Origin of the sequence: Methanovulcanius yangii, from assembly GCF_018687785.1 — an archaeon.
Taxonomy (GTDB): Archaea; Halobacteriota; Methanomicrobia; order Methanomicrobiales; family Methanomicrobiaceae; genus Methanovulcanius; species Methanovulcanius yangii.
In genome coordinates this window covers 2,122,090-2,177,023 of record NZ_LTBL01000001.1, presented here as the reverse complement: position 1 = coordinate 2,177,023, position 54,934 = coordinate 2,122,090, and the positions used below count along the sequence as shown (strand labels likewise).

The following is a 54,934-nucleotide window of genomic DNA, read 5'->3' as shown; positions in this document are numbered from 1 at the left end:
GAGGAGACGGTCCTCCCCTCCTGATCAGGCGGTTTTTCCTGTAGCGGTGTTCCGGGATGTGGATCCCTGTATTCGATTTTGCATCCAATGACGATTCATATAAAAAATGGGGGAGGTCGGGTTGCTATCGTTGTGTTTTTAGGACGTTGGCCATGCGACCACAAACCGCCAGCCTGTCATCGGGTCAGACGTGAACCTGGCTATATAGTGCACGCCTCCATCGTCATACGCCACGGTGCCGGAATCCTGTGTCGTAATCCTGTCGATTGCCTTCCCGAACGAGGTGTCGGGCCCTATCGTGGAAATATCCTCGGTTATCTTCTCCTTGTCCGAATGGAGGGCAAACCGGTTCTCCGTATCGATCGCGTAGAAGATGAACGGTTCCGGCACCTCCTCCCGGAGGGTATCGCTCAGCATATCCAGGTACACCGATGCCCCCAGCACACCCCTAACACCCTCCGTATTTTTGATTGGGACTGCCACAATGGCGGCATTTTCGCCGGTTGCATAGCTCTCAACAACAGTTCCCACGACTACGTTGCCGGCAAGAACTTCCGGGAAATAGGACCGGCCCTTCAGGTTGGCGCTGGCAAGGCCGTCAGCGATGGTATAATATGAACCGTCCGGAAGGGCATACCACAGAAGGGCATCGGGCTCATTTTCTTCAAGAACAGCCAGCAGCGGCCGGATTTTCTGCCATTCGCCGGATTGCGCCTCTTCAGTGACAGCAAGCACCTCAAACGGCCGGAGGATGGCCCTCAGTTGTCCATCCGTTTCCGCAGTCATGATCTCCAGCGCAAGGTCGGCCAGAGTTTTCTCCGATACCAGAACCACCGTCGGTGCGGACGGAAGTATCCCGTATTTCCCGCTGATTGCATCGAACGTCCCGTCCTCTTTCATTGCATCAAGAGCGCCCTGCCACTCCGCAATCACACTGTCGGGCGTGTCGGTGCTGAATGCGATATACATCGGAACCGTCCGTACCGTGTAGACGGCTTCAAGGGCGGATGAATCAATCCCTTCCCTGCGTGCAATATCCCCTGCATTCGCGCTGCTCCCGAACCAAAGGTCTGTTGTTCCTGCCATCAGGCTGCGGAGACATTCAGCATCGCTATTGCAGGTTGCGATATTGTCAAATTGGTTTTCCAGCAGGAACAAGTGGCGGGAGTCGTCTTTCACCACACCGATACGCCCGGCCTTTCTGGCCGCTTCAAGGCTCTTTATTTGAATGCCGGAATCCTTTCGTGCATAGAGCGTCTGGTCAAACGCCACGATTGGTCCGACCCATTTGAAGAGATCTTCGCGCTCATCACTCCGGCCGGTTGAATACAGGGCCACCCGTGGCCCGGCAAGGGCAAGGGTGTACCCTTCGCTCCACGGCAGGATCTCGATATCAGCCCTCTGGTTCAGCCGTTCGAGAATCCCGTTTACCACTTCTGTTGACAGGCCGGTGGCCTTCCCGTCTGCACCTGCATAATTCAGCGGTGGAAATTCCTCCGTGATGATACGAAGGTCAGCATCCGGTGCCGGGCCGGCGCCCGTTGCACCCTCCCCCATATCCGCCGCGGGCTCCTGCGTAGAACACCCGCATGCGAGAATAAGAACGAACAAGAGACATACTATGCCGATACAATGCCTTGCATTCTTCATTGACATCCCATCCTAAAAAGAACAATTGGTATGGGAGATCATACCACAGCAATTATATAATGGTAACTGGAATCTCCTTTTTTTGTGGGAGGCCCGGTTCCGCACCATGGATCGGATCTAATTAAAAAATGGTGACGGATAGGGCGCCGATCATGAAATTCATCCCCAAGTCAGAATTTTATACTCGTGATCCGGCCAGCTCATCGCCGATCCGGATGACTTCCCGTACGAGAAGATCGAAGTCCTCCCGCCGGCTGCGGTGATTGGCAATGCCGACGTGGAGGAATATCCTCTCCCCGAGGGTGACCGTTGAAGCGACCGCACTCCCCCGCTCCTGGAGTTCGGTCTCGATCTGCTTGTTCAGCTCGTCGAGCGTGGCATCGTCCCAATCAGGCCGGATGTAGCGGAAGTTGACGATATTCAGCGAAACCGGCAACGCCAGCTCAAGTTCGGGGGCGCCTTCAATCAACCCTGCAAGATAATGCGCCTGGTCGATATTCTGCTGTATCAGTCGCCCGTACCTGGCGGTGCCGTGCTCCTTGATCGTCATCCATGCCTTGAGTGCATGAAATCCTCGCGAGAGCTCAAAACCATAATCAGAGATCCAGGGCACGTCAACACCGGTCAACCCCCGGTCCCCTTCCCCGTGGGCGAGATACGTCGTGGAGAGCGAGAACGTGCGGCGCTGCTCGTCGGCGCTCCTGACAAGGACACAGCCGATGGGGTACTGCAAATACATCCACTTATGCAGGTCAAATGCCAGTGAATCGGCACGCTCCATCCCCGCGACGAGATGGCGGTACCGGGGAGCGATGGCGGTCCACGCACCGCACGCACCGTCGACATGGAACCAGCAGTTCTCCTCTACGCAGATATCTGCGAGTGCATTGAGATCGTCGATGGCGGCGGTGTTGGTCGTCCCGGCGCACCCCACAATGCAGATGGGAAGATACCCGTTTGCGCGGTCTTTCGCGATGGCCGCTTTCAGCGCCATAAGATCGATCTGCAGGGACTCGTTCACGGGGATCCGTCGCAGTGCATCGCTCCCGAAGCCGAGCAGTTCCACCGCCTTCTGGATAGAGGAATGTGCTTCATCGGAACAGTAGAGGGTCATCTGCTGCGGTGCGTTCTGCATGCCCCTCGTCCGTACATCGAACCCGGCCTTAACATTCCGCGCAACGGAGAGGCCGATCAGGTTTGAAGCCGAGCAGCCGCTGGTAATAAGGCCTCCGGCATCCCGAGGATATCCGAGAAGCTCCTTGCACCAGTCGAGAACCTGCAGCTCCACATAGTTGTTGCTGAGGTAGGAAAACGATCCGCTGATGGCATCCGTTGAGGATGCCAGCAGCTCTGCAAACATACCCATCACGGTTCCGGGTCCCGCGACCCATCCCCAGAACCTCGGATGGCTGTTGCCAATCTGGTAGGGGAGAATGTACCGGACATACTCGCGGTAGACCTCTTCGGCGGGTTCGGGGTCCGGCGGCGGGGAGGCGTCAAAGTGCGCCTTCACCTGCGGGGGCGCATGCTGCCATACAGGACGATCCCGCAGTGTCTCGAGATAGTCCATCGCATCATCCAGAATCTGGTGGCCAAGGGCACGCATGGACTCCCATTCTTCCGGATCCAGTGTTTCTTCATACCGCTCTTCGATCTGTTTGTTCATGGTAATCCGCCCCGAGAAATATTGACAGATATCTCTGCCTGAAAGCAGCCTCGCGACATACATCAATCGTATATATTGTCCCTATGGATACCGTGGCTTATAAAAGAAGTGCCGGGGAGACGATATCGCCCCCAGCCGGACGCTCTCCGTCATCCGGTCCGGTATACCACCAAAGTATTATTATTTTCCAGGTAATAGTGCCCCGGTGAGGTGAATTTATTTGAGACGATTTCTATTGCTTGGCCTCATTGTGGCCATGGTCATAAGCCCTGCCCTTGCAGAGTATGAGGAAGCAGGTGATGTAGAGGCTTTCCGCCTGGCTCTGGAAGAGGATGGCTTCATCGTGCAGGAAGGTGAGTTGGGGTTCTTCGATTTCATTCAGCTTTATGAGAAAGGAGTGCTGCCTTCCGTTTATGGTAACAATCCCTCCACGAAATACCTGGGATATTTCGTTCCGCCTGCCCCGGGGTACGAATTGGACCCACAATTTGTGGAGATAGCAGCAGCGCTCAACATGAGCGGAAACGCATCGTCATTCTGGAACCTCGGCCCCGATGAGGCCGTCGTTTTCGTCGGAAGGACACCGCCGGAGTGCCGGTACTTCAGCTTTGATCACTACCTCATGAGCAGGACGAACGACGGCGAGGCCCAGTGGATCTTTTCCAACATCGCCGATACCGTGAACAACCTGGTCATCAACACGGGCGGGGCACCGGGGAAAAGACTGGGGAATAGTGTAGTTGCAACAAAGAGCAACCAGGGCTGGGCGGCGGGAGAGCCGTTCAACCAGACGACGATGATCGTCTCAACGGCAGACCGGGGGATCGATGAGCGCATCCGCGCCGCCGCCAGGTCGGCAGGGTACTCCGAGGGCATCATGAACACACAGGTATTCCCCTCGTCCATACTGAGGATGGGGCTTGAAGACGACTCCGATACGTTCGCCATATTCATTCGCCCGGCTCTCTTCACGGACATGCAGGCGGGCGACGAGTACATCAACAACACCCCGGCAACCGTCTTCCGGGTGACGCCCACCACAGCGACGGACCCGGATCCGTATGGCTATCCGGTGCTGCGAGTCCGGGGAACAGGGCAGACGGAGTTTGACCTGACGGACGATCTCAATGAACTCAGGAGCGCAATCCTCGAGCGATACGGTTACCAGAACGCCATGGAACTGCCGACGGCCCCGACGGTCCCGGTAGGGAGTGAGGCCATCCAGCGAGGAATCGACGCCATCGGCCCGACCAACGATGCCGTGTACTTATGGACCGCAGATCAGACAGCAGCGTCACCGACGCCACCCTTCTTTGACACCATGCAGTTCTTTGAATTCCTGCGAGATCCGTGGATCACCCTCGAGGACGATACGGGTGAGTTCTTCATCGTCTACGGGGTCAACCATGCCGCCACCGGCAAGGCGACGTACACGAGCTTCTCCCTGTATGGAGCAGACATCTGGAACGGCATCGGATCGATCACCGACGCTGATTACACCGGAAGTGCCGCGGAATACCTTCCCGGCAATCCAAATGCGAAATACCTGTATGCCTATAAGGTAGCCAGGGACTGCGACGGCGATGATTACTGCTTTGAGGTCCCCTTCGGTGTCGGAGGCTACGGCATTGAGCTGGATCAGCCGATTTTCATTGTATGGAGGGTGTACCTGGAGGAAGCTACACAGACCGGACCTTCCTATGCAGAGGTCGTGTATGATCGGGCCATAAAGTTCGGTTAGACCCTGCGGGGGCCTGTCCGAGATAGCCAATCAAGGCTCGCACAGGCATCGCAGGCCCTCAACCCCCCCATTTTTGCCATCACGAAAAAACGGTGGGCTCGCTGCGATGTGAACGGTGGATCGCCGGTGTGAAGACTCGCATCACGCCATCGAAGTGACCTGCCCACTCGTGACGGCCATGTACTGCAAAGGGGGGATGATGATCATCATCCGGTACATCTCAGGGTGCAGGAACGGGGACCACGAGGAACATGGCATATCCATCTCCCGTGTTTTTCGTCACATGACCCTTGCCCGAGGTGTCTTCCAGCAGGATCAGATCCCCGGGACCCAAGCGCCTGATTGTCCCGTCCGTCGTTTCCACCTCCACCTCACCGGACAGGAGGGCCAGGAACTGGCGGGTGGGGGCCGGATGGAGTTCGCCGATCCAGCCGGGCTCAAAGGTATAGAAGCGATACTTTGATGCGGCTCTGTCCTCGGAGATATAGAACGGGGCGGCGGGCGGGGCACCTTGCGCGAGGCTCTGTCCGACTGTGACAACATCAAGGTGAGAGTCACCCTGCGAGTCCGCATATATTCGGTAATATGTCACCTGTGTGAGAGTGGGGGAAGCTGTCGGAGTCATATTTCTATCCCTCGGTGTGATATACTGGTGGGATGGATCCCATCACAATTACACCGGACGGTGGTTGGATAAAAACATTCCGGCTGACCAGGATGGGGTACGGGGGGGCTTCGAAGCCTTACAAATCATGTCATCCTTTGTGCTGGATCCGGGACTTCAGAACAGGGAAATAAGCAGAGAAAAAGGTTGAGAAAATTAAAAAAAACAGAGTTCCTGATTAATTTTTTTGGAGATGGTCAATTTGCGCAACAATGAAGGACTATCCTGAAACAATGGGTAATCCCTCTATTCTTCTCCAATATCCTCGTTCCACAATTCGGGATTGGCGGCGATGAATTCACGCATCAACCCTACGCACTCCTCATCGTCCATGATGATCAGTTCGACACCACGGGAGCGGAGATACTCCTCCGGACCCTGAAACGTCCGGTTTTCCCCGATGACCACCTTGGGAATGTTATAGAGAAGGACCGCACCGCTGCACATATCACACGGGGAGAGGGTCGAATACAGCACCGCACGGCGGTAGTCCGCTGCCCTCAGCCGGCCTGCATTCTCCAGGCAGTCCATCTCGGCATGGAGGACTGCGCTCCCGTTCTGCACCCTGCGATTGTGCCCTCTGCCGACAATCCGGCCATCGATCACCAGTACCGCACCGATGGGAATGCCACCTTCGGCCAGTCCCATTCTGGCCTCCTCGATCGCCGCCTGCATGAATGCATCCTTTGCCAAGGCTTCCATGCAGAGTGAATGGGTGGGGGGATGTTGAATGTTGCGTTTCTGAGGTGTGCTTTCCCCATCGGCATGCAGGGTTTTGCCGGCCATCAGGGATAATCGGGCGTGTGGGGGACGATGCCAGGGTCCGGTATCCCTATTCTCCCTCCGTTCGATCCCCGTTACGGCTGAATACCATCGCAATGAGGAAAAATACAAAAATCGAGACCACTGCGTAGCCGATAATTCCAATATTGCGGACACCCATGTCAGCAAGGGGTACGCCAACCAACCCTGCAAGACTCAATACTCCACTCACGATCATGAGGGCCCGGACAGTTCGTTCCAGGCGGCCCACCCGGAAGACAGGGGCGGCACAAAGCATGGCGAGGGCAAAGAATATGTCCCATGCAAGGATATCCAGCGTATACACCACCGATGGCCACGTAAACGAGAAGAAGAGTGAAACCCACGGGAATCCTGCAGATTCAATCAGATGGCGTACAGTCAGGATAACAAAGTGGACGGAGCAGGTGATGGCCGCCATAATGCTCATAAATGCCAGGGCCGAAAGACTGAAGATTCCGGCCTCCGGCGCGGCATATGCATGGACGGCGACCATGACGACGACCATCAGGGGTGCGATGATGATAATTAGCGATTCCATGAGAGAAAAATAAGGATCGCCGATCGGGTCCAGGGGCGATGCGAGCGAGAGAAGTCCAAGGGTCAGCGTAATCAGGTATGCGATCAAAAGGACCGATACCGCCGCGGCAGCAGTTCTTCCGACCATTTGATGGCTTTTCGTGAAACCTTCCCGTATCATTCTCCAACCTCTTTTTCACCGTTGCTGATAACGGGGATCTCCCTCGTATTTATCCCTTCCTTCGAGACGACGCGATACCCGGCACTTCCCTTGTCGGATAATGCCCCATGGAGAGAAGGGTTAAATAAGATTTTGAGGAGTAAGCAGTTGAATATGAAAATCACCATCATTTATGACAATACTGCTTTTCGAAAGGATCTCCGGGCAGACTGGGGTTTTTCCGCGTTGGTGGAAGTTGAAAATGCTCCAAAAATATTGTTCGATACCGGGGCAGATTGGAGTATTCTGCTCGGGAACATGGAAAAAATGGAAATTGATCCGGCCTCAATAGATGAAGTATTCATTTCGCATGCCCATCATGACCATACCGGAGGGATTTCAGCTCTTATTGACATTAATAAAAAAGGCCGATGGGCATCAAAACATATCTCACTGATGTCGGCCTCGATCTGAATGACTGCCTGATACAAACCATATCCCCGATGCATTTCGGAGCGGCAGAGGAGTAAGCTGGTATTCAAGGCGGGAGAGGCAGAAATCGGTGATTAGGGTGATCGCAATGGCAGGAAGGATCCCAAGGAGAATTTCAGGGACATAGAACCTTGCCAGGCCCCTCAGCACAACCACCCCAAGACCGCCGCTCCCGATGAAAACCGTGATAATTGCCACACCGTTGGCGATGATGGAGGAGAATTTCACTCCCGAAAAAATGGCATGCAGTGAAAGGGGGATTCTCACCCTCGTTACAGTCTCGGTCCAGGTCAGTCCGATGCCTGCTGCAGCATCGACAACATCAGGGTCAACTGAAGAGATACCTGCATACGTATTCCTGACAACTGGGAGGAGGGTGCTAATAAAGATCACCAGCACAGAGGGAACAAAACCGATACCCACGAGGGGCACCATGAATGCAACGAGTGCAAAAACCGGGATTGCCTGGCCGATTGCGGTAATGGTTGAGACGACTGCCCCTGCCGGGCGGGAACGGAGTGAGAGCACTGCTAGCGGTATGCCAGTGGCGACAGCCAGGGCAAGCCCGCTGTAGGCAAGGGTGATGTGGACGAGTACTGCCTGGGTAAGAACAGTCATTCCATACCCCCATACCGTGTAGACACGTACCTACTGATGCCCCATGCAACCCCGTCCATGCTCACCGCAAGAAACGTCACCCAGCAGCCTGTCACCAGGATCAGGAGATCATTTCCCGTGGTTATCCCGGTCTGGAGAGGAGCCCCAAGCCCTCCTGCACCGATAATGCCGCCGAGAGTCACGACTCCCATGCAAAATATCACAGCTATCCGCACTCCTGCGAAAATGAGGGGGAGGGCAAGCGGAAACCGTATATAGCAGATGGTCTCCCGTTCAGTCAGGCCTACTGCTTGTGCAGTTTCGATATAGTGGGGACTTGCCCCCCCAAGGCCGGCAGTGGTATTCCGGGCGACCGGCAGGAGCGAATACAGCACAGCAGCGCTCACAGTCGGCGGAACGCCAATCCCGACAACCGGGATGAGGAGGATAAGGAGGGCAATATCCGGAATCATCTCGATGATGGTGAGCACGGTTATGCCGGCAAAGCGGGCATTCGTCGAAGAAAAAAATACGATCCCGAGGACGATTCCAACAGTGACCGTTACGATAAACGAGACCGCAAACATTTCCAGGTGCTGCACGGTCCGGAGGCCAAGGTCGTAGGCCTGCCAGACTTCTCCAACCAGTGCCAGTATATCCACGGATAGCCACCTGGTTACAACAGTTGTCTCACGATCTCATCCATGACAACCAGACCGATAACCCTGCCCTGCTCGAAGATGAGAGCGGTTGATGCCCCCTGCCGTTTCATGGCCGATAAAACATCCAGGGCGTTCGCGGACGAATTAAAGACCGGAATTTTTCTTAAAAGCTCCCCGAGCGGGATGTCAGGCACTGGCGCTGCAAGGAGATCCTGGGGAAAGATGATCCCTTCCGGAGTCCCTCCCTGCCCTGCCAGGAGATATTCCGCCTGCGATGCAACCATCGCCTTCCGGGCATCCCCGGCACGGAGACTTGCGTCCAGGATACGGGAAGGATCAACCGGGATCATCAGTGACTTCGCCTTCAGATGGTCAAGGTATCGCATCTTTGGCTCGACCCCGATCAATGAGGCAACTTCTGGTGAGCCCGGGTCCATGATGAGGTCTTCTGGTGTTCCCACCCGGATAAGCCGTCCCCCTGCCACCACCCCTACCCGGTCACCGAGACGGAAGGCTTCCCCCACATCATGGGTGACGAACAGGATGGTCTTATTCACGTGCGCCTTAATCCCGAGAAACTCTTCCTGGAGCTGCTGGCGGAGCACGGGATCGAGAGCACCGAACGGCTCGTCCATGAGAAGCAGCGGTGGATCCATGGCCAGCGAACGGGCGAGACCTACCCGCTGCTGCTGGCCACCGGAGAGTTCCCGTGGGTAGCGGTCCATGAACAGTTCGGGAGAAAGTTTCACCAGGGAAAGGAGCTGCCGTATACGGTCCTGCAGGGCCCTTTCAGGCATTCCTTCCAGGGCCGGGACAAGCCCGATATTGCCCGCCACCGTCATGTGCGGAAAGAGTCCGATCTGCTGGATCACATAGCCTGTTTTCCGACGGAGTCCGACTGGGTCGAGGCTCTGGATGTCGACACCATTGATCAGGATTCTCCCCTCGTCAGGCTCCACCATGCGGTTGATCATCCTGAGCATGGTGGTCTTGCCGCTTCCGGAGGGACCGATCAGCACGAAGAGTTCACTGGGATGGACCTCCAGGTTGAGGTTGTCCACCGCAGTGATCGTGCCAAACCGTTTTGTGACCTGCTCGAACCTGATGCTGGCAGAGCCTTCTTTCCAGCGGGACGAAGTCGGGATGGTATTCCCCCCTTAGGCTGGAATCAGTCCGCGAGGGACCAGGTACTCACGGGCAATTATTTCCGGGTCTTCCTTGTCAACATCGAACCGGCTGTTCAGCTGGCGCATGGTGGCCGAGTCGATCCCATTGATGAGAGGCGAAAGGGCAGCGATGATGTTCTTATCCTCTCCCCGCTTTCCGTTGACCAGCAGGATTGCATGGTACGGTGGCATGGCGTACTGGTCATCGTCGAGCGCGGTAAGGTTGAAGAGCGTGATACGTGAATCGGTGGTATAGGCCACGATCGCATCGACGTTCCCTGACTGGAGCGCCACAAAGGTGAGGGATGGATCCATCGGCCTGACCTCGCCAAAGGAGAAATTGTAGACCTTCTCAACATGAGGAAGACCATCCTCAACGGCTGCATGGAAGACGAGGTCGCTGCCAAACACCATGTCCTTTGCGTACGGGGCAAGATCGCTTATGGTGATGACGTTTTGCTCGGCAGCCCACGCTGAGGGGATAACGATCACGTTGTCGTTCCGAAATCCCAATTGGCCGGCAAGAAGGATGCCATCCCTGGTAAGGCCTTTCTCTACGATGGCATACACCTCTTCGGGAGCCCACCGGTCGACTGGCTCGCGATCGGGCAGCTGGTAGTAGACAGAGCTGGTATAATCGACATACATATCGACCTGGCCGGCTTTCACCGCCTCGTAGAGTGCGGCATTGTTCATTCCGGACCGGATTTCCGTGGAATATCCCTCTTTCTCGAGAAGCAGGGCCATCATCTCACCGATGATATACTGCTCGTTGAATGGCATCACGCCGATCACGACGGTCTTTGGTCCTGCTGGAGTCATTTGGCTGCACCCGGCAACGATCAGGGTAATAACAATTAATCCGCACATAACGGCAGCATATCTCACAAAATCACTCTTCTTTGGATACCATGGTATTATGATTAATATTTTCGGTGAATTTCTTCTGTCAGCCGCAAAGGGTTCCTTGATATCGTACCCATCATCATTCGGAAACGTGACAATCCTTGAAAAATAATGGGCCTCCTGTTTTTAAAGCAAACCTCAATCCGCTCGAATACGCCAACCGATTCATCTGACTTTATCTAAAAAACCATCTCATTACCCAAAAATGGCGGCAATAACGCCTCCAAGGTCATCGCCGTGTCCGGGGCAGACCGCTTCGATCCCGCCTTCAAAGAGGAGCACACGCAACCCGGCGAGGGATTGGATCAGCGCCTCCTGGTCCCGGCCGGAGATACCGGCAATGCCGGCTTAGTGGCAAGAAGGAGGTCGCCGGTGAAGAGAAGACCGCACATCCGAAAGGAGCAGAGGGTATGAAAAAGTTTAAGGCTTCATTCCGAAATCATTACCTACGGTATGCTTGACGAGGGTATGATCTGGGTCTACTGGTTGATCGGGCTCACATTTGTTACGTACCTTTCGGCGTATATTGTGCGACACCACCGCGAATACGCCTTCGCCGCCCTCACCGGGTTTTTCATCATTTATGCAGGGGCCTCGCAGTTCCTTGCCACCCGGGTAATCATCTTCGATCTCCTGACGGTTTCCTTCTTTGCCCCTGCATCCGTCTTCGTCTTTCCCTTCGTTGCACAGGTACTCGACATGATCAACGAAGTCTACGGTCAGAGGATGACGCATGTGGCTATACTGATCGCCTTTGCCACCCAGGTGCTCCTCATGATCTTCATCGCCATAGGAAACGCCCTCACCCCCGCACCCTTTTTCGGCTATGAAGAAGCCTGGCAGAACATCTTTGCCCTCTCTCTGCGAATTACCGCAGCGAGCTGGATGGCGTTTTTGATCACCGCCAATTTGGACGCCTATATATTTGCCAGCCTGAAGAGAAGGTTTTTGCAGCGGGAGGAGGCCTTTCCTGTGAGCACGTATCTGAATCCGTATGTCTGGCTCCGCTCCACTGTGAGCGATGCGATAAGCCTCACGCTGGACTCAGTCATCTTCGTGTCATTGGCCTTCTTCGGAGTTGCTCCCCTGCTCCCGCTGATCATCGGACAGATCGTCGCGAAAAATATTGTCGGTTTCCTGGACAATCCCTGGTTCGTCTGGTACAAGGGTATGATCCAAAAAGGAGAGCGGCCAGGGCCTGACGTAAGGATTCACCATTGATGGAGCCGCATTGTTCAAAAGGCTGACACAGCAGTTGGCTTAGAAAGGGAGTATCCATAGTATGAAGATAGGCAAACGGGTAAAAATTGTAGCCATTGTCGTGGTTTGCGTGCTATTTGATATCGTTCTTCATCTTGTTACAAACACTTACAGTACTATGCCTGAGAATCCGAACTATAGCATGGTGGCAACGTTGCTCGGGACGGAGATTACCGTCTCTCTCTGGGCGCTCCTCTCTTTTTCCGGTGCTGCCTATGTTTATTGCCGCATCAGAAAGGTGATTCCGGGAGAGGGTGTGGAAAAAGGGGTGCGGTACGGGTCTGCAATAGCGCTGATCTGGCTTATTGCCATGCTGGAGGGGGTATCCCTATTTGGCAACCCAATTATTAACGAATTTGTAGTCGGCCTCAGTGATGCAATACCTGTTTTTTTAATGGCGATTCTATTGAGTGTGCTAGATGCTGAGAAAGGAGAGAATGCTGCGGCAAAGCCGTTTACTCTTCAACAGAAGATGACGACCGTATCCATATTCACGGGGATATTCTTAATCGGACGATATGCTGCATATGTCACAGGAGTGATCCAGTCAGGATACCAGACAAGCCTGATTTATACATTTTTCTGGACGCTGCTTATGGGTGCCTGTATTGGGGTGGCATGTATTTTGCTAAGGGATATCGGAAATTCGGTGCCCCTGGAACATAGGGCAGCAAAATTCGGATTCCTGATCTTTGGAGTTAACTGGGCTACGTTTCTTCTTTTCATGCCCTTATTGTTCTCCGGGTATATAATCGATGTTTTATCCAGAATCATTATAGACACCCTGCTTGTAACGATCGGATATTACCTGACATTTCAGTCCCGGAATTGAGGTAAAATCTAAATTAAAAACATGAGGTGCGGTATACGTGAAAATGCCTGAGAATACCCCTCCTTAATTTCACACTCAATGCTCTGGATGAAGGTTTTTTGGTTCAACCATGCAAGGAACCTGGCCAAGGAAAGAAAAACAACCATAAATGTGAGTGACTTGCTCGACAACGTGGGTTCTGAATTCAAAAAAAACGCAAAAAACCCGTTCAAATATAGAAAAACGAAAGGAAATGGGCTCGCTGAGATTCGAACTCAGGATCCCCGCCGTGTGAAGGCGATGTCATAACCAACTAGACCACGAGCCCAAAATGCACCGACCGGGAATTGAACCCGGGCTATTGGCTTGGAAGGCCAAAGTCATGCCACTAGACCATCGGTGCCCGATGATGTGCTCTCTTATGTTTCTGCCAATCCGTATTAAAGATATTTTATTGAAAAGGGGATGAGGGCCTTACGCCCCCCGCATCTCCGCCTCGATTGCCTCGAGAGCGGCAATGCGCTTTTCAAGCGGCGGGTGGGTGGAGAAGAGCTCAGTGAGGCTCTTTCCGGAGAGGGCGGGGATGATGTAGAACATATTTGCCCCCTCCACCTTCTGCTTCTCCTGGACCGGCACGCGGTCCATGCGGCCGCTGATCTTGATCAGCGCATTCTTCAGCGCCGCCGGGTTCTTCGTGATGTAGGCGCTTCCCCGGTCGGCGGCAAACTCGCGGTACCGGGAGAGGCTCATCATGAGGATGGTCGCGACAATCCAGACGACGATGGAGACGATCCATGCCACAATCCATGCACCGTTGTTCTCCCTGCCGGAGAAGAGGGAGGCGAAGAGTGCATTCTGCATGATGATGGAGGCGAGCATCGCAACGAAACTTGCCACCGTCATCGTGAGGATATCGCGGTTCTTCACGTGCGCTAGCTCATGGGCGAGGACCGCCTCGAGCTCGTCCCGGTCAAGAGTCCGCATGATCGAGTCCGTGGCCGCAACCACGGCGTTCTTCGGGTTTCTTCCGGTCGCAAATGCATTCGGCACCGGTGACTGCATAATCGCAATCTTTGGCATGGGAAGGTCGGCCTCAGCCGCAAGCTTTGCTATCATCGCATGCAGTTCCGGATATTCATCCGCCGACACCACCCGGGCCCGGGTACTCATCAGCACCAGCTTCGACGAGAAGAAGTACTGGATGAAGGCGAAGATGAAGACGAACGCCAGCAGTGCTCCGAACATATTCGGGAGGATTACGTTGAGCACCGCCAGGAAGATCAGGTAGACGAGCAGGAGGAGGGCCCATGTCAGGATGACGCGGGAGGTCAGCCCCCAGTCTTTCTTCCATTTCATAACCTCTTCTGTTTCACCGCTGATCAGATATAGGTATTCAGTGTGACACCTCCTTCCCGGTGCGGCCCGCACTCCCGAAAACCTGCCATCCCAGGTTCAATTCGCCTCCATCCCCGCGGCAGAGCGAATTTCAGCGAGCCGCAGAGAGGCATACGCTCCTGCCCGGTCATCCCTTTCAAATACCCCTACATCAAATCATCACCACAACCATGACACCAAAGGAACTCGATGAAGTAGTGATCAGCCGTGCGATTCTCGAAGAACAGAATACCGTCCTGATGGACTACCTCGACTTCGACTGTGCGGTCGTCGGCGCCGGTCCCTCCGGCCTTACTGCCGCGGCATACCTCGCCGAGGCGGGGGTCAAGACCGGCGTCATCGAAAAGAAGCTCTCGGTGGGGGGCGGCATGTGGGGCGGCGGCATGATGTTCCCCCGCATCGTTGTCCAGTCCGAGGCCCGGCCCATTCTCGATACATTCGGTATCTCCTACAGGGAATACCGGGAGAACTACTACGTCGCATCCTCCGTCGAGGCGGTCGCCCACCTGACGGCCGCTGCCTGCGATGCCGGCGCGGAATTTTTCAATGTCACGATGGTGGAGGATGTCGTGGTTAAGGGTGATGGACGCGTCTCGGGCCTCGTCATCAACTGGTCCGCGGTCGAGATGGCACACCTCCACATCGACCCCCTGACGCTCAGGACACAGTACACGATCGACGCCACCGGCCACGACGCGACGGTCGCCCACCAGGTGAAGGCCAAGGGCGGCGACCTGCCCATCGCCGGCGAAGGGTTCATGTGGGCCGACCGTGCCGAGGCTAACATCATCGGGCATACAAAGGAGGTCTTCCCAGGCCTCATCGTCGCCGGGATGGCGGCAAATGCCGTTGGAGGCGAGAGCCGGATGGGCCCCATCTTCGGCGGCATGCTTCTCTCCGGGCGCCGTGCGGCAGAACTGGTCATCGAGAAGCTCTCCTGACCTTTTTTACACACGGCAAAATCGCGTGGTATAAATATACTGGCTCAAAACGAGAATATCATGGATACCGAGGGTGAAGCGCTTGCCGATGTCGCCTATGGACTGTTCGAGATCCTCCTCAACAAGCATCTGAAACGGGGAGGACATTTCCTGTTCGAGCTTGTCGAATCAGGAGAGAATTTCAGGGAGGAATTCAATGCGGCGTTTCTTTCATTCAGGGAGGACTATCCCGACCTCTCGGACGCACTCCTTGGGGGCTATGGGAGTGCGGATGCCATCTATGACCTTTTCTGTTCCGGAGAGGGCGTCATCCCTACTAAGACCACCCGCATCTTCTGGATCCTGCAGGATGCTCCCGGATTCGACCCCGCCCTCGCCAATGCCGAAAAGGCAGGTAAATGGCTGATATTTTTGGACCGGGATGAGGTCGACGGGATGTGGAAGATGGTCCGCGACGCCACCTGCGAGGGACGACTGGGCATCTCGGCAAAGGTCTCGACGGCAAAACAGAGCCCGGAATCACGGGACGAGCGGATGGTCATCTACGTCCATACGGCAGACTGGGAAGATGAAGATGATGTGATGCGGATACGCGAGGTGCTCCGCTCCCTGGGAGTCGAACAGCGGATCGGGTACAAGCGCAATATCGAAACGTTCCAGGGTGAATACAGCGAAAAAGGAAAAAGGGTTACGTACTACAGTGCATAACCGGTATTGTGAGTGGTTTTCAAAAAACCACACAAAAATATTATCCCTTTCTCTCTTTGGATTTCGGCCGGAGCGCCTTGTATCCGCATTTTCGACAGGTCGTTGCACGCGGTGCATTACGTGCATTGCAGCGCATGCAGATCTTTACATTGAGGAGCCGTGATTCTGCTTCAGGAAAACGTGCCATAGTCCAAATACCTACTATTTTTCAGTTCTATATACAACGCGGTCTGCCCTATTAACAGTTTGGTTCCCCCCCGAACGTGAGGTCATACCCCTGACGAAAGATACTCGCGCAGATTTTCAAGCGCCCGGCCACGATGGGAGATTGCCCCCTTCTCCTCCGTCGTCAGTTCCGCAAGAGTCCTCCCCTCGACCTCGAAGATGGGATCATATCCGAATCCCGCGCTTCCGCGGGGACGGACGATGGTGCCGTCGACCCGGCCGCGAAAGATCCTCACGCTGCCCGTCTCGTCGGCGTACCCGATGGCCGTCTCGAAGTAGGCGCTACGATCCTCCTCTCCCACGAGGAGCCGCAGGATCCCCGGCATCCCGATCGTCTCCAGCACATAGGCGGCATACGGGCCCGGAAACCCTTTGAGCGCCCGGATGAAAAATCCGGTGTCGTCGACCATCACCGGCTCATGCAGCGCCTCCCAGGCGTACTCCGCCTTTGTCCGGGCAATGACGCCCACATCATTGTCCCTGAACTCGGGGATCTCGAGCGCAACATGCCGAACCTCGGCAATGCCGCGGAAGTACTCCTTGATCTCATGCGCCTTGTGGGCATTCGAGGTGACGATGGTGACGTTCACAGGTACCGCCCCCGCATCCGGATCTCCTCCACCCGCTCGAAGACCTCGTCCGCATCATCCGTTGCCGCGGCATACCCGTCCCTGAAGGCACGCGAGAGGCGCTCGTAGTCCCTTGTCGTGCTCTCGAGGGTCTGGAAGAAGACGTGCACGTCCACCCCCCGCGCCTCGGTCTCACGGGAGACAAAGGAGAGGCCAAAGTCGATGAAGACCGGCACCTCCCCCCGCATGATGATATTGCTCGTCGTCAGATCGCCGTGGATGATGCCCGCTGCATGCATCCGGCCGACCATCTCCCCCGCACGTTCCACGCCCGGAGGCGAAAGGACCCGCTTGAGCATCGCACCTTCAATGTACTCCATCACGATACTGTCGTGCGTTACGTCACGGATGACCGGCGTTGCGACCCCCGCCTTTCGTGCCGCGGCGATCAGCCGCGCCTCGGCACGGGTGCGTTCGGCAATGAGGCGGGCGTCGAGGCGGGGGGTGCGGTAGCCCTTGGAGAGACGCCGTTTGACGACATCAGGCCCCCGGCGCGTCACCAGCGCCTCGGCCCCACGTGCACCCGCGTCAGCCATCGCATCCGCCCGGACAAAGGCGGCATGCCCATCGCCCGTCCGCCACGTCACCTCGACCTCGTCTGAGCGGTACCCTGCGTTCACCGCCGAGTCGCCGATCGCAAGGGTCGCACCCGCCTCCAGCATGATCTTTCCCGTATAGGCGATCATCGCCCCGTTGTCGCCGATGTACTTCCGGGGCGGGACATAAAAGGAGGCTCCGCGCTCCTCGCACATCGTGGCAAGCATCTCCTGCAGGCGGCCGTTCGCCCCGACGCCGCCCACCAGGAGCACCTCGTCCTTCCCCGAATGGGCAAGCGCCCGTTCGGTCACCTCGACGCACATCGCAAACGCCGTCTCCTGCAGGCCCGCACAGACGTCGGGAAGGGCGGCAGGGGAGGATGAAGCCGCCGAGATCAGGCCGGAGAAGGCAAGATCCATTCCCTTGACCGTATAGGGAAGATCGATGGGATCGCCCGTTCGTGCCAGCGCCTCGATCTGCGGGCCGCCGGGATGCGTCATCCCCTTGCTGCGGGCAAACTTGTCAAGGCCGTTGCCGATGCCGATGTCGAGGGTCTCGCCGAATATCCGGTAGCGTTTCCCCAGGAATCCCAGAACCTGTGTATTGGCCCCGCTCGCGTAGAGGGTGATCGGATCATCGCACCCGCAGGCCCATCGGCCGACTTCAACATGGGCGACACAGTGGTTGACGCCGACGAGGGGCACGTCAAGGGCAAGTGCGAGAGCCCGTGCTGCGGTACCCACAGTTCGGAGGCACGGCCCCAGCCCCGGCCCCTGCGAGAACGCGACGGCGCGGATTGCCGACGGGTCGCCGATCACCGCGCTCACCACCTCTTTCATCTTCGAGGCATGATGCTGGGCCGCCTCACGGGGATGAATTCCCCCCGACGGAGGCTGATACGGTGATGAATAGAGCGAAATGACGTCGTCATCGCCAAAAAGAGCGGCACTGAGGTTCCAGGCGGTACCCTCAATTCCGAGTATATGCCCCTGTTCAGGCATCGCTTATTTCTTGAATTCGGTATATCCGCACTTGCCACAGGAAAGCCTGTCCTTGTGCTCTGCCATACAGACACCGGGTCCGCAGCGGGGGCAGTATTTCTTCTGGATGACGGCCTTGTCACCCTCGACCGTATAGTACGCTGAGCGCTTGATTGCCATCCTTATGCCTCCTCTGCTGCCTCTTCGGCCTCTTCTTCCGGTGCGCCCGTGCGCTCGACAAGATGTGCCGGTTCAACGCGCTTCAGGCTGTCTTCATCTTCATAGATGCGTGCGTACCCGGTGAGCTCCTGTTTGCCAAAGCTCGTCTTGATTGAATCGAGTACAACGAGGCGTTCTTTTACATTCTGGAGGGCACAGAGCTTTTCCAGAATCATCCTGCGCGACGGGGTTGCCCCTTCAAACGTAAGGACGAAATCAAGTTCCCTCCGATTTAGAAGCCCGTTCTCTTCATCTCTGATAAATTCAAAGTCCATCGATATCCCTACAATATTGTTATGAAAATTACTTAAAAGTCGTGATCAACTTCATCACTCTTCTCGAAGAGACTCAGAAGCCACTCAGCCTTTCTTTTTCGTTCAGCATCGACCAGAAGCGCCACAACGCCCTCGCACGGCTGCCCATAAAGGACAACGGCGCCGTCGGGGGCGGCGAGCACCGCGGGGATGACCGCAAGATCCTCCTCTCCGTCCACAAAGACGAGGACGGGGGAAGCGGCCACTCCCTCATCCAGTGCGGCAATCAGCTCACCGGTCAGCATCCCCGGGGGATTTGCCACCTCTATACGGCGGGAGGAGAGAAGCGGCGTCTCCCGGCAGGGGCTGCGCATGGTGATGCCGTCTATGACCGCCACATCCGGCGTAATTCCCGCAATGAGAAGATTGCGGGTCACCATATCGCCGACCGCAATAACCATCCTGCCGCGGATGACGTCCATCGCATCCTCAACAGAAGAATAGAGGGGGCCGAAGGGTTCCTTGAAGTACCTTCGGTTCTCCCGGGGAAGGGTATAGTCCATTCAGCGAACCTTCAGTGCAACACGGCCGGGCGCATCGATATTCATCTTATGCGCAATATCGGAATGCCGGGGGTCGATGACCACAAGGTATCCGGCCCAGTCTTCCGTCAGGTTCGTACCGCCGCACATGACACAGGCCTCACCGTCCACCAGACGGTGGCAGCCCCTGCAGACGTTCTGCTGTTTCTTACTCGCCATGGGAGGATTTCTCCTTCTCTGCCTCGTCGGCCAGCCACTGCTCGGTCCCGAGACCCGACTGGCGCATCGTAAGGCCGATCTTGCTCTCGCGCGGCTCCCTTTCCGAGAGGGAGAGCGAGACGATACGTGCCCGGAGGCCGTCGCCGACGGATATCTGCCGCTTCGTCTCCTGGCAGACGAGCCGGCCGTTCTTCTCATCATAACTGATGAAGTCATCCGAAATCTGACTGACATGCAGCATGGCATCGATCGGACCGAGAGAGACGAAGGAGCCGAAACTGGTCGTCTCCACGACGATGCCCTCGATTACTTCCTGCTGGGCGAGCCTGAGGACGATCGCCTCAAACTCGACGGAATAAAAGACCGCCCCGTCGCCCGGTATGATATCCCCCTCGCCGATGCCGAGGATCTTGGTTACGGCAATGAAAATACCGATATTCTTGTCGATGCTTCCTTCCAGCTGTTCCTGGAGGACGTCCATGACCACCGTCTCGATGTCTTCGCCCAGACGGAGTGGCGGCACCCGCACCTTGTCTTCAAGTTTCATTTTGTAATACATGAACTCACCCTGTTAGCCCCGAATGATCTCTAATTTCTTTTTTTCACGCAGATATACCACATCAATATTTCGTTTGAGGAGTGCGCTTCTGAGCTGGCGGTCGTTCGTTGCAACCATGCATCCGTTCTCAACCGCATAGCGGATGATGCGCTCGTCGACGGGTATGTCGTCGTACGGGCTCTTTTCCACCCGGCACCTGTCGGCAAGCCGGATGCCGACCCGTGCGGCCGCTGCATCACGCCCCTTTCCGGAGGCAATGCCCGCAAGCTCCCTGGTGACATCCACAAGGGTCACCGGCTCATACGCACCAACGAGCGCCTCGATCTCCGAAAAGATGTCAATCCCGAACTGAACCGGGATCATCAGTGCATTGGCGTCAAGGAGGACCTTCACTTATACTAACGTCCCCATTCCGATAAGGCGCCATCTGCCGCCGACCTGCCGGGATATGGCGATCCTTGAGCCGGTTTCGACACAGACGGGACGCTTGAGCACCACATCGACGACATCCTTCTTCGTGTTCACGACGATGCCTACCGTCACGGCAGTACCGACGGAAAGCATCAGCGGTTCCTTGTGGCGCAGCGGTTCAATGGTGAACTCGTCATCCGACCCGACAACCCGGTCCATCAGACTGACCTGGAAGGAGAGACGGTCCCATACCGGGGGAAGGGCGCCAACGTGGCCCGCAACCTGACCCGCAAGCGCATCACTCTTGGTAAGCGCCGGGTCGAGCTTCGTGCCCACACCGAGAAGGCCGCCGGGGGTCGCGGTCTGGACCTTACGACGACCGGCATTGATTGTGGTGATCTTTGTTTCGATTGGCTCCCATATCGTCTGGTTCTCAATCTGCACCTTTCGTCCGGGCCGAATTTCGATGTCATCGCCCTCGTTGAAGACCCCTCTGGTGAGTGATCCGCCGATTACCCCTCCTTTGACCTCCCTCCAGCTGCAGCCGGGTTTGTTGATGTCAAAGGAGCGGGCAATGAGCATGAGGGGATTCTCTTCCGGATCACGCTTCGGTTCGGGAATATACTCATTGAGCGCCTGAAGAAGGGCGCCGATATTGATCCCTTTCTGTGCGGAAACCGGAATGACCGGAGCGTTTTCGGCGATCGTTCCCTTGACGAACTTCTTGATCTGCCGGTAGTTTTCGAGCGCATCCGCCTGTGAGACGACATCGATCTTGTTCTGAACGATGACGATATTTTCAATGCCCACAAGTTCAAGTGCCATCAAATGTTCCTTGGTCTGGGGCTGCGGACATCGTTCATTCGCCGCGATAACGAGCATCGCCCCGTCCATCAGCGCCGATCCCGAAAGCATCGTCGCCATCAGTGTCTCGTGCCCGGGGGCATCGACAAAGGATACGGTCCGGACAGGCTCGGCGTCCCCTCCGCATACCGGGCACGTCTTGCTGCTGGTAAAGGAATCAGCACCGGCGCACTCCGGGCACCGGTAGACGACCGCGTCTGCGTACCCGAGACGTATCGATATACCTCGTTTGATTTCCTCGCTATGCCGGTCTGTCCATGAACCGGTCAAGCCGGAAACCAGTGTCGTTTTGCCATGGTCAACATGGCCGACGACACCGATATTGACACTGGGAATTAATGGATCACTCAATGAATTTCAAACCTCCTTATAAATATACAACCGCACTACTTATACCTACTCTGTGCCGGCAATCGTGCCCTTCGGGTTGGACCGCGGGGGGGTTAAATATTTGTATTGAGCCTGAATGATGAGTCCATTTTCACACGATGTAATAAAAAATTTAAATGAATAAACAAAAAGTACAACTATACCGATGCAAATGCATTATTAGCGAGGTTTTTTATGTCAAATGATTCAGACCTTTCCCGAATCGGGATCTCCCTGCCCAAAAACCTTCTCGATAAATTCGACGAAATTCTGGATCTTCGGGGATATTCATCGCGATCAGAGGGTATCCGTGATGCAATTCGGAATTATATCACGTATTACAAGTGGATGTCGGACGTGAGCGGGGAACGCCAGGGGGTCATCACCATGGTCTACGACCATGAACAGCGGGGGCTTCTCCAGATACTCACCGAAATTCAGCATGATTACCTCTCGGTCATCCAGTGTTCACTTCATTCCCATGTCAACCACGACAAGTGTGTTGAGGTCATCCTCCTTCGCGGCGAGGCAGACAAGATGAAAAGTATTGCAGAACGTCTGATGGCACAGAAAGGGGTCGAATCGGTCAAGCTGACGACGATCCCGATTGAAGACTAAAAATTATATTTTTTTATCCGGCCCCGACGCCGGTGACATCATCGTACCGTTCGCGGAGGTCGTCTGACGATTCGATCTCTTTCAGATGCCGGTAATCATCGAGAGATTCTGCACTTCGTTCATGCTTCCCCTTTGGCCTCTCCGACCCTTCCACAAGAACCAGCCTGTCCGTCCTGTACAGGAGACCGGTCGAATCAATCTCTGCGAAGGCCCTTCCCTCTATCTCCTCCAGGCGGACCACGGTTCCGGAAGTGCCGGTGGCAGGATACCGGGCCCGGACACCGGGAACGATCATCTCACTTTCCATTGATCTACATGGAATCGGCGAAAATATAAAAATTGGCGCACAATGTTGGTGTACGAATGACACCCTTTACCCTACGCCACCTTGAATACGGATTTGACAATATTTGCCGGCAGATCATGCACCCTGAGGATGTATGCGCCGCTGCAGAACCAATCATGCAGGAGATCGGCGTTGCGGAGGTCGTGGATATCACCCACCTCGACCGTCTCGGCATTCCCGTGTGGGCAGCAATCCGCCCCCGTGCGCCGCCGGGTTCCAAACCGGTCCATACCGGGGCCGGGATGACCGCCGCATATGCAAAATCTGCGGCAATGCTGGAGGCGGTCGAGCGTTTCTCCGGGGAATACCGGGGCCGCGTTTTTAATATTGCATCCTATGAACAGATTGGCCTCACCCGTGCCGTCGACCCGCATGACCTGATTCTCCCCCGCACGCTCGAAGTTGGAGAACAGCTCCAGTGGTGTACCGCATGGGACCTCCTGAATAATGCGGAGTGTCAGATTCCTGCAAATGCTGTATATTATCCCTATGATCCGATGAGCATGGCAGCCCAGCTCTTCAGAAGTGACGCAAACGGCCTTGCGGCAGGATACGAACCCGAAGAGGCACTCCTGCGGGGAATGCTCGAAGTCATCGAAAATGATGCCATGAGCGTTGCCCACCAGGAAGGTTCATTCCCCGTCCGCCTGACATTCGACGACGGTAGCCCGGTTGCCGACATCTGCGAAATCCTCGCGGGCGAAGGAATCGATGTCCATCTCTGGCTTATTCCCGGGAAAACGGGTGTTCCAACCGTGGCCGCGGCGGCGGACGATACCATTGCCCGCGACCCCTTCATGGTCATCACCGGGAGTGCTACCGACCTGAACCCGGAATGCGCTGCGGAAAAGGCGCTCCTTTCAATCATCTGCAACCGGGCGGGGCACCTGCATGCAAAGGAATCCGGCGTGGTCAAGATCCGCCATGGGATGATCGAGAAGGCAGGATACGAACGGTACAAACGCATCAACAAAATATGGTTCGCCGAGGCCGGGGCCCTCCCCGTGGAAGATGTCCCAGACCTGAGCAGCAGATACGTGGACGAGGATATCCGCACAGTACTATCCGCCGTCGACCCCCATGCCGACCGGGTCTGTGCGGTCGACCTTACAAAGACCGCCCTTCCGGCATCACGGGTCATCATCCCGGGATTCGAGGTTTCATATCTGGATCCCTCGAGGACGAAGAGCATCGCTCCCAACCCATATACCGAGCAGTACTACTGAAAGTCTGGGGGGCTCCCCGGTACGGGGATCTGAACAAAGGACCCCAGAAAATATTTTTTTTTAAAAAAAAGGTGGCTTTTCGTCAGATAACTAGCTGACTGTTCGTCCCTGGAGCACGTCCTCTTCCGTCACCCTGAATACCTGCCCGGTCTCCACGACCGTATATTCCCCCATCGGTGTGATGCCGCCGGAGTTTGTCGTCGTGGGATATGGCACGATGAACATCCCGTCCACACTCTCCTGCCGGTAGGTAAAAGTGCGGCCGGTATCGGTCATCAGGGGAATTTCGATCGTCCCTTCGCCTTCGATGACGGCTCCCGGCACATACTCAAATATCTTCACGTAGCTCAGGTCATAGGCCGGCGAACCCGCAAGCACATCGGTCGGGGACTCATGCACCAGACGGTAATGCCTGAGCGCGGGCACCGTCTCCATCGGTGCGAGAACAAAGTAGCTGTAGTCCCTGCCACCATACTGGGTGGTAAATTCGGGGGTTCCCTCGGCCATGGAGCCGTCAAAGTTGTGCAGACGCGAGATGGTGGTCTGGAAATACCGGTCCGAGTAAAGGAACTGGCCGTTGCCCGACTGATCTGCGACCTTTATCTGGTAAGGTGCCGCACCGATGGTCTGGTTATACCATGTCGCCATCGCCCAGAACTTCGGCGAGTCCATCTCCACATCGGTGATGACGTAGCGGGTGCCGAGGGTGTCGAGGATCTCATTCGAGATCTCCTCTGATTCGGACATGAAATACGCCGCAGACCCGTTCGGACCACTCACACCCGCCTGGAAGGGATTTGCATTCGGGATGCGCTTGGAGATGAAGGTGATCCAGTGTCCGTAGTCCCACCACGACATGACGCCATAGGACTCCGGCGGGTACTCAAACGTCGCCTCATCGTAGATGGCGTAATAGTCGACACCGGTGTCCGGTGAATGTTCACCGAACCAGTCAAGCGATTCCCGCCAGTCGGGCGTCATGCCGCCGTACTTCATCGCATCTGCCATCGCGAGGTCTGCACTCACGGAGGTGACCGTGAAGAGTAGACCCAACAGGAGACATATCGCAAGGGGGAGCATAGCCGCAGAGGATGGTTTCTTCACGGGTTTTTTCGAGGGTTTTTGGGATTTATTCTTTCCTTTTTTCCCGCCCTTCCCCTCCGGTTCCTCCGGGGCCGCTTCATGTGCCGTTCCGATACGTGAGAGGATATCGGGCTGTGCACGGTTCAGGAACCAGACCACCGTGTATGCCGCAAGGAGCGCGATGTTTGCCCCGAGATAATACTCGTACCGGATGTGCTGGACGGTGGAAACGACCATCAGCACCGACCAGATGAGGAAGAACAAAAGTTCGTCCTTCCGCTCCTTCAGGAAATCGGCGGCGACCAGGACGAACCCGCCCGCCATCAGGAGAAGCCCGACGCCGAACGACTGCCATGCATCGGCAAAGGACCACGGCCGTGCTTCCTGGATGGTGACCCAGGTCGCCGACTGGCCGAAGAAATGACGGGCATTGCCGATGAACGATGCGTACAGATCGGGGGCTGCGACCATCAATCCACTAAGTGCGACTATGAAGATACCCAATATGACCACGAGATAATAATGGGGGGGCTTTTCTCTTACCATCCGGCGAAGTCCATACAATGCACAGGTTCCGATGATCAGGAAAATATATGCAATCGCTTGACCCGGGGTATAATTCACCATACCGAGTCCGCTGCTGTTGAAGCCGATGAGCAGGAGCCCGACAATAGCCGCAATCCCGACGATCACATTCAGAAGGAGGAGACTCTCATCGAAACGCCCGGTAAATGCGTCATGGCAGTACTGGACGAGGGTGTAGATGGCGACCAGAAGGGCGAAGAGGATCATCGTCGGCATCACGGCAAGGCCGAGGATGAAGGCGACGCCGGTTCCCGCAGCGAGGAGAGCAGGTATTTTGAACGATTCAACAGCCTCCCGGCGCACCGGATGGTCCCGCATGTACCTCAGCGTTGCGATATAGCCGAGACAAAAGAGCGTGGAGAAGAGGACTTCTGCAATATGGTGATCCGCAAACCCGAAGAGGGACCGGTAGAAATACTGCCCGGCAACGACGGTTACAAAGAATGCCGCAATCAGGCCTCCCTTCCAGTTGGTAAGACGCTCGCCTGCGAGGTAGGTGACGGGGACCATCGCCGCCGCCATCAGGGGGGGACCCAGGACGCGATATAGATCAGGTCATTGCGTGTGGCCGCTCCTGCAATGATGGCAAGGAGTGCCGATATCTGCGGGAAGAGCGGCCCCCAGTGGATGACATTTCCGTTCGGGTATTCGGTCATCGGGTCAAACCAGGGGTAGTTGGGGAACTGTTCAACGATGACCTCAATCTGCCTGAGGTTATACCAGGGATCATTGCCCAGGAGATCGGCCTGCCCGTCGGAGATGAGTCCCTCCATCGGTATCAGCCTCATCCACAGGGCAACCACCATGAAGACGAGGATAAGGCCGATAATAATGAATTTCTTATTATCGCGGATGTTCTGAAATTCCATTGTGCTTCAGATAATACTCGGTGTCTGAGTATGTTAAATATTGTGAGAAGAGGGATTAGGCACGGAAAGGAGTCGCACTAAAATGGCAGGGGACGGCCTCCCGTGCCATTACCGCGAATACGGGCACCAGTGATCGATACCCAGAAATGACGCACAACCCGCGGTCGACGGGCCGACAAGAAGTATCGGGACATCATCCCGCCATGCATCCACGACCCGGACCGCCTCCTCGCGGAAGAGCCCGTCCCCGGGCACGAGAAGAATATCCGCTTCTCCCGGCATGTCCACATAGGCGACCCCTGCAAGACCGAGGAGGGCGGGGGCCTGTCCGACGACAAAGACCTTCCTCCCAGCAAGGTGCTCCCCCAGCTGCGTCATACATGGTGCATGGTCCTCCGGGCGGCAGGCACGCCCGCTGCGGCAGAGACAGAGGAACCTGCCGATGGCGTTCATGATGCCGCAGGCAGCGGTCCGTTTTTCCGGGGTATCCAGTTGTGCCCCGAACATGAAATTCACCCGGGTCGTCGCTTCGAGAGGGTAATTAGTGACGCAGTCGACGTTCACCCCTCCATACTCAAAGACGAGGGGAACGCCGCGTTCGTACCTGCAGACATCTGCATCGGGCGACCGACGTATCCGTATATTGCTGTCCTGGCACCCGCTGCCATGAATGACCTCTTCCATCTTTCGCACTGCGTCAGTTATCATATCCATGAAATATCTCCTCCGTATCCGAAAGGATGACCCGCACCTGCGCCCCATCACCGCCGGTAAGACGTAATGGGAGTGCAATCAGATAATAATCCCCCCCGGCTATCCGGGTCAGGTCAACATTTTCCAGGAGCGGCATCCCGGCGCCCAGAAGGGTTAGGTGCACACTCCCGTCACCTCCATACTCCTCGACCGACGGGGTGTCGATGCCGAACAGTATGACACCCGCATTTGCAAGACATTCCGCTGCCGCCGGGGAAAGACCGCGGAATGCCGGGTCGAACACCGTCACATACCGGTCGGTCGTCTTTACAAGGATGCGCACTCCCGGACCACATTGATCCTTCAGGTCCTCCGGGAGAATGGGGCCATCGCCACCACTCAGGTCGATGACCGTCACCGGCCCGAGGAGAACCGGAAGTGGAATCTCGTCAACGGTCATCCCACCGTCGACCAGATGTGCCGGAGCATCAATATGTGTCCCGTTATGACTCGCACAGGTGAGTCGTGTTATCGTGTATTCGCCCGATGCTTCCGTCTCCGTTGTCGGGACGGGATCTCCCGGCCAGGTCATCGGGGGTTCGGGAAACGGTCGTGTGCAGTCGTGCAGCGCCATAAAAAATGAATGATATCAGAACCCGTCCTCGGCAGCGTCGATTGCCGCATCGATCTGCTTCTGGAGGGTCTCCGGCAGTCCCTGAATCCGTACGTCAAGGAATCCGCGGATGATGGTCGCCGTCGCTTCTTCCTCGTCGAGACCGCGTGCCATCAGGTACTCGATCTCATCGCGGGCAATCTTGCCGACCGCCGCCTCATGGGAGAGTTCGGTGTTTGAGAGGCGCCCTTCGATCTCCGGGACCGCATGGATGCTCCCGCCGTCGAGAATCAGTCCCTTGCACTCGATGTGCCCGCGGGTCTCCTCCTCCGCCCCGATGATATGGGAGCGGGCGATCACATCGCCTCCACGGGTGATGACCCGTGAGATCAGCTCGGCACTGGTTCCCTTCGCCTCGAGAACGGCCCGCTGTCCGAGGTCGAGATGCGACCCTTCCGGCGCGAGGACGACCGAATTGAAGCGTGCGACGGAATTTTCGCCTGTCAGGCGTGCCACCGGGTACATCTGGATGTGCGATACCGGTTTCATGCAGATATAGTTGGAGAGGAACGTCCCGCCTTCCTCGACGAGGGTTGCACTGCGGGGGTAGACATCCACGTTCTCCCCCCATGTATGGATCATGGTGGTGGAGATGAGAGCGTCTTTTCCGACGTAGAACTCCGTAACACCGTAGTGGGCCCCATTCCTGACAGCGTGGCTCGAGGCACAGCCGGCTATCAGGTGAAGTTCGGCGCCCTCTTCGGCGATGACGATATTATGGACGGTCTGGATCTCGTCCTTCTGCATGAAGAGGCAGGTCTCGAGCGGGAAGATGTTCTTGCTCCCCTTGCGGGCGATGATCGTATACCCGCTGATCTTCTGGTCGGCGACGTACCGGGTATATTCGTCCTTGTCCTTGTCGACGAGGTTCCAGTAGTAGTCGCCGAGCCACTCGTATTTCTTCAGGGCAATGTCGGTCGGGAGCATCTCAATACCCTCGTAGGTACATTCGGACCGGACGACATCCTGGTCCGCCTGGAAGTAGGTACCGCACCGGTTGACCGCGGAGAGCATCATGCCGGTCTGTTCCAGCCTGACCCGGTCTTCTTCGGAGAGGTTCTTCATCGTATCTATATCTTCGTGCATTCGATACACTCCTTGTAGCCGCGTTCCTGAATCACCTTCAGTATCTCCCGTGCATTGCCCTTGCAGCGGATCTCACCGTCACAGAGCATGTGCCCGGCATCCGCCTCGAGATAGTCGAGGATATAGCCGGTGTGGGTGATGACAAGACCAGACTTCTGGCGTTTGACAATGTGCCGGTCCTTCTCCACGAGGCGGGCAATCGCATTGCCGATGAGCGTGATGTTTTCGAGGTCCACCCCGCTCTCCGGCTCATCGAGCATCACGAAGTCAGGCTGCTGCACCATCAGCTGGAGGACTTCGCTGCGCTTGATCTCCCCACCGGAGAAATTCGCATTGATATCACGCTCAAGGAATTCGGTCATCTTCATCGAATCGGCATATTCATAGATCTTCTCCGGGTGCACGCCGGACATGGCCGCGAGAAGCTTGCCGAGTTTGAGCCCGGAGATGGTCGGGGGCCGCTGGAACATCAGACCCATTCCGTAGCGTGCCCGTTCATGCATCGGGATGTCTGTGACATCATGACCCTTGAAGAGAATCCGCCCTTCAGTGATGTCATAATTCCCGAATCCCATGATGGAACGGAGAAGTGTCGTCTTCCCCGAGCCATTCGGGCCCATGAGCACGTGCGTCTCTCCCTCACCTATCGCAAGATTGACGCCGTGAAGGACTTCCTTGCCCCCCACCTCGACATGGAGATTTTCAACCTTTAGCATAGAACCAACTTCCTCTAATATTTGTGGGAAGGGAATAAAGGAATACCGGCATGGGCAAACGGAATACTTTCACACCGCGCCCGGACAGCCGGGATATATAGTAAATTTTCCCTGTAGAAGTATGACAGATACCTTCATCTGCATCGCATCACGGGCCGCACACTACCCGGTCATCGTCCGAAGAAGCCAGATGTCAAAGACCGCGATGTTCTCTTCGAACATGTGCAGGAAAGCTGCCGAATGCCCGGCCCCCTCCCCCCTCCGGAAGGCTCCCATCGCCGCAATCATCTCGGCCTGAACAGATACGGGCGGGGAGTTCAGGAGAAGAGGGGCAGGCCGGTTGATGCCGTCCACTCGCGGATATATACACTCGTGCCGGGACGATCATACTGGTGACCTGCGATATAATTGTTCAGCCCTGCATACGCCTCGTAGTCGGCGTAAAGCCGATCATATTCAGCAAGGAGGGCGTTATATGCCTCCACGGCCTGGTTGTGCTCACGAACAAGCCGGTTGTATTTTGCCGTATTGCCCTGCCTCGCTGCATCTTCCAGCTGGTCGCGTATATCTGCTATCTCATCGTACCGGCTACTCACTGCAGCGTCGATTTCTTCCAGCTCGGATTCCTTCGCAGCAGCATACTCACGGGCAGCCTTCGCGGCTGCGTCGATACGGCGCGACTCATCCCCGGCGCCGTAGGCAAGGGTGCCACCCCCTATGGGGATGAGGAGCGGCCGGGATGCAAGCGTCATTCCGTTCTGGAGTTCTTCGGTCGGGACACCGGGGAGTCGATAGCCGGTCGTCTCGATGTATTCGTATCCTGTCGCCATGAATCCCTCCCCCGGTCCCCGGACACCGACTGCCATGTGGTTCTCCTCCTCAAAATAGAAGAGGACGGCATCATATCCTTCCCGTGCGAGGAGACCTGCGAGGAGGATGGATGTATCGTCGCAGTCCCCCCTTCCTTCGACGATCGTCTCTACCGGAAACCGCGGTGTCTGTTCCCCTTCCGGTGATTCGTAGATCATGGACTGGGCATATGCAGCCATCAGTTCGAGATATTCATCATCGGTGAGTCCCATCGATGTCCGGATACCGGTCAGCGCCGAGCGCAGGGATCCATAGAGTTCCTCCAGGCGCGAATCACCGGCGAATGCCTGGTACGATCCGATCACCCACTCCTCATCGTCGTCCCAATCCCCGTACAGCACCACTGATTTCCGGGAACCGGCGGCATCGGCATAGAGATCGGTATCCACGGTGAGAGGAATGGTCAACTCCCGGTCCTGGAATGAAAAGACGTGTTCCACGGAGATTGTTCCCTCACCCGTCTCAACATCATCGATCGACGGATAATCCGCCCGCTCTCCTGCCGGTATCAAAGAGGTGATACATCCTGCGGAGAGGATGAGGGCGGCGAGCACGGTGACGGCGACCATTCCCTGCGGGTGCATACGAACCATCCTGAGAAGAGGTGTGATGCCATATAATATATCGCCCGCGATAGGCCCCCGCCATCCCGTGGGGGTGTACGGGAAACACTTTCACTCCCCACGGCATCTCAATTTATAGCGATCCGCCTTCCGTACAAGGGAAGACCTGTGGATTTTGCGGCCCAGATTGCTAAACGCTGGCAGCGTGTGTCAACACCCGGCGTGAATAGTGCGGCGATGCCATATTCCCGCCACCATGACCATCTCTTTCCCGGCTATGCCGATCATTCCTTCCATGCCCGCAAATACGCCCTTCTGAACGAATACGAGGGGTGCATTCTTGAGGAGGTCTTCTCCGGGAGTGAGTGCCGCACATCATTCGGAGACTGTTTTGCCATCCATACTGTTGTGCCGTGCCACATCACCCGCCCGGAAGCCGGCTCCCTCTCCCGGACGCTGATGCAGGAACTCCGGCTGATACATGGCATCGGGCCAAGGACGGCAGCAGACCTCCGAATGCGGGGCCATACCACAATTAGCAGCCTCACCCGCCACCCACGGTTCGGCAGGCAGGCAACCGACCTCGCGGCACTGCTGGCGTCTGAAGACTGGGACGCCCTCGGCAGGCACGTCGGCATGCGGTTTCCGGCGTCGCACCCCCTCAACCTCCTCTTCTCCCTCCCCTGCCGGACCGATGACCTGCTCTTCTTTGATATCGAGACAATGGGGCTCTTCTCGCGCCCGATCGTCCTCTTTGCGACCGGCCGGATTCGCGGGGGACGGATGCACGTCACCCAGTACCTGCTCCGGGATATTGCCGAGGAGCCCGCCGCGATTGCTATGGTGCTGGATGAGATGGCGGACGGCACCACCGCCCTCGTCACCTACAACGGCAGGTCCTTCGATCTGCCGTATCTTCGGGACCGGGCCGCTTATTACGGGATGGAATTTCCCGGCGAACCACCTCACTATGATCTCCTCCACCCGTCGCGCTCACGCTGGAGAACAGAGTTTCCCGACTGCCGGCTTTCGACCATCGAGGAACTGGCACTGGGAATCTTCCGGGATGACGACCTGCCGGGGAAGTATGTGCCCGAATACTATGCCGCCTACCTCCGCTCCCGGAACCCCGGCCCTCTCGTTCCCATCGTCGACCATAACCGGCAGGACGTGGCAAGCCTCGCCCGCCTCTACGAACGTCTTCTTGAAGGATGTGGGGGGAGTCTGCCATCGGAGATGTAGATGCGGCCTGCGCCGCCCTTCTCCGGAACCCCCGACATACCGGACGGATTGCTCATGTCGAGCACATCCCGGCCGTTCCCCCGGAATATTGTCCGCCGGAAAATCCCGTCCCCGAAGAGATCCGGCAGTACCTCGACGGCAAGGGGATATCCCTCTACGCTCATCAGTCGGCGACCTTCGATGCCCTGCACCGGGGCGACAATGTCATCCTGACGACGCCGACGGCGTCGGGAAAGACCCTTGCCTTCACCACCCCCGCCTTCACCTTCCTTGCCGCAGACCCGGAGGCACGGGTGCTCTTCCTCTACCCCACCAAGGCCCTCGCCCAGGACCAGCTGCGCACGATACGTGATATGGAGACGGCGACCGGCATTTCCGCCGGCGCAGCGGTCTACGACGGTGACACCCCGCAGCATCTGCGCCGGGGCATCCGAGAACACTCCCGGATCATCCTCTCCAACCCCCACGAACTGCATCACACCATGGCGTGGCATTCCCAATGGCGGGCATTCTGGAAATCCCTCCGGCTGGTCGTGATCGACGAGGCACACTGGTACCGGGGGATCAGCGGCGCCCATACTGCACTCCTGATTCGAAGGCTCCGGCGAATTGCCCAACGGTATGGCGCATCGCCGCAGTTCCTCTGTGCAACCGCAACGATCGGCAACCCGGGGGAGTTCGCAGAAGCTCTCACCGGACGTCCATGCCATCCCGTGACTGGAAAGGCCAGCCGCTCTGCACGGGAATTTCTCTTCTACAACCCCTCTGCAGGAAAACCTGCCGGCAGCCTCTTTGGGGCCACCACCTCCCTCTTTCAGCATTTCACGGATGCAGGACACCAGACGATCTGCTTTACCGGCTCGCGCCAGGGGGCAGAGTCCCTCCTTCAGGCGGCCCGGAGCCATCTCCCTGCCGAACGGCAGGAGGAGGTTGCCGCATACCGCGCCGGCTATCTCCCCGCGGTGAGGCGGGAACTCGAGACACGCCTGAAGGACGGAGCCCTCCGGGGCATCATCGCCACCAGCGCTCTTGAGGTCGGCATTGACATCGGCGACCTCGACGCGGTCCTCCTCGCCGGGTTTCCCGGCACCCGCATGGCGACATGGCAACGGGCGGGCCGGGCAGGACGGGGAGAGGGAACGTCGGTTGCGGTGCTCCTCGCAGGCACCGACCCTCTCGACCAGTATTACATGTCCCACCCGTCCGCATTCTTCAACGGCGGCGTGGAGGATGCCGTCATCGACGCGGCGAATCCCTATGTCATGGCGGGCCACCTGATGTGCGCCGCGGCGGAGATGCCGCTCGAAGGGACGGAGGCGGAGGCCTTCTTCGGGCAGGCAGCCCCGGGAATACTTGCGGCGCTTGCCGGAAGCGGCCTTGTCACCGCCACGAAGCGCGGATACGTCTACTCGGGCACCGGCCGTGCGGCGGAGATGGTCTCCCTCAGCGGGACCGGACATGACACCTACCGCCTCCTTGCGGGCGGCACGCTCCTCGAGACGATGAACGAGGCGCAGGCATTTCATGAGGCACATCCGGGTGCGGTCTTCCTCCACCACGGGGTCACCTATCTCGTCGATGATCTCGACCCCGCGACGGCCACGATCACGGCCCGCCGGTATGATACGGACGTCCAGACCCGGGCAATCACGAACTCCGTCCCGGAGGAGGTCGCCGCCGAACGGACAGTCCCTGCCTCATGGGGCACGCTCTCTTTCGGGCCTGCGACGATCACGGAATCCGTCCCGGCATACCATATCACCCGGTTCGGCGACCTTGTCGGCACCCGCCCCCTCTCCCTCCCGGAACGGACCTTTGAAACCCGGGCGATACTCATCACCTTTGCAGGGGAGGTCATCGAGGAGATCGAAGCGAAGGGGCACGACAGCGCCGGTGCCCTGCACGCCCTGGAACATGCCCTGATAGCGATGATGCCCGCCCACGTCCTCTGTGACCGGTGGGATCTTGGCGGCATCTCCTCCGTCTCCTTCCCCGGCGCCGGCAACCCCGCGGTCCTCATCTACGACGGGTATGCGGGGGGCGTCGGGCTTGCCGAGAAGGCATTCGAACGCTTCTGCCGCCTTGCGGCGTCGACGGAAGAGATGATTCGCGGGTGCCGGTGCGAGGAAGGGTGCCCCTCGTGCATCTACTCACCAAAATGCGGCAGCGGCAACAGCCCCCTCGACAAGGGGGGCGCCCTTGCCCTCCTGGAATGTATCAATCGTGGGAATGCCTGATCACCCGGTTTCCCGGAGCCGACGGAGGGTGATTATGTCCTGCAGCCGGGCCCGGACTCCTCGATGAAGATTCTCCGGTTGATGATGCGCCATGCGAGGATCAGGCTCACCGCCTCGGTCGCGGTCACATACTCCTTCCCCTCGAAGATGCGAATCGGATGGACCCCGGTCTGCTCCTCGACCGCCTCTTCCAGTCGACGGACCACTTCATACCGGAATTCCCCGTCGAAGGTGACGGCCCCCATCCGTCTGCCGTTCAGACGCTCGGCCCGGAAAGCAATCGCAAAGTCACGCTCCGCAAGCGAGGTCATCGCGAAGAGGTCCAGCGGGAGGGTGATGTTCCTGACCGTGTGGTCGAACTGCTCCTGAATGAGGGTGACGGCATACATCCCGCGGGTGCCCTTCGAGTCATACGCCGACGGAGAGACCCGGAGAATGGCGTCGGCATGGTTCTTCTGCGGCGCCACATAGGCCTCGTAGTCGGGTTTTCGCGCCTCGATCTCTGCAAGGACATCCTCCCGGCGGTAGCCCCGGTCGCCGACATCCCGTGCGATCTTCCATGCATGCTTCACCTCGTCCCCCGGGTCGACGAAGAGCGTCACATCCAGGTGCGCCCTGAGGGCAGGAGTGCTGAGCGGATGGAGACCCTCGACGATGATGATCTTCGTGGGAGAAAAGGGCACGGGCCCCTCGATCGTCCCCGTGTCATGGTTGTAGACCGGTTTTTGAATGGTCCGTCCCGCCTTCAGGTCGGCAAGATGCTGTTCCAGCAGGGCGATGTTGTTGGCATCGGGGTGCAGGGGCGTGATCCCCTCCCTCGCCCGTGCCGCCCGGTCGAGGGTATGGTAGTCGTCCATCGTGATGGTGGAGACGAGGCCTTCCCCGAAGATCTCGCGCAGCGCCCGGGTAAACGTGGTCTTGCCCGACCCCGAGTCACCCGCGACCCCGATGATGAAGATACAGTCCGATGACGCAATCGTCCGCGTAAAACTCAGCCGTTCCCCGTCCATATTACCAAGACTCGGTGCGCCGGGGAAAAAAGTGCTTCTGTCCGTCCGGGTCAACCCTCACCCTTCCTGAGGGGACCAAGGTATATGTAGGCGCATGCATATCTGGGTGCATTGGTAAGAGGCTGCCACATGACAGAAATACGCAGTATCGGGGTGCTTTCGATGGCCAAAATGTTTGCCGCCATCTCGCTCATCGTCGGATTCATCGTTGCCGTGCTGACGGTCTTTCTCGGCCTCATCGCGATGGCGGCGATGCCGTTTCTGGATATTTCTCCCCTCGCTCACGGCGGATGCCTCCTCATGGCACTCGTGGCGATCTTCGTGATGACCCTCGTCTATGCCGTCGCCGGCTTTCTTGCGGGAGCGATTGTTGCGGTCATCTACAACATTGCGGCGGGGATCTTCGGGGGAGTGGACATCACCCTTGTCACTCCGCTCGTCTCCGAAGAGACCGACGAGGATATCGACCGGAGCTATGATTAGGCCGGGATATTCCCTGCTGTCCGGATCACGGGACCTCGTCCGTAATCCCGGTCCTCCTGCGGCATGCGAGCCAGGCGCCGGCGGCAAACCCGCCGAACATGCACCAGGCAGGACCGAAGTATGCCGTAAAGCTCTCCACGAATGCAAGATAGGCAAGGGCGAACGGGGTGGGGTTGCCGAATGCCACGAAGAATGCCCCTGCGTAGACAAGAAAGGTGACCGCAAGCCCCGCCACCCCGCCGGCAAAGCCCCACCGTATCCAGGGACATCCCGATGTCCCGCCGGAGGGCTGGCCGGATGGGTCCGATGAACTCATGCAGGAAGATACATCCTTCGTTCCTATCAATCCTCCTGCCCTCTTCCGGCCTCACGGAGATGAGAAAAAGGTTAATGGGCGGGAGGGCGTATCCCTTATCGTTGGAAATGAGTGATATTTGGCTCTACCTGGGAATCATGGCAATATCTTCGGTTCTCGGGGTAATCCTCGGCTACGTGGGTCTGACCGCCCACTTCAACGGGCGGTTTCTCACGGTGGCCGACGCCTGCCAGGAGACCGACTCCCTCGAGCCCCTCATCGATGAGCTCGAGCAGCAGAGCTGAAGAGACCGCGGGAGACCTATAAGACCGCTGAATACGAGAACGTGACCGGAGAAGGAAGAAGATACGCATGATCGACCTGGTAAACGCACTGCTGATAGCCATTGTTTCCATCTGTTTCGGTCTTTTGATCGGCATACAGATTGCCCACATCCATTATGTCCGCCGCCTGGCACGGCTGGCAAAACGAAGCGTCTATTCAAAGACGATTGCCCCCATCCTCGTCGCCGCCCGGGAACAGCGGGAGAAAATTACCTGAATTCCTCCCGCAAAATACTCTTTTCAAAAATTTCCTTCACGATTCCCAGGTCTTTCAGAACCAGTTGTTCGTCTTTTCTCTCCCGCCGCCGCGAGCCTTGAAGCAGGGGCGGGATATTCCTCCATCTTATCCTGCGGAGGAGCCCCGTCTTTCCCCCGTACAGAACACGGTCATCCGGCAAGGAGGAAAAAGACCGTCACCGTCGAGAGAAAAGCGACGATCAGGATGACAAGGGCAAGGGGGGCGACAATCCCGACACTGCCGGTCACGAGCCCGGCAAGCTGGGTGATCCGCTGGGACCCGAATACAACGATATCCCTGCAGGTGGCTGTCGTCCCGGCGGCCGATGCAGGAGCTGCGTCCGCCCGGGCGAGGTCGGCCGCCTCACGGGCAAGGGGAGAAAATGATTCCAGCGGGACTGCGAGGCCGACGGGATTCATCCCGGAGACGGTGTTGACCACATGAGTATCGGAGGTCATGATCTCGCACTCGTCGAAGTCCTCCAAAAACATATCTCGCAGCTCGTCGCGGACGCCCTCGTGGATATTGTTCCCGTCGAAGACCAGATAGAGTGCCTCCTTGTCGTCCGTGCGAACAACCATCGCCATGATGCCGAGGTCGCCGAAGCCCTCCTCCCGTGTGAACGGGACGTCAACGCGGGCAAACCCTGCCGCGAACGGGACCTGCGGGGCATCCACAAGCGCAGCAAACGCCTCCTCCGCCGCCTCCCGGTACTCCTCCGCGAGGGGACTTGCGAGAAGGACGGGCGGGGGGAGGCAGGGGAAGGAATTGTGCGCATCGACGAAGGCGACATGGGCGAAGTGCCGCTCGCCCGCCTTCATGATGGCAAGGCCGACGGCGTAGTCGAGGTCGTCGGTGATGAGGGGCGAGCGGGTCGCAACGAGAAGTGCGGTGTCGCCGAACGCCTGCGCAAGGACGGAGACCGACCCCGAATCGGCCCGCACCGGCTGCGTCGCCGTCGCCGACCATGTCGCGGTCCGCCGCCCCTCTTCGACCGCGGCGACCACTTTTTCGATCTCCGATGCAGAGACGGGATTGAAGTCATGCGTCGAGGCCCCGTGGGCGATCACCGCCGGGCATCCGAGCGCATCATAGAGGATCTTCGGCAGGTTCGACCCGCCGATCTCGCCGAGGGGGCCGGGATGAACACCGGGGACGGTGAAGACCGCCTCCTCCTTCCCCTCCCGCCGGAAGAAGATCGTCGCCTGTTCAACCCGGACGGCTTCCCCCATCTCGCGGAAGAACTCCTCCAATGCGTGCGACCCCTCAATGAGGTACGCCATGAAGGCGTTTGCGAAGGCCAAGGGCGAAACGCCGAGCGCCGCCTTCATCGGCCGCTCAAGAATCCAGACGATGAACCACGTCCCCAGCCCGAGGAAGATGTGCAGCACGACCGAGTAGACGAGGATGCCGGGGATGACGGTCGCCCAGAAGAGGGTGGCAAAGAGGCTCTGGATAAGCGCCGGGGCGAGCATCCGGGCGACGGAGCGGTCGACGACGGTCACGAGGAGGAGCAGGCGGACCGCGAAGATGATCCCGAGGGACGACGCGTAGAAGAGCGGGAGATAGTCGCGGGCAAAGAGGAGGAGCGGGGTATAGGAGACGATGACGCAGATGACGAGCGCGATGAGGGCGATGAGCCCCGACCAGTCCCACGTGATGTCCCTGCCGTACATCCGGACCAGCGGGCGGGTCAGGCCAAGCGCGATGAGGCCGGGCAGGGTGAACCCCAAAAGCCCGAAATGGGCCCCGAAGTCATGGGGGTCGAGGCCCCCCAGCCATGCCATGAACTCGATGGCGACCCCGAGAAGCACCATGATCGCCGCCGACCGCTTCCACGTAGGGGCGGTCATGATAAGAGAGGAGAGGCCCTCCAGCTGGGTCGCGGTGCTCCCGGTCATATGGGAGAGCATAGGAGAGATACGGGCTTATAGCTTTCAGGATGGCCTCTCCGGCGAGCCTGCGCGGAGGATGGCCGGCAAACAGGACAAAAATCGCCAGATAAAAAAATCAGAGGATCTCCGAGCGCACCGCGAAGAAGACGGGGCCGCGGACATCGATCTTCTTGTTGTTGTCGGTGATGTAGCGCATCACGTACTCGTCGATCTTCAGGTTCACTTCGGAGGGGATCTTCACCATCTTCACCTGCACACGGGCGGGCTCCCCGGCCTGCGCCGCCTCCTCGATGCGGGATGCGGCGAGGTTTGCGACCGCCTCGAGGTAGGAGATCCCGGTTGCGGCGCCGTTTTTGCGGACACCCTCAAACTTCTCGGTGTCGGGCACCCCGAGGATGCGGCCCTTTTCGACAAAGATCTCGTTAAAGACGGCAGGACCGCAGAGCTTCGAGTTCTCCTCCTCTTCCTCGACATACACGCGGAGCCGCACATCGCCGATGGCGCCTTCCCATGCCTCGAAGGAGCACGGGCTCTCCTCGGCGGCGTGTGCGGTCCCCGCCGCAACGATCGCGCCTGCAATTGCCATCCCGGCGGGCGTCGACGGCGCCTCCCGGAGTCCGATGCCCTTTGCGAGGTCGAGGTCGGAGAACTCGCGGGGGAAGAACTGTGGATGGGTGAGCTTTCGCACGTCCTCGGCCTCGTACTCGATCATCGCGAGACGTTCGACCCCGAGGCCGAGGTTCATCACCGGCACCTCGACGCCGTACTCGGCAAGCGCCGAGGGGGAGTACATGCCGAAGGTTGCGACCTCCACCCAGCCGTGCGTCGGGTGGCGGGCGTAGACCTCGGTCTGGGTGTCGGGGATATAGTATTTGGAGCGCTTCTCATCGGGACGGAACTCAAAGTCCGTAAACCCGAAGGCGGAGAGGAGCGCCGCCGCGACGGCCTTCCCGTCCTCGACGGTGATGTGCTCGCCTGCCATGATACAGGAGGCGGAGTGGTAGGTCATGAGCCTCGTCGGCCCCTCCTCCTGTTCGCGGCGGAAGCAGCGGTCGATGGAGAACTGCATGATCGGGTGGGGAAGCTTGTCCCACATCGCCCCGAGCGAGATGAACCACCCTGAGGTCATGTGGGAGCGAAGCGTCGTCCGGGACGACTCGGGGGCAAGCTCGCGGAACTCGGGGAAGACCTCCTCCATGATTCGCACGACGAGCCCGTCGTCACAGTCGAGGACCTTTGCAAGCTCAAAGGTCAGCTCGTCCCCGTCGATCTCAGACTTCTTGTAGGCGTGAAGGGTCTTTCGCAGGCGCTCCTCGCCGTCCTCGCCGAGGGTGCGGCCGAGAAGCTCCTCGATCCTTGCCGTCCGCTCCTTTCCGATGCCGACGTTCGGGCGCGGGAGGCCGCCCAGATAAAAGACCCGGTCGAGGACCGCCGAGGCCTCGGGTCCGAACTGCCGGTACACATCCTGCTCCTCGATGAAGAGCGGCACCCGCGCCTCGTCGAAGCCGATGGAAAGGTAGACCTCACGCAGGCGCTGGATCGTCTCCGCGATCGGGTGCGCCTGTGCACGCCGGAACATGTTTCTCGGGTACCGGTCCGCAGGGCCGACGGGGTCGACGACCGAGGGGCCCCGGTGCCATGCGTGTTCAAAGTCCGTCCGTGAAAGCTCCCTGAATTCTTCTGCATTAAATCTCATATTTACCGCCGTGTCAGGCACACCACCCGTGATATCGGGCTCTCGTCGTACATATCATAATCACAGTATTTCGCAATTTCGCTCGCGAAGTCCCGCACCTCCGCATGATCCGGCATGTTGTGCCGCTCGAGACGGTTCCGGCTGTACCCGAGGTACATGTACCCCTTCACCTCGACGTAGTCGGGACCCGAGTCCTGGATCATCGCCGCATACTTCTCGGGAGCGAAGTCGTTGAGGCCCTTCACCACGGTGACGCGGATCGCCGACCGGCGGGATCCGAGGAGGGAGAGGGACGTCCGGATATCCTCCCAGTAGTCCTCCATCGGGCGGCAGACCTTCAGGTAGGTCTCCTTGTCCGGGGCGTCGAGCGAGACATAGGTCTGGTACGGGTGGACCTTCTCCAGGACCCACGGCCGGGTGCCGTTCGTGACGACGAAGGTCGTAAAGTCCCGTGCGTTGAGCATATCGACGAGTTCGGGGAGGCGGGAGTAGCAGGTCGGCTCCCCGGAGAGGGAGATCGCCGCCATGTCGGGGGCGAGCGCCTCCTCCCAGAGGGTCTCGTCGGTGCCGCCTCCGGCCACCGGGTTGTACCCGGCAAGGGCCTTCTTCTGGAGCTTGTAGAGGTTTGCCACGATCACCTCGGGCGGACACTCCTCCTCTTCCACGACCTCGTATTCCATCGAGCGCCAGCAGAAGAGGCAGCGCTGGTTACACTTGAGGGTCGGGGTCATCTGGACGCAGCGGTGGCTCGAAATCCCGTAGAACTGTGCCTTATAGCACATGTCCCCGCCCCGCAGCGTCCGTTTGTTCCACATGCATGGCTTGAGCGCCGCCGATGACGAGGGAGAAAAGAACTGGTAGCCCTGTTTTCTTAGGGCCTTACATGCTTCGGACTGCATCGATACCGAGGGTCTCCAGCGCCTCCTTGAGCGTGTTCTGCGCCGCCCTGACAAGGGTCAGGCGTGCATTGCGGGTCACACCTTCCGCCTTTAATACCGGGTCTGCATGGTAGAAGGCGTTGAAGAGGTCGGCGCATTCGCGGGCGTAGATGGCAAGATGGTGCGGGCGCAGTTCGTCCACGACCGTCTGGATCACGAGCGGGAAGCGGCCGATGTGCTTTGCAAGGGCGAGTTCCGCCTCGGTCGAGTATTCGAACGCCGGCTCAAAGTCCCCGGCCTTCTCCAGGATGGAGCAGGCGCGGGCATGGGAATACTGGACATAGGGGGCGCTCTGCCGTTCGAAGTCGAGCGCCGTCTTCCAGTCAAAGACCGTGCTCTTCTCCTGCGAGACCCGGATGATGTCATAGCGGACGGCGCCGACGGCCACCGCGGCGGCGATGGCGCGGCGCTCCTCTTCGGGGAGTTCCGGCCGCCGGATGGTTACCTCGTCGAACGCCTTCTCCGTCACCTCGTCGATGAGCTGGTCGGCGGAAACGAACTTGCCGGCACGGGTGCTCATCGACCCTTCGGGGAGGGAGACGAACTCGAAGAAGACGATCTCGGGCGCCGTCTCGCCCAACAGTGTCATCGTCGCCTGCAGTTGGGCGCCGATCAGTTTGTGGTCGGCGCCGAGGACGTTGATGAGCCGGTCGAAGTGTGCCGCCTTCCACTCGTGATAGGCGAGGTCGCGGGCCGCGTAGACACTCGTCCCGTCGCTCCGGCGCAGCACGTACTCCTTCTCAAAACCGAACGCAGAGAGGTCGACGGCAAGAATGTCGTCGTGGCTCGACTCGGGCAGCGCCTCGATGCGGTCGAGGATCGCCGCCATCGAACCGTCCTGCACGAAGGAGGACTCCCAGACGAAGCGGTCGTGCGGGGTGTTCAGGCGTGCCAGCGTCGCCTTGATGCCCTCCGCACAGAGCGAGACGGCACGGCGGAACTTCTCCACCATCTCGGGGTCGCCCTGTTCGATGAGCCCCATCCGGCGGTCGATCTCCGCCTTGATGGACTCGTCTGCCTCGATGGCCCGGTTCGACGCAACGTAGACACGGGCGACGTAGTGGTCGTCCTTTTCGCCTTCGTTCTGGGGGATGGCGAGATTGTCGAATCCCCAGGAGACTATTGCAATCTGGCGGCCCATGTCATTGAGGTAGTACTGCACCTCGAGGTCAAAGCCGGCCTTCCGGAAGACGCGGGCGAGGGTGTCGCCGATGACGGAGTTGCGGATGTGCCCCACATGGAGGGGGCCGTTGGGGTTGGCGCTCGTGTGCTCGATGCAGACCGTTCCATCCCGGACGGGAAGGGCACCGTAGCCCTCGGCGAGGGCTTCCTTCACGACACCCGCGACGTACTCCGGCCCGAAGACGAAGTTGATGTACGGGCCGATGGTCGTGACGATGACCCCTTTCTCGGCAAGCGGACCCTCGACGGCCGCCTTGATCTCCCCCGCAAGGGCTGCGGGGTTCTTCTTCTCGCGTTTTGCCATTGCAAACGCGACGGTGGAGGCGAGGTCTGCATGGTCTCCTCCGTCGGTGAGGAGGACATTCTCCTCGCCGGTCGCCTCCCGGAGGACCGTTTCAATCGTGGAGTGAGTGGTAAAGTACATCAGTATCCCGTCCTGTACCGGAGGATCGCGGCGATACCGCCGAATGCGTTGTAGAGCACCGCACCTTCTTCAAAGTCGTCCGAGATGATCATAACAGACGTCCCGGACGCGTCCGCAAGGTCCGTGAGCTCGTCGATGATGTCCGTCTCCTCCTCGAGGTAGAGCGGGGCCGAGCATTTCGGGCAGTTCCCGAACTCGAGGCTGGACATCGATTTGCCGGGTTCAATTCTCACCGTCTCCTCGCGGGAATAGTCGCAGCTCTGGCAGTGGATGATCAGGCGCTCCTGCCGCAGGGTCGAGGAGAGGAGGAGGGTGTCGACGGCACCGATCTCGAGGTTGTGCCGGATGCTGTCCTCTCCGTAGGCGGCAAGACCGTCATCCTTGACAAGCTCCTTTAAGAACCGGTCCATGACGGTCTTCTCCTTCATCACCTCGACGCCGCGAAGGGCCTCCTGTGCCGCATCGACGAGTTCGGCGAGGCCCGACTCGTTCGTGTAGGAGACGTCGAAGAGGCCGATGAGCCGTTTCTGGAGCTCGTGGTGGAGGTATCCGCCGTCCGCGAACTCCTCTTTTGTGGGCGTCGGGCCGCCGATGAGGACGCCCTTGAACCGGTTGAAGAAGTCAGGTTCTGCGAGGAAGACATCCGTGGCCCGGTCGGCGACCTTCTTGTAGTATTCATTGATGGCGATGAGACGGAGACGCTGGAAACGCATGGCGGACTGACCACCCTTGCGCTGTTTGCCGGGGACCGTCGAGGTGACGCCGGAGATGGGTTCGATGCGGTTGCCGCGGAGGAACCCGAGGTAGGACTCACGCCGGTCGATGACGATGAGGCCGTAGACCTCCTTTTCGACCAGCATCTGCTCCAGCGGTTCGAGCTCGAAGTTCGACGAGCACCGGTACATATAGAGGGGAACCGGTTCCGGGGGCTCGATTATTGTGCAGTCCATCGTGGTCCGGTCGCCGCCGGCCTTGATGGCACCGCAGAAGACGGCCATCCCGTTCTCGGGCGGCTTGTTGTAGTATTTCAGGCGGGAGAGGATGGAGGAGATCGCACTCTGCACGTTCGTTCTGGTCTGCTTGGATTTGATATTGGAGCACTGACCGAACTCATCGCGCAGCTGCGCCGTGACATCGTGTATCTGTTTGTCGGGAGGGATATAGATCGTAATAAGTTCTGTACCGCTCCCCTCCTTCTCCTCGAGCCGCTCGAGCGTCTTTTTGAATTCATAGCGCTTTCGCGCACTGTCCATCTCAGCCTCTTCTGCCATTGCTTCCCTTCCCTCCGGGGGACAAAGTGGTAATATTATTCATTTTCTGGAGTATTAAGCGTGAGTATCGCATCAGTGATTGCGGCATCGACTTCACCACCTATCCCGTGACCGCCGGTGAACTCCATGAAGGTCTTCGGCTCGCCCGCCTGCTCAAAGAGGGCATATCCCGCATCGAACGCGATGACGCCGTCCGCCCTCGAGTGGAAGAGCCACACCGGGCGCGGGGAGATGTCACCGATATAGACACCGGCATCGATCGAGCGGATGAAGGCCGCAACCGACGGGTCGGTTGTCGCATCCGAATCGCCGAAGCCCGCCGTCGAGACACCGAAATATCCCGCGGCACCCTCGTCGATAGCGGCCGCAACGGCGCCCTGCATCCCGCCGTTCGATGAGCCGACGATGGAGACCGGGACGGCATGCCGCTCCGTCATCATCCGCCGTGCCGTGATGACATCCCCGATGGTCTGCCACCACTGCGGCACGTCGTCGCCCGTGGCGAACCGCCGGTAGTCCTCCTGCAGACCGCCGGTGTGACCGGTGGTCCCCCCGCCGTTGCCGCGTACATCGAGGACGATGGATGCTATTCCCTTCTGTGCATAGGAGATGATGCGTGCCCGGTGGCCTTCCTTAGTGACGCCGGCGCCGGGAACGAGAACGACACCCGCCACGGGGTCGGGTGGGGCGGCGCAGAGGGCGTGGACATCAATATCCTCAACATGGAAGACTATCTCCGAGACGGTGACGTTCCCGTTCACCTCCGTACTATCGGGGAGATACTCGTCATAGACGGGGTCGGTGCCGGTGATGACGAGCTTCCCGTCGTCACCGAGCGAGTAGACGGGCGATGAGGACGCGGGGGCATCCCCGAGGCACCCGGCGGCAACCGTCATCATCAGAACTGCGCCAAGGACAAGAACAGGAGCCCACCGGCTCATCGCCGGCACCCGAAACAGCGGTACATGAGGCAGATCGTCTTCGCATCGATGATCTCGCCCGCGTGGATCATCGCCTCCACCTCGTCGACGCGGACCTTCACCACCTCGATCATCTCGTCGTCGTCCATCTGGTACTCGTCGGACGGGGAAAGGTCGCGGGCCTCGAAGAGCGCGATCACCTCGTCGGTGTAGCCGGGGGCCGGGTAGATAATCCCCCTGGGAATGAGGGTTTCCGCCCGCATGCCGGTCTCCTCGATCAGTTCGCGGTGGGCCGTCTCCTCGGGCGTCTCCCCCTCGTCCATCGTGCCGGCAGGGGCTTCATAGATCCACTCCCCGACGGCGAACCGGTACTGGCGCTCGAGATAGCAGTACTCCCCCTCCACGGGGAGCATCGCGACGGCCTTGCCCGGGTGGACGACGAAGCGCTCCTTCGTCCTTCCGGAGGGGAGCGTCACCTGCGCCTTCTCGACGCTGAGGCGTTTTCCCCCGCAGCCCTCCTCCATCCCTTAGCGCCCCTCGTAGTCGATGGGGTCATCGACCCCGTGGTGCCGGAACGCCTCGAGGCGGTAGTGGCAGGAGTCGCAGGTCCCGCAGGCGGGCGACGACGACCGGTAGCAGGACCAGGTGTACTGATACGGCACCCCGAGGTCGAACCCGACCTGCAGGATCTCCGCCTTCGTCATCCGCACGAAGGGCGTTCGCAGCGTAATCTGGGTCCCGTCCGCCGTGCCCGCATCGATCGCCGCCTGGAAGGCCTCGATGAACTCGGGACGGCAGTCGGGGTACCCCGCATAGTCCGATGCCTGCACCCCGATGAAGATCGCCTCGGCCCCCCGCGCCTCGGCGAGGCTCGTTGCGATCGCGAGGAGGTTCGCGTTCCTGAACGGTACGTAGGTCGCGGGCATCCCCCCGGCCTCGCCCTCTGCGTGATCCTGTATTTCTATGGCAGCGTCGGTGAGCGCCGACCCGCCGATCCTCAGCAGGTAGTCGAGGTTCACTTCGAAAAACTCACATGCATCGAGGAGTTCTGCAATCTTCTTCGCCGCCGCATACTCGGCGTCTTCGGTCGGCTGGCCGTACCGGAGGTGGAGGGCGATGATATCATAGCCCATATCCTTTGCAAGATAGGCGAGGGTGGTCGAGTCCATCCCGCCCGAGAGGAGGCATACCGCTTTCATGTCTTATTGTACCCCGAGAATTTTGTGGAGCTGCACCTGCAGCCGTGCCGGCGGCCTGCGCTCCATGAGAAATGCCACGATTTCCCCGTAGTCCGCCCCCCATACCGGGGAGATGACCGCCTCCGCCGCCGTCGGGTGGGAGGCGAGCGTCGCTTCGGCAAAGGCGCAGTCGCACCGGTCCGCCACCACGAACTTCACCATGTCGGACGGCCGGAGCGTGGCAAGGAGTGCCGGGTCGGAGGACATCCCCGACGAGGGGCATTTCATGTCCATGCAGACGGTGGCATACGCCTGCACCGCACCGACAGCCCTTGTCCCGTTGGTCTCTATCTCTATATCGTACCCCGCCCCTTTTAATGCTTTGAGGAGGGGGACGAGCTCCTCCTCCTGCAGGAGCGGTTCGCCGCCGGTGATGACGACGAAGGGAATGCCGTGGCGGGCGACCTCGGCAAGGACGGCATCCATATCCATCGTGGTGCCGTTCTCAAACGAGTAACCGGTGTCGCACCATGCGCACCGCAGGTTGCATCCTGCGAACCGGATGAAGACCGCCGGGGCCCCCTGCCGGGTTCCCTCGCCGGAGATGCTCGCAAAAATTTCAGTGATTCTCATAGACACATTCTGCATAGCAGGAGGTCGATTCCCACACACGGATCTTCGTGATCCGGGCGTCGATACCCGCCCCTGCACAGGCATCGTTGATCATGCCCGTGATGATGCCCGCCAGATTCTCGCTCGTCGGGTCCCCCTCGGTCGTGATGACCTCCTGGAACCGGGAGAGGCATTCGACCATCGGGTCGTCCCGATTGAGTATGACCTGATGGTCAAACCTGCCGACGACCTGTTTTATGGTATTGTAGTCGACCAGGATCTTCGATGCCGGTTCGACCGTCCCTTCCATCCAGACTTCGACACGCCACTGGTGGCCGTGGAGGCGGAAGCACTTCCCCTTGTAGTGCAGGAGGCGGTGGCTCGCCTCGAAGTAAACCTCTTTATAAATGCGTGTAGTACCAGCCATGGCTGTATCCTCCCTATCACCTTGCGCACCCCTGATGGTAAATGTTTCATTCATCCCCCCGTTTCCCGCCTCCGCGCCGGGGGGAGGGCGGCAAGGAATCACCTTTAATACCTGTCACTACGAAACATATGGGCAGAAATCTGATATCTTGTGGGAGCGGCGGAGAATCAGTAAAGGAGCATGAGCACCTTAATCCGCAAAATAGGGGTTCAACGGCGAGAACCCCCCTGCGGGGGCTGATTCTCTTCCCACGGTCTGATCATCAATTTCATCAGCCGGCAAACGCTTTTCAAAAGCTTTGCCTATCTCACGAAGAACCACGAAGGTAATCATCAATGGGAAACGGAAAATTTGCTGCGCGAAAATGTAAGCGCACCTCCAAGGAAAACCGCTGGCGCGACACCAACTACGCACGGCGCCAGCTCGGCCTTGACGTCAAATCCGACCCGCTCGAGGGTGCCCCCCAGGGACGCGGCATCGTGCTCGAGAAGGTTGGTGTCGAGGCAAAACAGCCGAACTCGGCTATCCGGAAATGTGTCCGCGTTCAGCTCATCAAGAACGGCCGTCAGGTCACGGCATTCGCCGTCGGCGACGGTGCCATCAACTTCATCGATGAACACGACGAAGTCACCATCGAGGGTATCGGCGGCAGGCTCGGTCGTTCGAAGGGAGATATCCCCGGTGTCCGCTTCCAGGTCACTGCAGTAAACAACGTCTCGCTGCGCGAGATGGTGATCGGCAAGAAGGAGAAGCCGCGCAGGTGATCGACATGACCGAGGAAAACATCACAGAAGAGACCTTCACCGAAGAACCGGTCGAACAGACCGGCCCGTCCTACCTTCTCTTTAACAAGTGGGACATCTCCGAAGTCCAGGTCAAGGACCCCGGTCTGGTCCGGTATGTCAATACCCAGTCCATGATCGTGCCGCACTCCTGCGGCAAGCGTGCAGGCACCCAGTTTGCAAAGAGCGAGATGCTCATCGTCGAGCGCCTCATCAACCGTCTCATGCAGACCGAGCACAACACCGGCAAGAAGGCCGTCACGACGAAGATTGTGAGCGACGCCTTCGACATCATCAACAAGAAGACCGGCAAGAACCCCGTCGAGGTCCTCATCGACGCCATTGCAAATGCAGGGCCCCGCGAGGAGACCGTCCGTCTGAAGTACGGTGGTATCAATGTCCCGAAGTCTGTCGATACCGCACCTCAGCGCCGTATCGACGCCGCACTGATGTTCATTGCCCGTGCCGTGCGCCAGGGAAGCCACAAGAAGAAGCGCTCGGCATCCGCCGTCCTTGCAGACGAGCTCATCGCCGCTGCAAACGGTGACGCCCGGTGCTTCTCTGTCGGAAAGAAAGAAGAACGCGAGCGTGTGGCGAAATCCGCACGATAATCTACATTTTTTTGGGTGAAATTTCATGACCAGAAGAAGAAAGATGGTTGAACGAGTCACGACGCTGATGAGCCAGCCGGAGCAGATCCGCAACATCGGTATCGTGGCTCACATCGACCACGGGAAGACCACCCTCTCCGACAACCTTCTTGCCGGGGCCGGGATGATCAGCGAAGAGATCGCAGGAAAGGCGTGCTGGATGGACTCCGACGAGGAGGAGCAGGCACGCGGTATCACCATCGACGCATCCAACGTCTCGATGGTCCACACCTACGCAGGCAAGGAGTACCTCATCAACATGATCGATACCCCCGGCCACGTGGACTTCGGCGGTGACGTGACCCGTGCAATGCGTGCGGTGGACGGTGCGGTCGTCGTCGTGGACGCGGTCGAGGGCACCATGCCCCAGACCGAGACCGTGCTGCGCCAGGCCCTCAAGGAGGGTGTGCGCCCCGTTCTCTTCATCAACAAGGTCGACCGCCTGATCAACGAGCTCAAGGTCGATGACCAGGAGATGATGATCCGTCTCGGCAAGGTCATCGACAAGGTCAACAAGCTCATCAAGGGCATGAACGAGGATGCCTACAAGGCAGGCTGGAAGCTCGATGCCGCAGCAGGTACCGTCGCATTCGGCAGCGCCCTCTACAACTGGGCGGTCTCCATCCCGTACATGAAGAAGTCCGGTGTCTCCTTCAAGGAGGTCAACGAGAAGTGTCAGGCAGGGCAGATGAAGGAGCTTGCAAAGTCGAGCCCGCTCGCAGAAGTCCTCCTCGACATGGTGGTGCGCCACCTTCCCGACCCGCTGGACGCCCAGAAGCGCCGTGTCCCCATCATCTGGCAGCACGGCGACCCGAACACCACCGAAGGCAAGTCCATGCTCGCCTGTGACCCGAACGGTCCCGCCTGCATGATGGTGACCGACATCTCCTTCGACCCCCACGCAGGCGAGGTTGCCACCGGCCGTCTCTTCTCCGGTACGATCAAGCGCGGGTCCGAGCTGTATGTCATGGGCACCGCCAAGAAGGCAAACCGTCTCTCGCAGGTCGGTATCTTCATGGGTGCCGAGCGTATTGAGGTCGAGTCCCTGACGGCAGGCAACATCGCCGCTGTCACCGGCCTCAAGGACGCCATCGTCGGTTCGACCGTCACCTCCCTTCAGGATATGCAGACCTTCGAGTCGCTGAAGCACTACTCCGAACCGGTCATGACCGTCGCGGTCGAGGCAAAGAACATGAAGGACCTCCCGAAACTCGTCGATGTCCTCCGCCAGGTCGGCAAGGAAGACCCGACCGTCGTGGTCACCATCAACGAGGAGACCGGAGAGAACCTGATCTCCGGTATGGGAGAGCTTCACCTCGAGATCATCACCCACCGTATCGCCCGTGACAAGGGTGTCGAGATCAAGACCACTCCCCCGATCGTGGTGTACCGTGAGACCATCACCACCACCGCAGGCCCGGTCGAAGGGAAATCGCCGAACCGCCACAACCGCTTCTATATCGAGCTTGAACCCCTCCCCGATGAGGTCGTCAAGATGATCAAGGACGGCGACATTTCCATGGACCTTCCCGAACTGGAACGCCGTGAGAAGCTCATCGCAGCAGGATTCGACAAGGACGAGGCAAAGAACCTCACCGCCATCCAGACGACCAACATGTTCTTCGACATGACGAAGGGTATCCAGTACCTGAACGAGACGATGGAACTGGTCCTCGACGGATGGCGCGAGGCACTCGCCGGCGGCCCGCTCGCCGACGAGCAGGTTCAGAACACGAAGATCCGCCTGCTGGATGTCAAGCTCCACGAGGACGCCATCCACCGCGGTCCGGCACAGGTCATCCCGGCCGTCCGTTCCGCCGTGAAGGCAGGTCTCCTCCTCGCAGGCGACTCGCTCCTCGAGCCGATGCAGAACATCCAGATCACCGTCCCGCAGGACCACATGGGTGCGGCAACCGCACAGATCCAGGGTCGTCGCGGTCAGGTCTACGACATGCAGTCCGAGGGTGACACGATCACCGTCATCGGCAAGGCACCGGTCGCAGAACTCTTCGGGTTTGCAGGCGATGTCCGCTCGGCAACCGAAGGCCGTGCAATGTGGTCGACGGAGTTCGCCGGCTTCGAGACCGTCCCGCAGGGTCTCCTCAAGGAGATCGTTCAGGGTATCCGGAAGAGGAAGGGCCTCAAGGAACAGATCCCCGAGCCCGCCGATTACCTCGCATAATAGAGACCACCCATACTTTTTTTCTTTGCAGCATCCCGACGGACGGCCACGGCCCTCGCCGAATATCTGCATTTTGACATTATGAGCATATTATATAATTATGAAAATTTAAAAACGTCCTTTCAGGCGTATAATACCATACCCCCTCTGCCACAACATATATTATTGAGAATTCCTTCACCCAATAGATGAATATCAGCTTAAACAGCCTATAGTACCCATATTGATAATATTAAAGACAATATTTGGGATTATAATTCTATATTACAATAAAATGACATTTTAGCACCAAAATAAAGTATTCGGCATCATTTTTTGCCCCTGCTGACACCATACCCGCGGTGGGGGGAAGTCCCTGTACAGGGCAAACTAATGTGAAATATAAAATAACACTTAATGTATGTTCACATTCGAGCATACCCACCAGACCATCGACCTGAACATCCAGGCAATGATGGATTATCTCCTGTACAGCTCGCTCTTCCTCTCGCTTGCGGCGGTCTCGAAGGCATACGTCTCATCCGTCCTGCAGGCGATGCCGGTTTCCGTCGGCGCGTGCCTGATCATGTTCCTCGTCACCTTCTCGGTGTACAACATGAACCGGAAGACCGATGAGAGCGAGGATGCGATCAACCACTCGCGGCGGTTTGCGTTTACGCAGAAGTACGCAGACGTGCTCTGGTACTCCTCCCTCGCGGGATACGCCGTTGCATTCCTCGTCGCCGGGTACTACGGCCCGTGGGCGCTTCTCGCGACCGCCGTCCCGCTCGCAAGCGGCGTCCTCTACAGCATCCCCTTCCTTCCGAAGGAATGCCGGTACCGGCGCTTAAAGGACGTCCCGCTCGTCAAAAACCTCCTCATCGGCCTTGCATGGGCGGTCCCGGTGGCGTGCCTGCCGGCCGCATGCACCGGCACCCCCTTCGGCATGATGACCGTCGTCGTCGGCCTCTTCTTCTTCCTGCTGTCGTTCATCAACTCGACGGTCTTCGATATCCGTGATGTCGCAGGCGACGCCGGAACGGGCGTGAAGACGATCCCCGTGATGCTCGGCATCCGGAAGACGAAGATCCTTCTCTCGTTTTTGAACCTCGCAGGCATCGCGGTGGTGCTCTGGCTCTGCAGGGGCGCACTGCCCTTCCTCGAGACGCTCGTCATCGCCGCCCTCGCCCTCTACGTGCAGGGCTACATCGTCTTCTTCGACGGCTCGGAGCTCAACCGCATCCTCTACGACCTCGTCGCCGACGGCCAGAACCTGCTGCTCGGCGGGATGATGTATCTCGCGGTGATCTGCGTGGTGTAGGGAGATGATACCGAAGAGTTTCTTCCCCCCCTCTTATTTTACCCTCATGGAGCAAGCGGCCCTCTTCGCATTTTCGCGACCCGCCTGAGGAATTCAGCAGGAAGGTACCTGCAATTCCACGAAAAAACACCCGATATTCATTTCGATCCCCTTTCCATTGGTTCCGTCACCGGTTATTCGGCGAACCTTCATGTATACCGGGAGAGACGGGACTATGTACAGGCGGCATTTTCAATGACATCCATCAACTACACCACAATCCTTCTCGTCGTGGCGGTTGGCACCGTCGCGATCATCGTATTCGGCACCTTCTTCGGCGTCGCATGGATCAACTCGAACCCCGGCCACTACTCCTATACCGTCACGACGGAGGGCCTCGCCGGGTACGAGGGCGGGCCCGGCGCTGAGATCATCGTCCCCCTCCCCATGCGGGACGGCGAACCGGTCTTTTCCAAAGATGAGCTCGACAACCAACAGTTCGGCAGCTGGACATCGACAGTCGTGGAGACGCCGTATGGCACGATGCTGGCATTCCGGTCGGACGGCGAAGACCTCACCGACATCACGGCGGAGTTCTCCCGGCGGTACGAACCGGGGGAGCTAAAAATAGCCAACATCCGGGAAGAATCCCTCTCGCCCCTCACCTGTGACCACAGCGACGGCCCCGCGACATGGACGAACGGAACACCGGACGTGCCGGACTACTCGTCGGTCATCTCCCTGCCGGACGACCTCGCACCGCTGGGCCCGGACGCAGGCGACATCGTCATCGACATCGATGTCGGCGTCTCGGAGGGGCTCAATCACTCGATCCTCGGGGATACGTACCGGGTGAGGATGCACGAGAGCATCCCGCCGGACGTTCGCGGGGATATCATCGTGAGCGTCGACATCACGCAGTATGCCGACGGGGCCTGGGTCTCGGTGGATTGATCCAGTTCCGAATTATTTTTTCCGCGACGGCGAGACGGGGCGCATTGAACGTACTCTCACGGTCTGCATTTCGGATGAGAGAAAAAGGTTAAAAAATGGGAATGATTCCCAAATCATTCATTATCGATGATACCGGAGAAAAAAACGCATATCCATTTTTACTCCCCCAATGAGAACCTGCCACATGTATCCTGTGTGATCCATCTTTATAGTAAACAGGGGCCCCGCTGTCACCGGATGCAGCTGGGTAGTCTGCCACCCATTGGTCAGGAATACTGAATCCATAATATGGATTATAGGCATCAGACTCCCGAACCACGAGGCCGTTCACCGTCCCGCTCGTTATCCCCGACATGATCACATTCAAATTTTCCCATGGGTCACTGTAGCTGTACACATCCGGCTGCGACCACGAATATTCAAAGATATTGTCGGCAACATTGGAATACGAGACCCAGGCCGAGTCCGAATTGGCGCCATACGAAATTGTTGTTATCGTTCCAATTACATTCGATGGAGAGGGCTGGTATACTACATCTCCAACATCACCAAGGTGGCCGGTGATAACTATACCGTCCTGTCCGTTTCTTGTTGCAGCAAAAGCGGTGGTGCCGACATACCCATTGGCAACACACTGTATCCCTCCTATGAGCGGTCTCCAGGTGTCATCCCGATCCGCTGACAATTCAGGAATTGATTCGGACGTAAAAATCACCGGGACATCTTCGATGCCTGCTTTCACTGCAGCCGAATCGATAAGGGAATGCATTTCATCGAGCGTTTCCCGGGGTACATAATCAGACTCGTCGAATATGGCAACAACAATTGTTCCGAGGAGATCGTGCCCGTAGCCGATGATCGGCCCGTCGGGATAATAATTACTCTTCATTTCGGGACGCGTATCCTCCACAATCCGGTGTAACCGGCTGTACCATTCCGACATTGCCTTCTCATCCGGAATGGTTTCCTGCATTCCCGTACTGACGACATCTCCGTTTTGGCTGTACACCGGTACATTGCCATATGCGGCAATGAGGCGGTCCGTGTAATCAGCAGAAACCGCCGCATAGGCTTCATCGTTCAGACGGTATCCCGAGACCGCACCACACAACCCGAAGATCAATAAACATGCGATGAAGAGGGGAACAACTCTCAAAATTCTTATCCTAATCAACTCCTGCCGCAATCTGATACAGAGGTGAAGATACTCAGATTGTTCCGGCAAAAGTACATTGAAAAGTTAGCATTATAAATTCTGCAAAAATATTAGATGAAAATCTAACCTAATCGGAGCATTTATATATTGTATTATTTTTTGAGATACACTCTGGCAATGATTGCCGTCTGTAATAGTATTGCAACAACACCGACGATACCCAGCAAAAGGAAAGGATCTTCTGCCATATGTGGAAAAAGGGGC

62 protein-coding genes and 2 tRNA genes (2 of these 64 running past the window's edge) are annotated in these 54,934 nt (G+C 58.2%); 20 read left to right on the top strand and 44 right to left on the bottom strand.

Annotation, left to right across the window (positions count from 1 at the left end; translation table 11 throughout):
* On the top strand, window positions 1–24 hold the end of the coding sequence (locus AZH53_RS10770; protein ID WP_319643526.1) for a cache domain-containing protein. Its footprint begins 1,044 nt before the window's first position; only the last 24 of its 1,068 coding nucleotides appear in the window; its start codon lies off the left edge, out of view; it ends in the stop codon at window positions 22–24.
* A gap of 114 nt (window positions 25–138) precedes the next feature.
* Here AZH53_RS10770 and AZH53_RS10765 read toward each other — a convergent pair whose 3' ends face one another.
* Both AZH53_RS10765 and AZH53_RS10760 read right to left on the bottom strand, forming a co-directional pair.
* Entirely contained in the window at window positions 139–1,650 is a 1,512-nt protein-coding gene (locus AZH53_RS10765) for a transporter substrate-binding domain-containing protein (RefSeq protein WP_319643525.1), read from the bottom strand.
* Between the two features lie 178 nt (window positions 1,651–1,828).
* Window positions 1,829–3,316 (bottom strand): pyridoxal phosphate-dependent decarboxylase family protein, encoded by a 1,488-nt coding sequence (locus tag AZH53_RS10760; RefSeq protein ID WP_319643524.1) that lies wholly within the window; start codon window positions 3,314–3,316, stop codon window positions 1,829–1,831.
* Between the two features lie 220 nt (window positions 3,317–3,536).
* Between AZH53_RS10760 and AZH53_RS10755 the strand changes: the two genes are divergently transcribed.
* The gene (locus AZH53_RS10755) at window positions 3,537–5,057 is read left to right on the top strand and encodes a hypothetical protein (RefSeq protein WP_319643523.1); all 1,521 of its coding nucleotides are present in this window, start codon (window positions 3,537–3,539) and stop codon (window positions 5,055–5,057) included.
* Window positions 5,058–5,277: 220 nt separating this feature from the next.
* Here AZH53_RS10755 and AZH53_RS10750 read toward each other — a convergent pair whose 3' ends face one another.
* The 3 genes from AZH53_RS10750 to AZH53_RS10740 form a co-directional block, all read right to left on the bottom strand.
* The gene (locus tag AZH53_RS10750; protein ID WP_319643522.1) at window positions 5,278–5,682 is read right to left on the bottom strand and encodes a cupin domain-containing protein; all 405 of its coding nucleotides are present in this window, start codon (window positions 5,680–5,682) and stop codon (window positions 5,278–5,280) included.
* Window positions 5,683–5,967: 285 nt separating this feature from the next.
* Window positions 5,968–6,423, bottom strand: a complete 456-nt coding sequence (locus AZH53_RS10745; RefSeq protein ID WP_319643521.1) for a nucleoside deaminase — start codon at window positions 6,421–6,423, stop codon at window positions 5,968–5,970.
* A gap of 130 nt (window positions 6,424–6,553) precedes the next feature.
* A complete protein-coding gene (locus AZH53_RS10740; protein WP_319643520.1) occupies window positions 6,554–7,189 on the bottom strand; it encodes a hypothetical protein in 636 nt (211 codons plus the stop codon).
* Between the two features lie 186 nt (window positions 7,190–7,375).
* Here AZH53_RS10740 and AZH53_RS10735 point away from each other — a divergent pair, with 186 nt between their 5' ends.
* Window positions 7,376–7,675, top strand: coding sequence for an MBL fold metallo-hydrolase (locus AZH53_RS10735; protein ID WP_319643519.1), 300 nt, complete (start codon window positions 7,376–7,378; stop codon window positions 7,673–7,675).
* Here the strand turns inward: AZH53_RS10735 and AZH53_RS10730 are convergent.
* From AZH53_RS10730 to AZH53_RS10715, 4 genes are all read right to left on the bottom strand, one after another.
* Entirely contained in the window at window positions 7,652–8,311 is a 660-nt protein-coding gene (locus AZH53_RS10730; protein WP_319643518.1) for an ABC transporter permease, read from the bottom strand. The two genes, AZH53_RS10735 and AZH53_RS10730, sit on opposite strands and share 24 nt — an antisense overlap.
* Window positions 8,308–8,952 (bottom strand): ABC transporter permease, encoded by a 645-nt coding sequence (locus AZH53_RS10725; protein ID WP_319643517.1) that lies wholly within the window; start codon window positions 8,950–8,952, stop codon window positions 8,308–8,310. Before AZH53_RS10725 ends, AZH53_RS10730 begins: the two co-directional genes overlap by 4 nt.
* Before the next feature lie 14 nt (window positions 8,953–8,966).
* Window positions 8,967–10,013 carry an ABC transporter ATP-binding protein gene (locus AZH53_RS10720; protein ID WP_319643516.1) on the bottom strand — a complete coding sequence of 349 codons (1,047 nt, stop codon included), beginning with the start codon at window positions 10,011–10,013 and terminating at the stop codon, window positions 8,967–8,969.
* A 96-nt stretch (window positions 10,014–10,109) separates the two neighbouring features.
* Window positions 10,110–10,940 carry a glycine betaine ABC transporter substrate-binding protein gene (locus AZH53_RS10715; RefSeq protein WP_319643515.1) on the bottom strand — a complete coding sequence of 277 codons (831 nt, stop codon included), beginning with the start codon at window positions 10,938–10,940 and terminating at the stop codon, window positions 10,110–10,112.
* A 537-nt stretch (window positions 10,941–11,477) separates the two neighbouring features.
* Here AZH53_RS10715 and AZH53_RS10710 point away from each other — a divergent pair.
* Both AZH53_RS10710 and AZH53_RS10705 read left to right on the top strand, forming a co-directional pair.
* Window positions 11,478–12,245: a queuosine precursor transporter gene (locus tag AZH53_RS10710; RefSeq protein ID WP_319643514.1), complete on the top strand. Its 768-nt coding sequence runs from the start codon at window positions 11,478–11,480 to the stop codon at window positions 12,243–12,245.
* A 61-nt stretch (window positions 12,246–12,306) separates the two neighbouring features.
* Window positions 12,307–13,116: a hypothetical protein gene (locus AZH53_RS10705; protein ID WP_319643513.1), complete on the top strand. Its 810-nt coding sequence runs from the start codon at window positions 12,307–12,309 to the stop codon at window positions 13,114–13,116.
* A 233-nt stretch (window positions 13,117–13,349) separates the two neighbouring features.
* On the opposite strand, the gene AZH53_RS10700 is transcribed toward AZH53_RS10705, so the two are convergent.
* The 3 genes from AZH53_RS10700 to htpX all read right to left on the bottom strand — a co-directional run bounded on the left by AZH53_RS10700 (window position 13,350) and on the right by htpX (window position 14,451).
* A tRNA-Val gene (locus AZH53_RS10700) sits at window positions 13,350–13,423 on the bottom strand.
* Window positions 13,424–13,427: 4 nt separating this feature from the next.
* Window positions 13,428–13,498, bottom strand: a tRNA-Gly gene (locus AZH53_RS10695).
* A 71-nt stretch (window positions 13,499–13,569) separates the two neighbouring features.
* A complete protein-coding gene (gene htpX, locus AZH53_RS10690; RefSeq protein WP_319643512.1) occupies window positions 13,570–14,451 on the bottom strand; it encodes a zinc metalloprotease HtpX in 882 nt (293 codons plus the stop codon).
* 209 nt (window positions 14,452–14,660) lie between these two features.
* Here htpX and AZH53_RS10685 point away from each other — a divergent pair, with 209 nt between their 5' ends.
* Both AZH53_RS10685 and AZH53_RS10680 read left to right on the top strand, forming a co-directional pair.
* Window positions 14,661–15,431, top strand: a complete 771-nt coding sequence (locus tag AZH53_RS10685; RefSeq protein ID WP_319643511.1) for a sulfide-dependent adenosine diphosphate thiazole synthase — start codon at window positions 14,661–14,663, stop codon at window positions 15,429–15,431.
* Between the two features lie 60 nt (window positions 15,432–15,491).
* Window positions 15,492–16,139, top strand: a complete 648-nt coding sequence (locus AZH53_RS10680) for a putative phosphothreonine lyase domain-containing protein (protein ID WP_319643510.1) — start codon at window positions 15,492–15,494, stop codon at window positions 16,137–16,139.
* A gap of 40 nt (window positions 16,140–16,179) precedes the next feature.
* Here the strand turns inward: AZH53_RS10680 and AZH53_RS10675 are convergent, their stop codons facing one another.
* The 10 genes from AZH53_RS10675 to AZH53_RS10630 all read right to left on the bottom strand — a co-directional run bounded on the left by AZH53_RS10675 (window position 16,180) and on the right by AZH53_RS10630 (window position 21,929).
* Window positions 16,180–16,326 (bottom strand): 50S ribosomal protein L40e, encoded by a 147-nt coding sequence (locus AZH53_RS10675; protein WP_319643509.1) that lies wholly within the window; start codon window positions 16,324–16,326, stop codon window positions 16,180–16,182.
* An 82-nt stretch (window positions 16,327–16,408) separates the two neighbouring features.
* A complete protein-coding gene (gene rdgB, locus AZH53_RS10670; protein ID WP_319643508.1) occupies window positions 16,409–16,954 on the bottom strand; it encodes an RdgB/HAM1 family non-canonical purine NTP pyrophosphatase in 546 nt (181 codons plus the stop codon).
* Entirely contained in the window at window positions 16,951–18,531 is a 1,581-nt protein-coding gene (locus AZH53_RS10665; RefSeq protein WP_319643507.1) for a bifunctional N(6)-L-threonylcarbamoyladenine synthase/serine/threonine protein kinase, read from the bottom strand. Before AZH53_RS10665 ends, rdgB begins: the two co-directional genes overlap by 4 nt.
* Before the next feature lie 3 nt (window positions 18,532–18,534).
* Complete coding sequence (locus AZH53_RS10660) at window positions 18,535–18,690, bottom strand: 30S ribosomal protein S27ae (protein WP_319643506.1); 156 nt, start codon at window positions 18,688–18,690, stop codon at window positions 18,535–18,537.
* A gap of 2 nt (window positions 18,691–18,692) precedes the next feature.
* The gene (locus tag AZH53_RS10655; protein WP_319643505.1) at window positions 18,693–19,004 is read right to left on the bottom strand and encodes a 30S ribosomal protein S24e; all 312 of its coding nucleotides are present in this window, start codon (window positions 19,002–19,004) and stop codon (window positions 18,693–18,695) included.
* 32 nt (window positions 19,005–19,036) lie between these two features.
* Window positions 19,037–19,546 carry a GTP-dependent dephospho-CoA kinase family protein gene (locus AZH53_RS10650; RefSeq protein ID WP_319643504.1) on the bottom strand — a complete coding sequence of 170 codons (510 nt, stop codon included), beginning with the start codon at window positions 19,544–19,546 and terminating at the stop codon, window positions 19,037–19,039.
* Entirely contained in the window at window positions 19,547–19,744 is a 198-nt protein-coding gene (spt4, locus tag AZH53_RS10645; protein WP_319643503.1) for a transcription elongation factor subunit Spt4, read from the bottom strand.
* A complete protein-coding gene (locus AZH53_RS10640; protein ID WP_319643502.1) occupies window positions 19,734–20,303 on the bottom strand; it encodes a DNA-directed RNA polymerase in 570 nt (189 codons plus the stop codon). The genes spt4 and AZH53_RS10640 overlap by 11 nt, the downstream gene beginning before the upstream one ends.
* Window positions 20,304–20,315: 12 nt before the next feature.
* A complete protein-coding gene (locus AZH53_RS10635; RefSeq protein ID WP_319643501.1) occupies window positions 20,316–20,696 on the bottom strand; it encodes a type II toxin-antitoxin system VapC family toxin in 381 nt (126 codons plus the stop codon).
* Window positions 20,697–21,929 carry a translation initiation factor IF-2 subunit gamma gene (locus AZH53_RS10630; RefSeq protein WP_319643500.1) on the bottom strand — a complete coding sequence of 411 codons (1,233 nt, stop codon included), beginning with the start codon at window positions 21,927–21,929 and terminating at the stop codon, window positions 20,697–20,699. It abuts the gene before it with no gap.
* Window positions 21,930–22,142: 213 nt separating this feature from the next.
* Here AZH53_RS10630 and nikR point away from each other — a divergent pair, with 213 nt between their 5' ends.
* Complete coding sequence (gene nikR / locus AZH53_RS10625; protein WP_319643499.1) at window positions 22,143–22,565, top strand: nickel-responsive transcriptional regulator NikR; 423 nt, start codon at window positions 22,143–22,145, stop codon at window positions 22,563–22,565.
* Window positions 22,566–22,578: 13 nt separating this feature from the next.
* Here nikR and AZH53_RS10620 read toward each other — a convergent pair whose 3' ends face one another.
* Complete coding sequence (locus tag AZH53_RS10620; RefSeq protein ID WP_319643498.1) at window positions 22,579–22,872, bottom strand: DUF2098 family protein; 294 nt, start codon at window positions 22,870–22,872, stop codon at window positions 22,579–22,581.
* 56 nt (window positions 22,873–22,928) lie between these two features.
* Between AZH53_RS10620 and AZH53_RS10615 the strand changes: the two genes are divergently transcribed.
* The gene (locus AZH53_RS10615; RefSeq protein ID WP_319643497.1) at window positions 22,929–24,137 is read left to right on the top strand and encodes a YcaO-like family protein; all 1,209 of its coding nucleotides are present in this window, start codon (window positions 22,929–22,931) and stop codon (window positions 24,135–24,137) included.
* A 90-nt stretch (window positions 24,138–24,227) separates the two neighbouring features.
* On the opposite strand, the gene AZH53_RS10610 is transcribed toward AZH53_RS10615, so the two are convergent.
* From AZH53_RS10610 to AZH53_RS10590, 6 genes are all read right to left on the bottom strand, one after another.
* Window positions 24,228–26,327 carry an oligosaccharyl transferase, archaeosortase A system-associated gene (locus tag AZH53_RS10610; protein WP_406600380.1) on the bottom strand — a complete coding sequence of 700 codons (2,100 nt, stop codon included), beginning with the start codon at window positions 26,325–26,327 and terminating at the stop codon, window positions 24,228–24,230.
* Entirely contained in the window at window positions 26,327–26,674 is a 348-nt protein-coding gene (locus AZH53_RS11420) for an STT3 domain-containing protein (RefSeq protein WP_406600379.1), read from the bottom strand. Before AZH53_RS11420 ends, AZH53_RS10610 begins: the two co-directional genes overlap by 1 nt.
* A 108-nt stretch (window positions 26,675–26,782) precedes the next feature.
* Window positions 26,783–27,388, bottom strand: a complete 606-nt coding sequence (locus AZH53_RS10605; protein WP_319643496.1) for a hypothetical protein — start codon at window positions 27,386–27,388, stop codon at window positions 26,783–26,785.
* Window positions 27,372–28,001, bottom strand: coding sequence for a cyclase family protein (locus AZH53_RS10600; protein WP_319643495.1), 630 nt, complete (start codon window positions 27,999–28,001; stop codon window positions 27,372–27,374). The genes AZH53_RS10605 and AZH53_RS10600 overlap by 17 nt, the downstream gene beginning before the upstream one ends.
* Window positions 28,002–28,016: 15 nt before the next feature.
* Window positions 28,017–29,126 carry a SufD family Fe-S cluster assembly protein gene (locus AZH53_RS10595; protein WP_319643494.1) on the bottom strand — a complete coding sequence of 370 codons (1,110 nt, stop codon included), beginning with the start codon at window positions 29,124–29,126 and terminating at the stop codon, window positions 28,017–28,019.
* Window positions 29,111–29,842, bottom strand: a complete 732-nt coding sequence (locus tag AZH53_RS10590) for an ABC transporter ATP-binding protein (protein WP_319643493.1) — start codon at window positions 29,840–29,842, stop codon at window positions 29,111–29,113. Before AZH53_RS10590 ends, AZH53_RS10595 begins: the two co-directional genes overlap by 16 nt.
* Before the next feature lie 121 nt (window positions 29,843–29,963).
* Here AZH53_RS10590 and AZH53_RS10585 point away from each other — a divergent pair, with 121 nt between their 5' ends.
* On the top strand, window positions 29,964–30,140 hold the full coding sequence (locus AZH53_RS10585; protein WP_319643492.1) for a hypothetical protein: 177 nt from the start codon (window positions 29,964–29,966) through the stop codon (window positions 30,138–30,140).
* Between the two features lie 19 nt (window positions 30,141–30,159).
* On the opposite strand, the gene AZH53_RS10580 is transcribed toward AZH53_RS10585, so the two are convergent.
* Window positions 30,160–31,296 (bottom strand): hypothetical protein, encoded by a 1,137-nt coding sequence (locus tag AZH53_RS10580; RefSeq protein ID WP_319643491.1) that lies wholly within the window; start codon window positions 31,294–31,296, stop codon window positions 30,160–30,162.
* A gap of 147 nt (window positions 31,297–31,443) precedes the next feature.
* On the opposite strand from AZH53_RS10580, the gene AZH53_RS10575 reads away from it, so the two are divergent.
* Both AZH53_RS10575 and AZH53_RS10570 read left to right on the top strand, forming a co-directional pair.
* Window positions 31,444–32,517, top strand: a complete 1,074-nt coding sequence (locus tag AZH53_RS10575; protein WP_319643490.1) for a ribonuclease H-like domain-containing protein — start codon at window positions 31,444–31,446, stop codon at window positions 32,515–32,517.
* A complete protein-coding gene (locus AZH53_RS10570; RefSeq protein WP_319643489.1) occupies window positions 32,487–34,754 on the top strand; it encodes a DEAD/DEAH box helicase in 2,268 nt (755 codons plus the stop codon). Before AZH53_RS10575 ends, AZH53_RS10570 begins: the two co-directional genes overlap by 31 nt.
* 32 nt (window positions 34,755–34,786) lie before the next feature.
* Here AZH53_RS10570 and AZH53_RS10565 read toward each other — a convergent pair whose 3' ends face one another.
* Window positions 34,787–35,764: a phosphoribulokinase gene (locus tag AZH53_RS10565; protein ID WP_319643488.1), complete on the bottom strand. Its 978-nt coding sequence runs from the start codon at window positions 35,762–35,764 to the stop codon at window positions 34,787–34,789.
* A gap of 129 nt (window positions 35,765–35,893) precedes the next feature.
* Here AZH53_RS10565 and AZH53_RS10560 point away from each other — a divergent pair, with 129 nt between their 5' ends.
* Window positions 35,894–36,247 (top strand): hypothetical protein, encoded by a 354-nt coding sequence (locus tag AZH53_RS10560; protein WP_319643487.1) that lies wholly within the window; start codon window positions 35,894–35,896, stop codon window positions 36,245–36,247.
* Between the two features lie 25 nt (window positions 36,248–36,272).
* On the opposite strand, the gene AZH53_RS10555 is transcribed toward AZH53_RS10560, so the two are convergent.
* Window positions 36,273–36,563: a hypothetical protein gene (locus AZH53_RS10555; RefSeq protein WP_319643486.1), complete on the bottom strand. Its 291-nt coding sequence runs from the start codon at window positions 36,561–36,563 to the stop codon at window positions 36,273–36,275.
* Between the two features lie 107 nt (window positions 36,564–36,670).
* Here AZH53_RS10555 and AZH53_RS10550 point away from each other — a divergent pair, with 107 nt between their 5' ends.
* Both AZH53_RS10550 and AZH53_RS10545 read left to right on the top strand, forming a co-directional pair.
* On the top strand, window positions 36,671–36,847 hold the full coding sequence (locus AZH53_RS10550) for a hypothetical protein (RefSeq protein ID WP_319643485.1): 177 nt from the start codon (window positions 36,671–36,673) through the stop codon (window positions 36,845–36,847).
* A gap of 67 nt (window positions 36,848–36,914) precedes the next feature.
* The gene (locus AZH53_RS10545; RefSeq protein WP_319643484.1) at window positions 36,915–37,103 is read left to right on the top strand and encodes a hypothetical protein; all 189 of its coding nucleotides are present in this window, start codon (window positions 36,915–36,917) and stop codon (window positions 37,101–37,103) included.
* A 170-nt stretch (window positions 37,104–37,273) separates the two neighbouring features.
* On the opposite strand, the gene AZH53_RS10540 is transcribed toward AZH53_RS10545, so the two are convergent.
* From AZH53_RS10540 to AZH53_RS10495, 10 genes are all read right to left on the bottom strand, one after another.
* On the bottom strand, window positions 37,274–39,025 hold the full coding sequence (locus AZH53_RS10540) for a DUF2070 family protein (protein ID WP_319643483.1): 1,752 nt from the start codon (window positions 39,023–39,025) through the stop codon (window positions 37,274–37,276).
* Between the two features lie 109 nt (window positions 39,026–39,134).
* Window positions 39,135–40,715, bottom strand: a complete 1,581-nt coding sequence (gene sepS / locus AZH53_RS10535; RefSeq protein WP_319643482.1) for an O-phosphoserine--tRNA ligase — start codon at window positions 40,713–40,715, stop codon at window positions 39,135–39,137.
* A 2-nt stretch (window positions 40,716–40,717) separates the two neighbouring features.
* Window positions 40,718–41,614: a 4-demethylwyosine synthase TYW1 gene (twy1, locus tag AZH53_RS10530; RefSeq protein WP_319643481.1), complete on the bottom strand. Its 897-nt coding sequence runs from the start codon at window positions 41,612–41,614 to the stop codon at window positions 40,718–40,720.
* Window positions 41,595–43,259, bottom strand: a complete 1,665-nt coding sequence (gene argS / locus AZH53_RS10525; RefSeq protein WP_319643480.1) for an arginine--tRNA ligase — start codon at window positions 43,257–43,259, stop codon at window positions 41,595–41,597. Before argS ends, twy1 begins: the two co-directional genes overlap by 20 nt.
* Entirely contained in the window at window positions 43,259–44,530 is a 1,272-nt protein-coding gene (prf1, locus tag AZH53_RS10520) for a peptide chain release factor aRF-1 (protein WP_319643479.1), read from the bottom strand. Before prf1 ends, argS begins: the two co-directional genes overlap by 1 nt.
* Window positions 44,531–44,565: 35 nt before the next feature.
* Window positions 44,566–45,471 (bottom strand): alpha/beta hydrolase, encoded by a 906-nt coding sequence (locus AZH53_RS10515; protein ID WP_319643478.1) that lies wholly within the window; start codon window positions 45,469–45,471, stop codon window positions 44,566–44,568.
* A complete protein-coding gene (locus AZH53_RS10510) occupies window positions 45,468–45,974 on the bottom strand; it encodes an NUDIX hydrolase (RefSeq protein ID WP_319643477.1) in 507 nt (168 codons plus the stop codon). Before AZH53_RS10510 ends, AZH53_RS10515 begins: the two co-directional genes overlap by 4 nt.
* 3 nt (window positions 45,975–45,977) lie before the next feature.
* A complete protein-coding gene (queC, locus tag AZH53_RS10505) occupies window positions 45,978–46,649 on the bottom strand; it encodes a 7-cyano-7-deazaguanine synthase QueC (protein WP_319643476.1) in 672 nt (223 codons plus the stop codon).
* Between the two features lie 3 nt (window positions 46,650–46,652).
* Window positions 46,653–47,261 carry a 7-carboxy-7-deazaguanine synthase QueE gene (locus tag AZH53_RS10500; protein WP_319643475.1) on the bottom strand — a complete coding sequence of 203 codons (609 nt, stop codon included), beginning with the start codon at window positions 47,259–47,261 and terminating at the stop codon, window positions 46,653–46,655.
* Complete coding sequence (locus tag AZH53_RS10495) at window positions 47,248–47,667, bottom strand: 6-carboxytetrahydropterin synthase (protein WP_319643474.1); 420 nt, start codon at window positions 47,665–47,667, stop codon at window positions 47,248–47,250. Before AZH53_RS10495 ends, AZH53_RS10500 begins: the two co-directional genes overlap by 14 nt.
* A gap of 335 nt (window positions 47,668–48,002) precedes the next feature.
* On the opposite strand from AZH53_RS10495, the gene AZH53_RS10490 reads away from it, so the two are divergent.
* The 5 genes from AZH53_RS10490 to AZH53_RS10470 all read left to right on the top strand — a co-directional run bounded on the left by AZH53_RS10490 (window position 48,003) and on the right by AZH53_RS10470 (window position 53,514).
* A complete protein-coding gene (locus AZH53_RS10490; protein WP_319643473.1) occupies window positions 48,003–48,431 on the top strand; it encodes a 30S ribosomal protein S12 in 429 nt (142 codons plus the stop codon).
* Window positions 48,432–48,436: 5 nt separating this feature from the next.
* Window positions 48,437–49,060, top strand: a complete 624-nt coding sequence (locus AZH53_RS10485; RefSeq protein ID WP_319643472.1) for a 30S ribosomal protein S7 — start codon at window positions 48,437–48,439, stop codon at window positions 49,058–49,060.
* A 25-nt stretch (window positions 49,061–49,085) separates the two neighbouring features.
* Window positions 49,086–51,281 carry an elongation factor EF-2 gene (locus AZH53_RS10480; protein ID WP_319643471.1) on the top strand — a complete coding sequence of 732 codons (2,196 nt, stop codon included), beginning with the start codon at window positions 49,086–49,088 and terminating at the stop codon, window positions 51,279–51,281.
* A gap of 400 nt (window positions 51,282–51,681) precedes the next feature.
* Window positions 51,682–52,581, top strand: a complete 900-nt coding sequence (locus AZH53_RS10475) for a UbiA family prenyltransferase (RefSeq protein WP_319643470.1) — start codon at window positions 51,682–51,684, stop codon at window positions 52,579–52,581.
* Between the two features lie 234 nt (window positions 52,582–52,815).
* A complete protein-coding gene (locus AZH53_RS10470; RefSeq protein ID WP_319643469.1) occupies window positions 52,816–53,514 on the top strand; it encodes a hypothetical protein in 699 nt (232 codons plus the stop codon).
* 88 nt (window positions 53,515–53,602) lie between these two features.
* Here AZH53_RS10470 and AZH53_RS10465 read toward each other — a convergent pair whose 3' ends face one another.
* Both AZH53_RS10465 and AZH53_RS10460 read right to left on the bottom strand, forming a co-directional pair.
* Window positions 53,603–54,403, bottom strand: coding sequence for a chymotrypsin family serine protease (locus AZH53_RS10465; RefSeq protein WP_319643468.1), 801 nt, complete (start codon window positions 54,401–54,403; stop codon window positions 53,603–53,605).
* A gap of 419 nt (window positions 54,404–54,822) precedes the next feature.
* On the bottom strand, window positions 54,823–54,934 hold the 3' portion of the coding sequence (locus tag AZH53_RS10460) for an ArsR/SmtB family transcription factor (protein ID WP_319643467.1). 362 nt of this gene lie beyond the right edge of the window; 112 of the gene's 474 nt are visible here — the last part of the coding sequence; the start codon falls outside the window, past its right edge — the gene reads right to left on this strand; it ends in the stop codon at window positions 54,823–54,825.

Excerpts from the sequence above, each read along its gene's own strand:
- argS (WP_319643480.1), bottom strand. The coding sequence starts at position 43,259 with ATGTACTTTACCACTCACTCCACGATTGAAACGGTCCTCCGGGAGGCG.
- AZH53_RS10660 (WP_319643506.1), bottom strand. The coding sequence starts at position 18,690 with ATGGCAATCAAGCGCTCAGCGTACTATACGGTCGAGGGTGACAAGGCC.
- AZH53_RS10705 (WP_319643513.1), top strand. The coding sequence starts at position 12,307 with ATGAAGATAGGCAAACGGGTAAAAATTGTAGCCATTGTCGTGGTTTGC.
- AZH53_RS10590 (WP_319643493.1), bottom strand. The coding sequence starts at position 29,842 with ATGCTAAAGGTTGAAAATCTCCATGTCGAGGTGGGGGGCAAGGAAGTC.
- AZH53_RS10570 (WP_319643489.1), top strand. The coding sequence starts at position 32,487 with ATGTGGGGGGAGTCTGCCATCGGAGATGTAGATGCGGCCTGCGCCGCC.
- AZH53_RS10615 (WP_319643497.1), top strand. The coding sequence starts at position 22,929 with ATGACACCCTTTACCCTACGCCACCTTGAATACGGATTTGACAATATT.
- AZH53_RS10680 (WP_319643510.1), top strand. The coding sequence starts at position 15,492 with ATGGATACCGAGGGTGAAGCGCTTGCCGATGTCGCCTATGGACTGTTC.
- AZH53_RS10750 (WP_319643522.1), bottom strand. The coding sequence starts at position 5,682 with ATGACTCCGACAGCTTCCCCCACTCTCACACAGGTGACATATTACCGA.
- queC (WP_319643476.1), bottom strand. The coding sequence starts at position 46,649 with ATGAAAGCGGTATGCCTCCTCTCGGGCGGGATGGACTCGACCACCCTC.
- AZH53_RS10500 (WP_319643475.1), bottom strand. The coding sequence starts at position 47,261 with ATGAGAATCACTGAAATTTTTGCGAGCATCTCCGGCGAGGGAACCCGG.
- AZH53_RS10565 (WP_319643488.1), bottom strand. The coding sequence starts at position 35,764 with ATGGACGGGGAACGGCTGAGTTTTACGCGGACGATTGCGTCATCGGAC.
- AZH53_RS10595 (WP_319643494.1), bottom strand. The coding sequence starts at position 29,126 with ATGCACGAAGATATAGATACGATGAAGAACCTCTCCGAAGAAGACCGG.
- nikR (WP_319643499.1), top strand. The coding sequence starts at position 22,143 with ATGTCAAATGATTCAGACCTTTCCCGAATCGGGATCTCCCTGCCCAAA.
- AZH53_RS10555 (WP_319643486.1), bottom strand. The coding sequence starts at position 36,563 with ATGAGTTCATCGGACCCATCCGGCCAGCCCTCCGGCGGGACATCGGGA.
- AZH53_RS10655 (WP_319643505.1), bottom strand. The coding sequence starts at position 19,004 with ATGGACTTTGAATTTATCAGAGATGAAGAGAACGGGCTTCTAAATCGG.
- AZH53_RS10490 (WP_319643473.1), top strand. The coding sequence starts at position 48,003 with ATGGGAAACGGAAAATTTGCTGCGCGAAAATGTAAGCGCACCTCCAAG.
- sepS (WP_319643482.1), bottom strand. The coding sequence starts at position 40,715 with ATGAGATTTAATGCAGAAGAATTCAGGGAGCTTTCACGGACGGACTTT.
- AZH53_RS10470 (WP_319643469.1), top strand. The coding sequence starts at position 52,816 with ATGACATCCATCAACTACACCACAATCCTTCTCGTCGTGGCGGTTGGC.
- AZH53_RS10605 (WP_319643496.1), bottom strand. The coding sequence starts at position 27,388 with ATGGATATGATAACTGACGCAGTGCGAAAGATGGAAGAGGTCATTCAT.
- AZH53_RS10640 (WP_319643502.1), bottom strand. The coding sequence starts at position 20,303 with ATGTATTACAAAATGAAACTTGAAGACAAGGTGCGGGTGCCGCCACTC.
- AZH53_RS10710 (WP_319643514.1), top strand. The coding sequence starts at position 11,478 with ATGCTTGACGAGGGTATGATCTGGGTCTACTGGTTGATCGGGCTCACA.
- AZH53_RS10740 (WP_319643520.1), bottom strand. The coding sequence starts at position 7,189 with ATGGTCGGAAGAACTGCTGCCGCGGCGGTATCGGTCCTTTTGATCGCA.
- AZH53_RS10550 (WP_319643485.1), top strand. The coding sequence starts at position 36,671 with ATGAGTGATATTTGGCTCTACCTGGGAATCATGGCAATATCTTCGGTT.
- AZH53_RS10650 (WP_319643504.1), bottom strand. The coding sequence starts at position 19,546 with ATGGACTATACCCTTCCCCGGGAGAACCGAAGGTACTTCAAGGAACCC.
- AZH53_RS10485 (WP_319643472.1), top strand. The coding sequence starts at position 48,437 with ATGACCGAGGAAAACATCACAGAAGAGACCTTCACCGAAGAACCGGTC.
- AZH53_RS10600 (WP_319643495.1), bottom strand. The coding sequence starts at position 28,001 with ATGGCGCTGCACGACTGCACACGACCGTTTCCCGAACCCCCGATGACC.
- AZH53_RS10745 (WP_319643521.1), bottom strand. The coding sequence starts at position 6,423 with ATGGAAGCCTTGGCAAAGGATGCATTCATGCAGGCGGCGATCGAGGAG.
- AZH53_RS10675 (WP_319643509.1), bottom strand. The coding sequence starts at position 16,326 with ATGGCACGTTTTCCTGAAGCAGAATCACGGCTCCTCAATGTAAAGATC.
- AZH53_RS10475 (WP_319643470.1), top strand. The coding sequence starts at position 51,682 with ATGTTCACATTCGAGCATACCCACCAGACCATCGACCTGAACATCCAG.
- AZH53_RS10545 (WP_319643484.1), top strand. The coding sequence starts at position 36,915 with ATGATCGACCTGGTAAACGCACTGCTGATAGCCATTGTTTCCATCTGT.
- AZH53_RS10510 (WP_319643477.1), bottom strand. The coding sequence starts at position 45,974 with ATGGAGGAGGGCTGCGGGGGAAAACGCCTCAGCGTCGAGAAGGCGCAG.
- AZH53_RS10480 (WP_319643471.1), top strand. The coding sequence starts at position 49,086 with ATGACCAGAAGAAGAAAGATGGTTGAACGAGTCACGACGCTGATGAGC.
- AZH53_RS10765 (WP_319643525.1), bottom strand. The coding sequence starts at position 1,650 with ATGAAGAATGCAAGGCATTGTATCGGCATAGTATGTCTCTTGTTCGTT.
- AZH53_RS10685 (WP_319643511.1), top strand. The coding sequence starts at position 14,661 with ATGACACCAAAGGAACTCGATGAAGTAGTGATCAGCCGTGCGATTCTC.
- AZH53_RS10540 (WP_319643483.1), bottom strand. The coding sequence starts at position 39,025 with ATGACCGGGAGCACCGCGACCCAGCTGGAGGGCCTCTCCTCTCTTATC.
- AZH53_RS10465 (WP_319643468.1), bottom strand. The coding sequence starts at position 54,403 with ATGAAGAGTAATTATTATCCCGACGGGCCGATCATCGGCTACGGGCAC.
- AZH53_RS10515 (WP_319643478.1), bottom strand. The coding sequence starts at position 45,471 with ATGAGCCGGTGGGCTCCTGTTCTTGTCCTTGGCGCAGTTCTGATGATG.
- AZH53_RS11420 (WP_406600379.1), bottom strand. The coding sequence starts at position 26,674 with ATGGAATTTCAGAACATCCGCGATAATAAGAAATTCATTATTATCGGC.
- AZH53_RS10665 (WP_319643507.1), bottom strand. The coding sequence starts at position 18,531 with ATGCCTGAACAGGGGCATATACTCGGAATTGAGGGTACCGCCTGGAAC.
- twy1 (WP_319643481.1), bottom strand. The coding sequence starts at position 41,614 with ATGCAGTCCGAAGCATGTAAGGCCCTAAGAAAACAGGGCTACCAGTTC.
- AZH53_RS10610 (WP_406600380.1), bottom strand. The coding sequence starts at position 26,327 with ATGGCGGCGGCGATGGTCCCCGTCACCTACCTCGCAGGCGAGCGTCTT.
- prf1 (WP_319643479.1), bottom strand. The coding sequence starts at position 44,530 with ATGGCAGAAGAGGCTGAGATGGACAGTGCGCGAAAGCGCTATGAATTC.
- AZH53_RS10495 (WP_319643474.1), bottom strand. The coding sequence starts at position 47,667 with ATGGCTGGTACTACACGCATTTATAAAGAGGTTTACTTCGAGGCGAGC.
- AZH53_RS10620 (WP_319643498.1), bottom strand. The coding sequence starts at position 22,872 with ATGGAAAGTGAGATGATCGTTCCCGGTGTCCGGGCCCGGTATCCTGCC.
- spt4 (WP_319643503.1), bottom strand. The coding sequence starts at position 19,744 with ATGGCGAGTAAGAAACAGCAGAACGTCTGCAGGGGCTGCCACCGTCTG.
- AZH53_RS10585 (WP_319643492.1), top strand. The coding sequence starts at position 29,964 with ATGACAGATACCTTCATCTGCATCGCATCACGGGCCGCACACTACCCG.
- AZH53_RS10560 (WP_319643487.1), top strand. The coding sequence starts at position 35,894 with ATGACAGAAATACGCAGTATCGGGGTGCTTTCGATGGCCAAAATGTTT.
- AZH53_RS10760 (WP_319643524.1), bottom strand. The coding sequence starts at position 3,316 with ATGAACAAACAGATCGAAGAGCGGTATGAAGAAACACTGGATCCGGAA.
- AZH53_RS10730 (WP_319643518.1), bottom strand. The coding sequence starts at position 8,311 with ATGACTGTTCTTACCCAGGCAGTACTCGTCCACATCACCCTTGCCTAC.
- htpX (WP_319643512.1), bottom strand. The coding sequence starts at position 14,451 with ATGAAATGGAAGAAAGACTGGGGGCTGACCTCCCGCGTCATCCTGACA.
- AZH53_RS10580 (WP_319643491.1), bottom strand. The coding sequence starts at position 31,296 with ATGCACCCGCAGGGAATGGTCGCCGTCACCGTGCTCGCCGCCCTCATC.
- AZH53_RS10715 (WP_319643515.1), bottom strand. The coding sequence starts at position 10,940 with ATGACTCCAGCAGGACCAAAGACCGTCGTGATCGGCGTGATGCCATTC.
- AZH53_RS10735 (WP_319643519.1), top strand. The coding sequence starts at position 7,376 with ATGAAAATCACCATCATTTATGACAATACTGCTTTTCGAAAGGATCTC.